Source organism: Pseudomonas sp. 01L34 (assembly GCF_056400265.1).
The window spans coordinates 111,741-169,193 of record NZ_JBFTSX010000001.1 but is presented as its reverse complement, the minus strand read 5'-3'; the positions used below and the strand labels follow the sequence as shown (position 1 = coordinate 169,193).

Annotated in this window: 51 protein-coding genes (1 of these 51 cut by a window edge); 24 read left to right on the top strand and 27 right to left on the bottom strand. The window is 60.6% G+C overall.

Translation table 11 applies throughout. From position 1 onward, the window contains the following. Both AC1DQM_RS00825 and AC1DQM_RS00820 read left to right on the top strand, forming a co-directional pair. On the top strand, positions 1–295 hold the end of the coding sequence (locus tag AC1DQM_RS00825; protein WP_018929675.1) for a phosphotransferase family protein. It extends 773 nt beyond the left edge of the window; 295 of the gene's 1,068 nt are visible here — the last part of the coding sequence; its start codon lies beyond the left edge, outside the window; its stop codon occupies positions 293–295. Between the two features lie 25 nt (positions 296–320). Continuing rightward, a complete protein-coding gene (locus tag AC1DQM_RS00820) occupies positions 321–1,088 on the top strand; it encodes an SDR family oxidoreductase (protein WP_018929676.1) in 768 nt (255 codons plus the stop codon). 279 nt (positions 1,089–1,367) lie between these two features. Here the strand turns inward: AC1DQM_RS00820 and AC1DQM_RS00815 are convergent, their stop codons facing one another. Both AC1DQM_RS00815 and AC1DQM_RS00810 read right to left on the bottom strand, forming a co-directional pair. Continuing rightward, positions 1,368–1,775: a DUF3224 domain-containing protein gene (locus AC1DQM_RS00815; RefSeq protein ID WP_477745671.1), complete on the bottom strand. Its 408-nt coding sequence runs from the start codon at positions 1,773–1,775 to the stop codon at positions 1,368–1,370. A 263-nt stretch (positions 1,776–2,038) separates the two neighbouring features. Continuing rightward, entirely contained in the window at positions 2,039–2,695 is a 657-nt protein-coding gene (locus AC1DQM_RS00810; RefSeq protein ID WP_477745670.1) for a VOC family protein, read from the bottom strand. Positions 2,696–3,522: 827 nt separating this feature from the next. On the opposite strand from AC1DQM_RS00810, the gene AC1DQM_RS00805 reads away from it, so the two are divergent. After that, positions 3,523–4,209, top strand: coding sequence for a hypothetical protein (locus tag AC1DQM_RS00805; RefSeq protein WP_086946032.1), 687 nt, complete (start codon positions 3,523–3,525; stop codon positions 4,207–4,209). 289 nt (positions 4,210–4,498) lie between these two features. Here the strand turns inward: AC1DQM_RS00805 and AC1DQM_RS00800 are convergent, their stop codons facing one another. After that, positions 4,499–5,143 carry a DUF2268 domain-containing putative Zn-dependent protease gene (locus tag AC1DQM_RS00800; RefSeq protein ID WP_477742968.1) on the bottom strand — a complete coding sequence of 215 codons (645 nt, stop codon included), beginning with the start codon at positions 5,141–5,143 and terminating at the stop codon, positions 4,499–4,501. 542 nt (positions 5,144–5,685) lie between these two features. On the opposite strand from AC1DQM_RS00800, the gene AC1DQM_RS00795 reads away from it, so the two are divergent. Further along, positions 5,686–6,801, top strand: coding sequence for a Gfo/Idh/MocA family protein (locus AC1DQM_RS00795; RefSeq protein ID WP_477745669.1), 1,116 nt, complete (start codon positions 5,686–5,688; stop codon positions 6,799–6,801). A gap of 454 nt (positions 6,802–7,255) precedes the next feature. Here the strand turns inward: AC1DQM_RS00795 and AC1DQM_RS00790 are convergent, their stop codons facing one another. Continuing rightward, positions 7,256–7,504 carry a DUF1652 domain-containing protein gene (locus AC1DQM_RS00790; RefSeq protein WP_064618276.1) on the bottom strand — a complete coding sequence of 83 codons (249 nt, stop codon included), beginning with the start codon at positions 7,502–7,504 and terminating at the stop codon, positions 7,256–7,258. Positions 7,505–7,698: 194 nt separating this feature from the next. Then, on the bottom strand, positions 7,699–9,195 hold the full coding sequence (locus tag AC1DQM_RS00785) for a helix-turn-helix transcriptional regulator (protein WP_477745668.1): 1,497 nt from the start codon (positions 9,193–9,195) through the stop codon (positions 7,699–7,701). 171 nt (positions 9,196–9,366) lie between these two features. On the opposite strand from AC1DQM_RS00785, the gene AC1DQM_RS00780 reads away from it, so the two are divergent. Both AC1DQM_RS00780 and AC1DQM_RS00775 read left to right on the top strand, forming a co-directional pair. Further along, on the top strand, positions 9,367–9,801 hold the full coding sequence (locus tag AC1DQM_RS00780) for a YeeE/YedE family protein (RefSeq protein WP_477745667.1): 435 nt from the start codon (positions 9,367–9,369) through the stop codon (positions 9,799–9,801). A 2-nt stretch (positions 9,802–9,803) separates the two neighbouring features. Continuing rightward, the gene (locus AC1DQM_RS00775) at positions 9,804–10,217 is read left to right on the top strand and encodes a DUF6691 family protein (protein WP_477745666.1); all 414 of its coding nucleotides are present in this window, start codon (positions 9,804–9,806) and stop codon (positions 10,215–10,217) included. A 21-nt stretch (positions 10,218–10,238) separates the two neighbouring features. Here the strand turns inward: AC1DQM_RS00775 and AC1DQM_RS00770 are convergent, their stop codons facing one another. After that, positions 10,239–11,522: a Zn-dependent hydrolase gene (locus tag AC1DQM_RS00770; protein ID WP_111453504.1), complete on the bottom strand. Its 1,284-nt coding sequence runs from the start codon at positions 11,520–11,522 to the stop codon at positions 10,239–10,241. 147 nt (positions 11,523–11,669) lie between these two features. Then, a complete protein-coding gene (locus AC1DQM_RS00765; protein ID WP_018929683.1) occupies positions 11,670–13,154 on the bottom strand; it encodes an NCS1 family nucleobase:cation symporter-1 in 1,485 nt (494 codons plus the stop codon). Between the two features lie 624 nt (positions 13,155–13,778). On the opposite strand from AC1DQM_RS00765, the gene hydA reads away from it, so the two are divergent. From hydA to preA, 3 genes are all read left to right on the top strand, one after another. Continuing rightward, positions 13,779–15,218: a dihydropyrimidinase gene (gene hydA / locus AC1DQM_RS00760; protein WP_018929684.1), complete on the top strand. Its 1,440-nt coding sequence runs from the start codon at positions 13,779–13,781 to the stop codon at positions 15,216–15,218. A 206-nt stretch (positions 15,219–15,424) separates the two neighbouring features. Then, positions 15,425–16,792 carry an NAD(P)-dependent oxidoreductase gene (locus AC1DQM_RS00755; protein ID WP_026286688.1) on the top strand — a complete coding sequence of 456 codons (1,368 nt, stop codon included), beginning with the start codon at positions 15,425–15,427 and terminating at the stop codon, positions 16,790–16,792. Continuing rightward, positions 16,793–18,067 carry an NAD-dependent dihydropyrimidine dehydrogenase subunit PreA gene (gene preA / locus AC1DQM_RS00750; RefSeq protein ID WP_477745665.1) on the top strand — a complete coding sequence of 425 codons (1,275 nt, stop codon included), beginning with the start codon at positions 16,793–16,795 and terminating at the stop codon, positions 18,065–18,067. 57 nt (positions 18,068–18,124) lie between these two features. Here the strand turns inward: preA and AC1DQM_RS00745 are convergent, their stop codons facing one another. Next, positions 18,125–18,745: a TetR/AcrR family transcriptional regulator gene (locus tag AC1DQM_RS00745; RefSeq protein WP_007937670.1), complete on the bottom strand. Its 621-nt coding sequence runs from the start codon at positions 18,743–18,745 to the stop codon at positions 18,125–18,127. 139 nt (positions 18,746–18,884) lie between these two features. Here AC1DQM_RS00745 and copC point away from each other — a divergent pair, with 139 nt between their 5' ends. Together copC and copD are read left to right on the top strand one after the other, a co-directional pair. Beyond that, positions 18,885–19,250, top strand: a complete 366-nt coding sequence (gene copC, locus AC1DQM_RS00740; protein WP_477745664.1) for a copper homeostasis periplasmic binding protein CopC — start codon at positions 18,885–18,887, stop codon at positions 19,248–19,250. Between the two features lie 3 nt (positions 19,251–19,253). Next, positions 19,254–20,114 carry a copper homeostasis membrane protein CopD gene (gene copD, locus AC1DQM_RS00735; protein WP_477745663.1) on the top strand — a complete coding sequence of 287 codons (861 nt, stop codon included), beginning with the start codon at positions 19,254–19,256 and terminating at the stop codon, positions 20,112–20,114. 163 nt (positions 20,115–20,277) lie between these two features. Here the strand turns inward: copD and AC1DQM_RS00730 are convergent, their stop codons facing one another. Together AC1DQM_RS00730 and AC1DQM_RS00725 are read right to left on the bottom strand one after the other, a co-directional pair. Continuing rightward, positions 20,278–21,426: an HlyD family secretion protein gene (locus tag AC1DQM_RS00730; protein ID WP_477742962.1), complete on the bottom strand. Its 1,149-nt coding sequence runs from the start codon at positions 21,424–21,426 to the stop codon at positions 20,278–20,280. Further along, positions 21,423–23,087 (bottom strand): MFS transporter, encoded by a 1,665-nt coding sequence (locus AC1DQM_RS00725; RefSeq protein ID WP_477745662.1) that lies wholly within the window; start codon positions 23,085–23,087, stop codon positions 21,423–21,425. Before AC1DQM_RS00725 ends, AC1DQM_RS00730 begins: the two co-directional genes overlap by 4 nt. 331 nt (positions 23,088–23,418) lie before the next feature. On the opposite strand from AC1DQM_RS00725, the gene AC1DQM_RS00720 reads away from it, so the two are divergent. Beyond that, a complete protein-coding gene (locus tag AC1DQM_RS00720) occupies positions 23,419–24,369 on the top strand; it encodes a polysaccharide deacetylase family protein (protein ID WP_086946237.1) in 951 nt (316 codons plus the stop codon). Positions 24,370–24,430: 61 nt separating this feature from the next. Here the strand turns inward: AC1DQM_RS00720 and AC1DQM_RS00715 are convergent, their stop codons facing one another. The 12 genes from AC1DQM_RS00715 to pedF form a co-directional block, all read right to left on the bottom strand. Next, positions 24,431–26,158 (bottom strand): hybrid sensor histidine kinase/response regulator, encoded by a 1,728-nt coding sequence (locus AC1DQM_RS00715; protein ID WP_477745661.1) that lies wholly within the window; start codon positions 26,156–26,158, stop codon positions 24,431–24,433. Then, positions 26,142–27,305 (bottom strand): alcohol dehydrogenase-like regulatory protein ErcA, encoded by a 1,164-nt coding sequence (gene ercA / locus AC1DQM_RS00710; RefSeq protein WP_436275441.1) that lies wholly within the window; start codon positions 27,303–27,305, stop codon positions 26,142–26,144. The genes AC1DQM_RS00715 and ercA overlap by 17 nt, the downstream gene beginning before the upstream one ends. A 116-nt stretch (positions 27,306–27,421) precedes the next feature. Next, positions 27,422–28,555 (bottom strand): pyrroloquinoline quinone biosynthesis protein PqqE, encoded by a 1,134-nt coding sequence (pqqE, locus tag AC1DQM_RS00705; protein WP_477745660.1) that lies wholly within the window; start codon positions 28,553–28,555, stop codon positions 27,422–27,424. After that, the gene (gene pqqC / locus AC1DQM_RS00700; protein WP_018929700.1) at positions 28,552–29,304 is read right to left on the bottom strand and encodes a pyrroloquinoline-quinone synthase PqqC; all 753 of its coding nucleotides are present in this window, start codon (positions 29,302–29,304) and stop codon (positions 28,552–28,554) included. Before pqqC ends, pqqE begins: the two co-directional genes overlap by 4 nt. A 48-nt stretch (positions 29,305–29,352) precedes the next feature. Further along, complete coding sequence (gene pqqB, locus AC1DQM_RS00695) at positions 29,353–30,267, bottom strand: pyrroloquinoline quinone biosynthesis protein PqqB (protein ID WP_477745659.1); 915 nt, start codon at positions 30,265–30,267, stop codon at positions 29,353–29,355. Positions 30,268–30,320: 53 nt separating this feature from the next. Then, positions 30,321–30,392 (bottom strand): pyrroloquinoline quinone precursor peptide PqqA, encoded by a 72-nt coding sequence (gene pqqA / locus AC1DQM_RS00690; protein WP_081499480.1) that lies wholly within the window; start codon positions 30,390–30,392, stop codon positions 30,321–30,323. 303 nt (positions 30,393–30,695) lie between these two features. Next, positions 30,696–32,216 (bottom strand): acetaldehyde dehydrogenase ExaC, encoded by a 1,521-nt coding sequence (exaC, locus tag AC1DQM_RS00685; protein ID WP_019648895.1) that lies wholly within the window; start codon positions 32,214–32,216, stop codon positions 30,696–30,698. A gap of 304 nt (positions 32,217–32,520) precedes the next feature. After that, positions 32,521–34,296: a PQQ-dependent methanol/ethanol family dehydrogenase gene (locus AC1DQM_RS00680; protein WP_018929703.1), complete on the bottom strand. Its 1,776-nt coding sequence runs from the start codon at positions 34,294–34,296 to the stop codon at positions 32,521–32,523. A gap of 183 nt (positions 34,297–34,479) precedes the next feature. Further along, positions 34,480–35,418, bottom strand: a complete 939-nt coding sequence (locus AC1DQM_RS00675) for a quinoprotein relay system zinc metallohydrolase 1 (RefSeq protein WP_477745658.1) — start codon at positions 35,416–35,418, stop codon at positions 34,480–34,482. Positions 35,419–35,433: 15 nt separating this feature from the next. Beyond that, positions 35,434–36,183: a quinoprotein dehydrogenase-associated SoxYZ-like carrier gene (locus tag AC1DQM_RS00670; RefSeq protein ID WP_086946233.1), complete on the bottom strand. Its 750-nt coding sequence runs from the start codon at positions 36,181–36,183 to the stop codon at positions 35,434–35,436. Then, complete coding sequence (locus AC1DQM_RS00665; RefSeq protein WP_477745657.1) at positions 36,180–37,058, bottom strand: substrate-binding periplasmic protein; 879 nt, start codon at positions 37,056–37,058, stop codon at positions 36,180–36,182. Before AC1DQM_RS00665 ends, AC1DQM_RS00670 begins: the two co-directional genes overlap by 4 nt. Positions 37,059–37,061: 3 nt before the next feature. Then, positions 37,062–37,523 carry a cytochrome c-550 PedF gene (pedF, locus tag AC1DQM_RS00660; protein ID WP_007937645.1) on the bottom strand — a complete coding sequence of 154 codons (462 nt, stop codon included), beginning with the start codon at positions 37,521–37,523 and terminating at the stop codon, positions 37,062–37,064. Positions 37,524–37,774: 251 nt separating this feature from the next. Here pedF and AC1DQM_RS00655 point away from each other — a divergent pair, with 251 nt between their 5' ends. From AC1DQM_RS00655 to AC1DQM_RS00630, 6 genes are all read left to right on the top strand, one after another. Next, on the top strand, positions 37,775–38,959 hold the full coding sequence (locus AC1DQM_RS00655; RefSeq protein ID WP_477745656.1) for an ABC transporter substrate-binding protein: 1,185 nt from the start codon (positions 37,775–37,777) through the stop codon (positions 38,957–38,959). Between the two features lie 33 nt (positions 38,960–38,992). Continuing rightward, a complete protein-coding gene (locus AC1DQM_RS00650) occupies positions 38,993–39,952 on the top strand; it encodes a YVTN family beta-propeller repeat protein (RefSeq protein WP_477745655.1) in 960 nt (319 codons plus the stop codon). Next, positions 39,949–40,692 (top strand): ABC transporter ATP-binding protein, encoded by a 744-nt coding sequence (locus AC1DQM_RS00645; protein WP_477745654.1) that lies wholly within the window; start codon positions 39,949–39,951, stop codon positions 40,690–40,692. The genes AC1DQM_RS00650 and AC1DQM_RS00645 overlap by 4 nt, the downstream gene beginning before the upstream one ends. Next, positions 40,689–41,480, top strand: a complete 792-nt coding sequence (locus tag AC1DQM_RS00640) for an ABC transporter permease (RefSeq protein ID WP_064618314.1) — start codon at positions 40,689–40,691, stop codon at positions 41,478–41,480. The genes AC1DQM_RS00645 and AC1DQM_RS00640 overlap by 4 nt, the downstream gene beginning before the upstream one ends. A gap of 125 nt (positions 41,481–41,605) precedes the next feature. Continuing rightward, a complete protein-coding gene (locus tag AC1DQM_RS00635) occupies positions 41,606–42,163 on the top strand; it encodes a PQQ-dependent catabolism-associated CXXCW motif protein (protein WP_477745653.1) in 558 nt (185 codons plus the stop codon). Between the two features lie 57 nt (positions 42,164–42,220). Beyond that, entirely contained in the window at positions 42,221–42,886 is a 666-nt protein-coding gene (locus tag AC1DQM_RS00630) for a response regulator transcription factor (RefSeq protein WP_111453489.1), read from the top strand. Positions 42,887–43,064: 178 nt separating this feature from the next. On the opposite strand, the gene nahK is transcribed toward AC1DQM_RS00630, so the two are convergent. From nahK to AC1DQM_RS00610, 4 genes are all read right to left on the bottom strand, one after another. Further along, on the bottom strand, positions 43,065–45,662 hold the full coding sequence (gene nahK, locus AC1DQM_RS00625; RefSeq protein ID WP_477745878.1) for a hybrid sensor histidine kinase/response regulator NahK/ErcS': 2,598 nt from the start codon (positions 45,660–45,662) through the stop codon (positions 43,065–43,067). Continuing rightward, a complete protein-coding gene (gene nosP, locus AC1DQM_RS00620; RefSeq protein ID WP_096480056.1) occupies positions 45,631–46,794 on the bottom strand; it encodes a nitric oxide-sensing protein NosP in 1,164 nt (387 codons plus the stop codon). The genes nahK and nosP overlap by 32 nt, the downstream gene beginning before the upstream one ends. A 318-nt stretch (positions 46,795–47,112) precedes the next feature. Beyond that, positions 47,113–48,297, bottom strand: coding sequence for a porin (locus AC1DQM_RS00615; RefSeq protein WP_477745652.1), 1,185 nt, complete (start codon positions 48,295–48,297; stop codon positions 47,113–47,115). A gap of 208 nt (positions 48,298–48,505) precedes the next feature. Further along, complete coding sequence (locus AC1DQM_RS00610) at positions 48,506–49,312, bottom strand: sulfite exporter TauE/SafE family protein (protein WP_477745651.1); 807 nt, start codon at positions 49,310–49,312, stop codon at positions 48,506–48,508. 163 nt (positions 49,313–49,475) lie between these two features. Here AC1DQM_RS00610 and AC1DQM_RS00605 point away from each other — a divergent pair, with 163 nt between their 5' ends. Further along, the gene (locus tag AC1DQM_RS00605) at positions 49,476–50,339 is read left to right on the top strand and encodes an MBL fold metallo-hydrolase (RefSeq protein WP_477745650.1); all 864 of its coding nucleotides are present in this window, start codon (positions 49,476–49,478) and stop codon (positions 50,337–50,339) included. A 57-nt stretch (positions 50,340–50,396) separates the two neighbouring features. Here AC1DQM_RS00605 and bkdR read toward each other — a convergent pair whose 3' ends face one another. Then, positions 50,397–50,885 (bottom strand): Bkd operon transcriptional regulator BkdR, encoded by a 489-nt coding sequence (gene bkdR / locus AC1DQM_RS00600; protein ID WP_017339472.1) that lies wholly within the window; start codon positions 50,883–50,885, stop codon positions 50,397–50,399. Positions 50,886–51,070: 185 nt separating this feature from the next. Between bkdR and AC1DQM_RS00595 the strand changes: the two genes are divergently transcribed. The 5 genes from AC1DQM_RS00595 (at position 51,071) to AC1DQM_RS00575 (ending at position 57,366) form a co-directional block, all read left to right on the top strand. Beyond that, positions 51,071–52,306, top strand: a complete 1,236-nt coding sequence (locus tag AC1DQM_RS00595; RefSeq protein WP_018929723.1) for a 3-methyl-2-oxobutanoate dehydrogenase (2-methylpropanoyl-transferring) subunit alpha — start codon at positions 51,071–51,073, stop codon at positions 52,304–52,306. Between the two features lies 1 nt (position 52,307). Next, positions 52,308–53,366, top strand: a complete 1,059-nt coding sequence (locus AC1DQM_RS00590; protein WP_019648882.1) for an alpha-ketoacid dehydrogenase subunit beta — start codon at positions 52,308–52,310, stop codon at positions 53,364–53,366. Continuing rightward, on the top strand, positions 53,367–54,641 hold the full coding sequence (locus AC1DQM_RS00585) for a dihydrolipoamide acetyltransferase family protein (RefSeq protein ID WP_477745649.1): 1,275 nt from the start codon (positions 53,367–53,369) through the stop codon (positions 54,639–54,641). A gap of 3 nt (positions 54,642–54,644) precedes the next feature. Further along, positions 54,645–56,030: a dihydrolipoyl dehydrogenase gene (lpdA, locus tag AC1DQM_RS00580; RefSeq protein WP_477745648.1), complete on the top strand. Its 1,386-nt coding sequence runs from the start codon at positions 54,645–54,647 to the stop codon at positions 56,028–56,030. Positions 56,031–56,346: 316 nt separating this feature from the next. Continuing rightward, positions 56,347–57,366, top strand: a complete 1,020-nt coding sequence (locus AC1DQM_RS00575) for a branched-chain amino acid aminotransferase (RefSeq protein ID WP_018929727.1) — start codon at positions 56,347–56,349, stop codon at positions 57,364–57,366. Positions 57,367–57,453: the final 87 nt, after the last annotated feature.

Below are 57,453 nucleotides of genomic sequence, written 5' to 3'. Positions count from 1 at the left end.
CGAAGCCGACGACCCGGCACCGGTGCAACTGATGCGCCGCCAGCCAAGTCACGCCCCCGGCATGCTCACCCGCCGCGAATTCGTCGATTACTACGCCGAGCGCTCAGGCATCCAGATCGACAATTTCGACTTCTACTACACCTACGGCCTGTTCCGTCTGGCCGGCATCGTGCAGCAGATCTACTACCGCTTCTTCCATGGTCAGACCCAGGACAAACGCTTCGCACAGTTCATTCACATGAACAAACTGCTGGAGCAGATGAGCTTGCAGGTCATTCAGAAATCCAGCCTCTGATCAGGCCCCATAACAAGGAAAAATCATGTCCAAGACTCAGTTGTTCGACCTCGACGGCAAGATCGCTTTCGTCTCAGGTGCCAGTCGCGGCATCGGTGAAGCCATCGCCAAACTGCTGGCACAGCAAGGTGCCCACGTGATCGTTTCGAGCCGCAAGCTCGATGGCTGCCAACACGTCGCCGACGCGATCATCGCCGCCGGCGGCAAGGCCACCGCCATTGCCTGCCACATCGGTGAGATGGAACAGATCACCCAGGTCTTCGCCGCCATCCGCGAACAATTCGGGCGTCTGGACATCCTGGTCAACAACGCCGCGACCAACCCGCAGTTCTGCAACGTGCTGGACACCGACCTCAGCGCCTTCCAGAAAACCGTCGACGTGAACATTCGCGGCTACTTCTTCATGTCGGTGGAAGCCGGCAAGCTGATGCGCGAACACGGTGGCGGCAGCATCATCAACGTCGCCTCGATCAACGGCATCTCGCCGGGGATCTTCCAGGGCATTTACTCGGTGACCAAGGCAGCGGTGATCAACATGACCAAAGTATTCGCCAAGGAATGCGCGCAGTTCGGCATTCGCTGCAACGCCTTGCTGCCGGGTTTGACCGACACCAAGTTTGCATCGGCGCTGGTGAAGAACGAGGCAATTTTGAACACCGCATTGCAGCAGATTCCACTCAAGCGCGTGGCGGATCCGAGTGAAATGGCCGGTGCGGTGTTGTACCTGGCGAGTGATGCTTCCAGCTATACGACCGGGGTTTCGCTGAATGTGGATGGCGGGTTCCTGTCCTGATTCGGTTTTGCGAATAAACCGAAGGCAGCCTCAGGGCTGCCTTTGGTGTTTGATCGGAGGGCTCGTGGAAGACTCTCGCCTGTTTCTGAAATACATCGGGTGTCGGGTAATGGTTTGTATTCGAGGGACTGGACCCAGGAACGACTCTATTCCCCCTGCACAAACTCAACCGGCTTCCCAGTCAAATCCAGCGTAAGCATCCGGTGAAGACACCCACCCTGATGCAACATCTAGGGCAACGGGGTCCTCTGCGGCATTACCTCAAAACTTACTTCTGACCTATTCGAGTTGGTAATTCAACCAAATATGGTGCGTGCCATCGGTATCAACTTTAATCCCTCCTGATCCCGATATCCCTCGCAAATCACCTGTACCACTGCCTCCGACTATGCAGAAAAACTCATCTGCCCGATCAGTGCCGGTTGTGGAGGCAGAATGGATGAAATTGAAGGCGCCTTCTTTTCCATTCACCGCACCTTTGAAGCTCTCAATAGCGATGTAACTGCCCGTCCTGGTCTTCTGGTCGAACGCCGCAGTAAAAACTGTTGAGGAAACACCGTCGATAGCACCCGAGTAGCATTTCTCCATGGTGCTGATAGACACTGGTAAGGAGGTAGTAATCTCGGGGGTTGGGCTCAAGCCTGTAGGTTTGAAATTCTTAGTAGCAAAAGTGGCTAACGCTTCCATTCACATTCGTCCCTATCCAAATGAGTGAGGTTCTCATTCTAGTCCACAGCACAGCACGCACGGAGCCAAAAACGCTCTACGGAGCTAAGCCTATTTCCATCTATGTGGCAGCAACTTCGCAGAGCCACATCGGTTTTTGGGGGACGTACTCAGTAAGCGCCCGGCTAACCGCGCTGCTGAATCGAAACTTCAATGACGTACACACCAGCGCCCCCAGCGTTGGGATCAGAGCGAGATGTCGGCTGAATAGTTAGGCCAATCCATCACCAGTTCATAATCATCGGCAACCCAGGACGGAAATCGTGTGTCTGGCCACTTGCGCCATGATCGATTTCCAATACGACCAGATGCTCATCACCATGAACAATTTCAAATCCTTTCAGCTGATTTGCGCAGTTCGCAGGGGTAGAAAAAGCTTGGCTGTTGGGGGTGGTAACTCGCACAGATGTAATGTCGCGAAAGCCGTTGGGATGTTCAAACGGCTGCGCTCGCTCAATCGGAGCCTCATCTGGTCTCTTGGCAAACGAAAGAAAAAACCACATCGGTTCGGATACAGGCGCACGCCCCACGTCGACTTTCAGGGCAGCTGGTAAGTAAACAGGTCGATATTCCCAGACCGGAAATATTGGCTTCTCGCCTACGGTGGATGGTCTGAAGCAAATTCCAAAGGGCGCGGCGACTCCATCTGCGCACTTGAGGCGGTCAAAGAGTTGGGTTGGCGCCGTTAACTGACTTTGAGCTTCTTTTTCATCGGTGAGATGTAAAAGCTCAATGAAAGAATTTCGGAAGAAGAACCTTCTATTGGCAGTGCCTTGGCCTGGGTGTACGTTTGACGTCCCTTCAGCGAGCCCGAGGGCTTTCAGAGCGTCAGCGCCTCGCCCGTCATCACTCACACAAATAAAAATGTGATCTATTTCCATCGTTAATTCCCTTTAATCCTGTGATTTGATTGCCCAATTATTTGGCGGAAGGTCAGCAACTTCACTCGCCCGATGCGTAGGCAGCCGCGTGAGATCGAAGAGTTCCTACTTCATAAATGGAGCGAATCACATTCGGACTGGATTGGTGAGCGCTACGCCTCGAATAGGGCGATTCCAAGCGATGGGTGAGAGTAGGAATACTGTGCCAAGGAAAGCTACCTGGGACAGGTAAAACGGCTCCAGCCATTGTTGATTCAACGCGACGTATAAAGTGTTATGGGTCACGTCGACCAAAATAATCGCTAACGTAAGCACGATTCCGGCTCTTGGCTTGATGAACAGTAGCAATGCTGCGAGCGGGTCAAAAAACGTAAGCGCCCCCCAGAAAATACGGCTAGCCAAGTAAGCGCTAGGCCCGTATCCGTAGTCCCAGAGCAACCCATGCGAAACGTCTGCACGAATGTGATTAGCGGTTGCGATGAAAAGGCAGCATGCGAACAAAATTCTGACGGCGAATGACAATTTTGGCATAGCGTTATCTACATTCGTGATCTACGCCATGCATGATAGCGGGATCGACCAACGACGCTAGCCGTTGCAAGCCGAATAGGTGTGATCGCTGAATAACTTCGTGTCGGGATGGGCGGCTCTCGGCCAGCCAGTTACGCTCGCGCCCACTACAAAATCAGATATGGAAAGTCTACTCAGCAGCTGATTTGATGGCCGGTCATAGCGTCTGAGAAATGGCTTCAACTCGACCATCAGGAAGTCCCCCATGATACTCGTGGGGCAACGCTCAGCCTGACTACTTTAAGGAGATCAACATTTTGACGGACCGCATCGCAAGAGAGGAAAGCCTCCGCAGCTTCAGAAAGTATCTGCGTATCGACGCTGCCCTGTTTATAGCGAGCATGGTGGGAGCTTTTACCCTTAGCGGTTTTGCACACCTGGAGAAATTTTATCTAACACTGGATGTGCCGATTGATCGGGTGAGCATCAGCGCGCAGCAGTTCGTGGCCTACGGAGCCGCCGGGTTTGGGTCCTTCCTTGCAGCTCTGGTGTTCGCAATGGCTCTGGTCGGAACAGTAACCCTTCTTTTGGTACTTTTTGAGAAACCAGGAAACGACACGGGCAAGCCCGTCATAGTGCCGAAATGGATGGCCAACATGCGCGACCGGGCTGTTGAAAATCGAGGCGCGTTTGTGGTTGTCGGCTCCATTTGCATACTCGCGTTTCTGCTGATGTCTGCTTGGTATCTCTTGGTGCGGGTGCCATCGAACGCAGGACGGGCGGCGGCGCTGGAACTCGCTTCAGAATGTATTGTTCGCCAAGTGGTTTACGCAAATCTCGACCAGTACGAGGGATGCCAGGTAGCAGAGTCTGGCGACATGCTCTACTTGCTTAAGCGACACCACGCTGACTCAATGGGCGTTGAGTTCCATACGCTTGAATTACCGAAATCAGGCCTGAAAAGTGTTACAGGGCAAGTGCAGAAACTCACGTATAAGCAATGACCTCTACATGCCTAGGTGGGTGGATTACGAAGAGTGGAATTGCATTCGCTATAAATGCGCTGCGTGGAGCCGCGATGGTGTCATCCCCACCGACGAAATCCGGGCGTGAAACTGCTGAGTCTGGTGCGAAAAACTCATCGCGCTGAAGTCCGGGCATACGCTATCAGCCAGCTCTCCACGCATAGGGTCGATTACGGCGTACGCGCCCGGCAATCCCGTCTTGCGTAGTGTCATTGCCTTGGCAAGCAATGACTGGCGGGGCCATCTTGATGACCTAAGCCCGAACGTTTTAGATAACTGCGAGCACTCCACGAAACGCTTGTGCCTCTATCTCCACTAGACTAGAAGATGTACTGCCCTCATGCTCCAACAGGAATCGTTTTACGAGCTGAAATCCAAGGGAATAGCCTAACCATCTTGGAAGGTCAGATGCACCAAAGAACCACGCGTCGTGACCATAATCCTTGCGACTCCAGTAGCTTTCCGCCATTCCGATATGGCGTCGAATGTCAGACACATCGAGGCGCTCCCATGGTTCAGGTAAACCACCACAGATTTCCTGTGCAAAAGCGCCCGCCAGCCCCTCCGAAACAAGCGCTTCACCTAATGATGATCCATAACCTGGCCCATCCCATCGGGCGGCATGGTGAAGTTCATGTGCAAACATTCGTTCGAGCGACGCGTCTTGGTTTGCTCTGAAAATGTCACTTGCAGGATCTACGGTCAAAAAAATAAGACCTGGTTCCGACGCATATCCTAGATGCCCCTTTTCTGGAATGACATGAGTGCCAGCTTTCACTATCACATCAAGTGGGCGCAACGGCATCAACGCAGTTGCTTTTGCGTAGGTTTCTAACAGGCGGGTGTGAAGCCAATCACGGTGATCGATAAGCGCGCCGCGCGCGTCGATGAAATGGAAATTTATGGATGTCATTATTATGCCTCCTTGCATAAAGCCTTGCGTAACGAGATAGGTTGCCAACTATGGCCCGGTACCCGCGCGCATATCCATCGGCTCCGTGGCGAGCCAGATGGAGTCGATGCGAATCATCTCAGCAGGTCTCGGAGAAAGGTTGCGCAGACAGCAGCATTTTCAGTTGGCCAGTTCACTTTGACGCGGCCATGTGGGTGCTGGATTTCAACACAGATAGTCGGTGACGCGGCTTGCAAATTTACCATTCGTTAGCCAAACAATGCCGCCGTGCTGGAATCCTGCAGAATCACGTACAACCATTGCTTCGTGACGATCACCATCAACAAAAACATAGGCCGTTTTTTCGAGATCCTTCGAATTAGCCGACGCACAAGCCAGCAGATTCCGGCGTTGTTGTAGGCAATGACGCAAGGCGGTGTAGCCATTCTCAGCGCTTCCTGACCTCACCAAGAAAAAGAATATTTATTCCACTTTATTGCATGTTACGAATTTTTATTCCATAAATAGCCCTCCTGAAAATAAAAATCCAAAGGACCCCGGCTATGCGCGAACTCGGTATCGGACTCATCGGCACAGGTTTCATGGGCCGCGCCCACGCCCTGGCCTTTCGCAATGTCAGCGCTGTTTTTGAATTGCCGCTGAAGCTCAAACTCGCCGCCCTTGCCGACGCCGACCCGCAGCGCGCCCGCCACTGCGCCGATGCCTGGAGCTTTGAGGCGGCTCATAGTGACTGGCAACAGTTGATCGATGACCCCAAGGTCAACCTGATCGCCATCACCACCCCCAATCATCTGCACTACCCCATGGCCATGGCTGCCATCGCCGCCGGTAAACCGGTGTACTGCGAAAAGCCGCTGGCGGTGAGCCTCGAGCAGGCCAGTACCATGCGCCTTGCAGCCAAAGCCGCAGGCGTGGTGACGCGGGTGGGTTACAACTATCAGCACAACCCGATCATCGGCCTGGCTCGGGATTTGATTCAAAACGGCGCGCTGGGGCAGATCATCAGTTTCCAGGGCGAGTTCAGCGAAGACTTCATGGCCGATCCCGTTTCACCCTGGTCCTGGCGCTGCGACGCCAATTACGCCGGCGGCGCCCTGGCGGACCTGGGCAGTCATTTACTGGCCATGGCCCGTCATCTGCTGGGCGACGTCGAGGCGGTGTGCGCGGATACCCAGACCGTACATGCGCAACGCCCCGTGACGGCGGGTGGCCAGGAACGACGCGAGGTCGCGGTCGACGATCAGGTCCACGCGTTGCTGCGGTTCGCCAATGGCGCGCGAGGGACGTTCAGCAGCAGCTGGCTCAAACACGGTTACAAGAATCACCTGAGTTTTGAAATCTGCGGCACCCAAGGCACCCTGGCGTTCGATCAGGAACGCTTGAATGAACTGCGGCTGTATCGTGCCGGGCAAGGCGGTTTCCAACGGCTGCTGGCGGGGCCGGATTTGCCGGGTTACGCCGCCTTCAGCCCGGCGCCGGGGCACCAGTTGGGTTACAACGAACTCAAGACCCTTGAAGTGCATGAGTTGGTGATGGCGCTGGCCGGTCTCGGCCAGGACGGGACCGATTTCGAGCAGGCGTGGGAAGTCGAACGCCTGGCGACGGCGATTCGTCTGGCGGCACGGGAGTCGCGGTGGGTCAGGATCGAGGAAGTCTGAACCGACGCTCAGGTCATACACCGCCAGTTGCACGTGCTACTGGCGGTACACCGGACCCGGTTTACTGAGTGACGCAACGGGTCAGGGTCGTGGTTCGGGTCACCTGCCCTTCAGCCCTCATATCACCCTGTACATCGGTACTTTCGGTGGTCGAACAGGTACGAACCGGTGTCGGTGGCGGTACGGCCGGGGGTGGAGGCGGCGGACTGGCGCAACCACCGAGAATCGCCATGCAGAGTGCGAGCGACAGTGGTGAAAAAGCACATTTCCAAAAATTGTTCATAGGCTGACCCGCGGTAAGTAATCGACATTTTCCGCGACTCGAAAACCATCCCGCGAACCCGCGGCCCTGTCACAGAAAAGAAATACCCTCGCATTCCTTATAGCTTAGCTACCCGCCAATGCCAGAAAGACTGCGACCATTCCATTACCGCAGGCCTGCGGGATATGACGCCTAAAGAGCGGAGGATCGATTCAAACCACTGCTTTCAAGCTCATAGCGCAGCTCTTCAATCAACGCCGCCACTGCCTCCGGCGTCCGGAGCGTCGCCACGTTCAACCCGCTGACCACCAGATCCACCTGCCCTGTCGCCGGATGGTAAAGCTTCACCGTCAACGAATTATCCCCGGCAAGCGCACACTCACAGGCCAACGGCAAAAAGCTCCGCTCCAACCGCATACGCAATTGCACCAGGTAACTCATCCCGACTCACCTTGGCGACAGCGTAAAGTCGACTGCCCGCCTGTTCTTTTCGCACCCATGAGGTTGCTCCTTCAGCTGCATCGAAGAGGACGCGATACCGGGCCCAAGCCACGTCTCGCACCCCGACAGCCTAGAAAAAAGCCCCATCTGATCAATACATGAAATTGCACCACCCGCACTAGTGCATTTGCACCTTAACGTTGCCCCTTGGTCCGCTTCACGCCGGAGAACAGACCTCGCTCGCGAGCCCAGACAATCGCCTCGCTACGGCTATGCACATCGAGTTTGGAATACACCGTCGACACATGATTGCGCACTGTATTGGGCGCGAGTTTCAGGCGCGCGGCGATCTCCTTGTCGGCCAGGCCTTCACAAATCAGGCCGAGCACATCGCGCTCCCGGGTGGTCAGGTCGGTGAACGACACACTGGGCAACTGCGGCGAATTGACGTTCTTCACATTGGCCAGTTTTTCGATCAGCGTGCGGCTGAACCAGGACGCATCTTTCATCACCTCTTCAATCGCCGACACCAACTCCAGCTCGGTGCGTTTGCGCTCGGTGATGTCCATCAACACCAGCAGGTAGCAAGAGCCATCCTGAATGTTCACGGTGTCCGCCGAGACCGCACAATCAATCAGCCCGGCATCCTTCCGGCGCACCCTGACATCGACACGATCCACCCGCCCGCTTTTCTCCAGGGTTGCAAACAGTCGCGTGCGAGCGCCCGCGTCATCGATGAAGCCGAGTTGCGCCACGGTCTTGCCGAGCACTTCATCATTGGGAAATGCGAGGGACTCCAGGAAGGCTTCGTTGACGTCCATCACCACTTGGTCGGCGGCGCGGCACACCAGGATCGGCACTGGCGTCAGACGAAAGGCTTTGGCGAACCGTTCCTCGCTCTGGCGCAGGGCGATTTCGGCCTTGTGCCGAAGCTCCATGTCGACGAAGGAAAACAGCATGCAAGCTTCGTCGTTGAGCTCAAGCGGTTGGCCGGCAACGATCACCTGCTTGCTGCCACCCTTGGCCAATTGCAGCTCGGCCTGCATCTGCGGAATGGTCGCGCCGTCACGCAGACGCTGCTTGGCCAGGTCCTTGTTCTCGGCGCGCTCCAGCACATCCAGCTCATAAGCCGAAGCGCCGATCACCTGATCACGGGCATAGCCGGTCATGTCCACGAAGCCCTGGTTGACCTTGATGTAGCGCAAATCGCTGAGGCGGCAGATCACTGCCGGGGCCGGGTTGGCGTTGAAGGTCCTTTCGAAACGCTGCTCGGCGCTGGCCCAGTCGGTGACGTCGTTCATGATCAGCACCAACGACTCCGGCTCACCGGCACGGTCCGCCAGCACCATGCTGCGCACGCTGTGAACCCAGGTGCGCTCTTCATTTTCCAGCTGCGTCACCTCCACCATCACATCGCTGAACGTCTCGCCATGGGCCACGCGGCTGATCGGATAGTTCTCGATCGCTACCGGATGATTGTTGCGATAACGCAAGGCAAAACGTTTGGCGTACTCCCCGGCATTGGCCCCCAACTCGCCAATCTCGCTGACACCGTGCATGGCCAGCGCGGCGTCATTGGCCCAGAGAATGGTCTGGTCGAGCTCCAGCAGAATCACCCCATCGGACAGGCCGGCGATGATCTGCTGCAACTGGCGGCGATTGGTTTCAGTGCTCAGGACGTCCTGGCTCATTGGAACTCCACAATTGCGGCGGCACTTTTGCGCGCTGCCCAGTGAAGATTACGACCGCAGACGTTTGTGATAGTGCAAAAAGCCCGGCACCCGTGGCCCTCCCAAAGTAGCCCTATGCTCAATAGGGAAAGAGTGGTTTAGTGCCGCTTTTTGTCTATACGGAGAGTTGCCATGGTGTTTGATTCTCTTCACTTCACCCCCTGGTCTGCCCTCACGGGAGGAGCGCTGATTGGCCTCGCCGCGAGCGTAATGGTGGTGGCCAACGGGCGAGTTGCCGGGATCAGCGGGCTGTTGGGCAGCCTGCTTGAGCGTAATGATTCAGGACGAGGTGAGAAAGCCCTGTTCCTGCTCGGACTGTTGGCGGCACCGTTGGTGTGGGCGCTGTTTCATGTGTGGCCGACCATCGAATTCAAAACCGGTACGGTGGGGCTGATCATCGCCGGATTGTGCGTCGGCATCGGCACTCGTTATGGCTCCGGCTGCACCAGTGGCCACGGCGTGTGCGGTATCTCGCGCCTGTCACCACGCTCCATTGCCGCGACATTGAGTTTCATGTTCACAGGCTTCGTGACCGTGTTCGTCCTGCGCCATCTGCTGGGGTATTGAACATGCGCAAACTGACCGCTTTCCTCGCCGGCCTGCTGTTCGGCGTCGGCCTGTTGCTGGCCGGCATGGCGAACCCGGCCAAAGTGCTGGGTTTTCTGGACATTGCCGGCCTGTGGGATCCGTCACTGGCGCTGGTCATGATCGGCGCCATTGCCGTGGCTTGGGGGCCGTTTCACTGGGCCATGAAACAATCGACGTCCTTGCTGGGTGCGCCTATGCAATTGCCGGTCAGCCGTGAGCTGGACCGACGCCTGATCGGTGGCAGCCTGCTCTTCGGCATCGGTTGGGGTATTGCCGGCATCTGCCCCGGCCCGGCACTGGTGTTGTTGCCGACGGGGCACTGGCAGGCCTGGGTGTTCGCCATCGCCATGCTGGCGGGGATGCTGATGTTCAAAGCGCTGCAAACCCGCCGTTGAGCATCCCCGCCAGGCCAGTGGTCAAGCCGCCTGCTTACCACTGGCAATCGCCTGCGACGCCGCCAGCATCGCCCGCAACAACACGGCGCACCCGGCGGCCAGATCATCCGGCGCGGCGTTTTCGATTTCGTTGTGGCTGATGCCACCTTCACAAGGCACGAAGATCATCCCGGCCGGGCCGAGTTCGGCGAGGAAGATTGCGTCGTGCCCTGCTCCACTGACGATGTCCATGTGCGACAGACCGAGCCCTTGAGCGGCACCGCGTACCGCTTCGACGCAGCCCTTGTCGAAATACAGCGGCGGGAAGTCGGCGGTGGGTGTCAGTTCGAAGGTCAGGCCGTGTTGCTCGCAGGTGGTTTCGATGACCTCGCGGACTTCGGCGATCATTGAGTCGAGTCGCGCCGGTTCCAGATGACGGAAGTCCAGGGTCATGCGCACTTCGCCGGGAATCACGTTGCGCGAGCCGGGATAGGCTTGCAGGCAGCCGACGGTGCCGCAGGCGTGGGGTTGATGACCGAGGGCGGCGCGATTGACTGCGCCAACGATCACCGCGGCGCCGACCAGCGCGTCCTTGCGCAGGTGCATTGGCGTCGGACCGGCGTGGGCTTCGACGCCGCGCAGTTTCAAGTCGAACCATTTCTGCCCCAGCGCGCCCATCACCACGCCGATGGTTTTGTGTTCGTCCTCAAGAATCGGCCCTTGCTCGATGTGCGCCTCGAAGTACGCACCCACAGCATGACCGCTGACCTGGCGCGGCCCGGCGTAACCGATGGCGTTCAAGGCTTCGCCGACAGTCACGCCCTCGGCATCGACCTTGGCCAGGGTTTCCTCGAGGGTGAATTTTTCCGCGAACACGCCGGAGCCCATCATGCACGGGGCGAAGCGTGAGCCTTCCTCGTTGGTCCAGACCACCACTTCCAGCGGCGCTTCGGTTTCCACGCCGAGGTCGTTGAGGGTACGTAAGACTTCGACCCCGGCCAGCACGCCGAAGCAACCGTCGAACTTGCCGCCGGTGGGCTGAGTGTCGATGTGGCTGCCGGTCATTACCGGTGGCAGGTTCGGATTGCGTCCCGGACGACGGGCGAAGATGTTGCCGACGGCGTCGATGCTGACCGTGCAACCGGCCTCCTCGCACCACTTCACGAAGATATCGCGCGCCTGGCGGTCGAGGTCGGTCAGGGCCAGCCGGCAGACACCGCCCTTGACCGTCGCGCCGAGCTTGGCCAGGTCCATGAGCGACTGCCACAGACGGTCGCGATTGATGTGCTGATGGGTGGATTGCAGAACGTCTACAGCAGCGTTCATGGTGATCTCCTCAGGCAGTTGTTATCGGTTTCTTCGCTAGTTCCCACGCCCCGCATGGGAATTCATCCCTGGACGCTCTGCGTCCGCTCCTGGAACGCGGAGCGTCCCTGGCTGCGTTCCCACGCAGAGCGTAGGAACGATCACTCATCACACCGGAGATTTCACGACAGTCGGACTCGGCCGCATCGAACTCAACCCGTAATAAATCAGCCCTCCCAAGGCCGAGCCGGTGAACCAGCCGTAGCTGTAGAACCAGCTGAAGGCATCGCTGCCCAGCGACAGCAGCGTCAACACCACCGGCACGCCGAACGCGATGAAGCCAAACCCGTTCCACGCCGGGTACACGTCATCACGATAGAGGCCGGCCAGATCCAGTTGCTGTTTCTTGATCAGGAAATAGTCCACCACCATGATCCCGGCGATCGGCCCCAGCAGGCTCGAATAGCCGAGCAACCAGTTGGAATACACCGTCTCCAGGCTCAGATCCGAGACAATCAGCCCGAGCTTTTTCAGCAGTTCATGGGCCATCAGCGCCAACCCGACCAACCCCGTGAGCATCACCGCCGTGGTGCGGTTGATGTACTTGGGCGCGACGTTCTGGAAATCGTTGGTTGGCGACACGATGTTGGCCGCAGTGTTGGTGGACAAGGTGGCGATGATGATCAGCGCCATGGCCAGTGCGACCCAGACCGGGCTCTGGATATGGCCGATCAAGGTGACCGGATCAGAGACGGTGACACCCACCAGTTTGACCGACGCGGCCGTCATCACCACGCCGAGGGAGGCGAACAGGAACATGGTCAGGGGTAAACCGATAATCTGCCCGACGATCTGGTCCTTCTGGCTTTTCGCGTAGCGGCTGAAGTCTGGAATATTCAGCGACAAAGTGGCCCAGAAGCCGACCATGGCGGTCAGCCCGGCGGCAAAATAACTGGCCACGCCGGCCCCTTCCGGACGCTTGGCCGGGATCGCCAGCAACTCGGTCATCGATACATTCGGCATAGCCCACACCAGCAGGCCCACGCCCACCAGTACCAACAACGGCGCCGAGAGGGTTTCCAGCCACTTGATCGAGTCCGCGCCGCGAATCACCACCCACAGGTTCAAGGCCCAGAACAGCATGAAGCCGATCACCTCGCCGGTACCGCCGAGGGCCTTCCAGCCATCGAACACCGAGCCGAGAAACAGGTGAATCGCCAGCCCACCGAACATGGTCTGGATGCCGAACCAGCCACACGCCACCAGGGCGCGGATCAGGCACGGGATGTTGGAACCGAGAATGCCGAAGGACGAGCGCAGCAATACCGGAAACGGAATGCCGTACTTGGTGCCGGGGAAGGCGTTCAGGGTCAGCGGGATCAGTACAATGATATTGGCGAACAGAATCGCCAGCAGCGCTTCGCCCACGGTCAGGCCGAAGTAGGCCGTGAGTACGCCGCCGAGGGTGTAAGTCGGCACGCAGATCGCCATGCCGACCCACAGCGCGGTGATGTGCCATTTGTTCCAGGTTCGTTCGCGCACCTTGGTCGGAGCCATGTCGTGGTTGTATCGGGGACTGTCGAGGACATCGCTGCCGGCTTCGAGCTCAAACAAGCCGTCGCGCTCGGTCACTTGCGATCTGATCTGTTGCATGGCCGCTCCACTGTTCTTTTGATTATTTTTGCTCATCAGAGGCTGGCGCAATGCGCGCGAGCCGGACGATGGCCGGAGAAACTGACAACTTTTACGGACCGGCCACGGTGTCAGCGGCGGCATCAATAAACGTGCCGGGTGCCCCGCTTGCGCCTCGGGCAGTGCCATAAAACTTTGCTAACCAACTGATGTTAATCAGCTTTATTTATCCAACTAGCGAGTCCCCGGTCAGTTGCCCTGTCACTCAGGCCGAATGCCAGGCAAGTTGTCCGAACAGTCAGGACTCAATCTGGTGCGTCGATCTTTTTTGTAAGGTTGTTGCGCATCAACCATAGACCATCCTCAACCGGCTGATTTCACATAGAAAATCTTGACCATATTTCCAACCTGTCAAGTGCGTCAAAATGGTGAGCGGTCTCACCATTTTGGTGATTTTCATTTTTTATCGTTATTTATCAAACAGTTAAAACAATAATATGCTTATAAAAAATATTCTTGCTCAATCCACAAACTGCAGCTAGCGTCTATTCTTGACAGCGCTGACAGGAATACACCGATTGGCGTCTGCTTCATATAAAACATCTAGAACCGGCAATAGTCGGTCATGCCTGCGAGGAACTCGGAATGTCTCTGTTGATCCGTGGCGCCACCGTTATTACCCATGATGAAAGTTATCGCGCCGACGTGTATTGCGCCGACGGCGTGATCAAAGCCATCGGTGAAAACCTCGATGTTCCCGCCGATGCTCAAGTGCTCGACGGCAGCGGCCAATACCTGATGCCCGGCGGCATCGATCCGCACACGCACATGCAACTGCCCTTCATGGGCACGGTGGCCAGCGAAGATTTTTTCAGCGGCACCGCAGCGGGATTGGCCGGTGGCACCACGTCGATCATCGACTTCGTGATACCCAACCCACAGCAATCATTGATGGAGGCCTTTCATCAATGGCGCGGCTGGGCCGAGAAGTCGGCGTCTGACTACGGCTTTCACGTCGCCATCACCTGGTGGAGCGAGCAAGTCCGCGAGGAAATGGCCGAGCTGGTCAGCCAGCACGGGGTCAACAGCTTCAAGCATTTCATGGCCTACAAGAACGCGATCATGGCCGCCGACGATACGCTGGTGGCGAGTTTCGAGCGCTGCCTGGAATTGGGCGCGGTGCCGACCGTGCACGCGGAAAACGGCGAGCTGGTCTATCACCTGCAACGCAAGTTGATGGCCCAGGGCATCACCGGGCCGGAAGCGCATCCGCTATCACGACCTTCGCAGGTGGAAGGTGAAGCCGCGAGCCGGGCGATTCGCATCGCCGAAACGTTGGGCACGCCGCTGTACCTGGTCCACGTCTCGACCAAGGAAGCCCTCGACGAAATCACCTATGCCCGCGCCAAGGGCCAACCGGTGTACGGCGAAGTGCTGGCCGGGCATCTGCTGCTGGACGACAGCGTTTACCAACACCCGGACTGGCAGACCGCCGCCGGTTACGTGATGAGCCCACCCTTCCGCCCGCGAGGCCATCAAGAAGCCCTTTGGCACGGCCTGCAAGCGGGCAACCTGCACACCACCGCCACCGACCACTGCTGCTTCTGCGCCGAGCAAAAAGCCGCCGGCCGTGACGACTTCAGCAAGATCCCCAACGGCACCGCCGGTATCGAAGACCGCATGGCAGTGCTTTGGGATGAAGGGGTGAACACCGGGCGTTTGTCGATGCAGCACTTCGTAGCGCTCACCTCCACCAACACCGCGAAGATCTTCAACCTCTACCCGCGCAAAGGTGCGATCCGTGTCGGTGCCGATGCCGATCTGGTGCTGTGGGACCCGGAAGGCACGCGGACGATTTCAGCCAAGACTCACCACCAGCAGGTCGACTTCAACATCTTCGAAGGCAAGACCGTGCGTGGCGTACCGAGTCACACCGTCAGCCAGGGCCGTGTGGTGTGGGCCGATGGTGATTTGCGCGCCGAGCGTGGCGCGGGCCGGTATATCGAACGGCCGGCGTATCCAGCGGTGTTTGATTTGCTGAGCAAGCGGGCTGAGTTGCACAAGCCGACCGCTGTGAAACGCTGATCTGCCCTCTGTGGCGAGGGAGCTTGTTCCCGCTGGACCGCGTAGCAGGCCCAAAGCCAGTCGACTCGGGGGGGCAGGACAACCGATTTGGCAGGATGTGGGGCGGCTTCGCCACCCAACGGGAGCAAGCTCCCTCGCCACAGGATGATGCGAAAAAACCAATGCCCACCAGAGGCAGTACCTCAATTAACCGTGAGGCCAACACCGTGATCAAGACTTTGAACCACCTCCCGCATCCCCATGAGGACGCGGCCGCCCTCGCCGGCCATTTCACCGACCTGGCGCCGCCGCTCAACGAGCGTCAGGCGCATCTGGAAGCCTCGCGCTGCCTGTATTGCTACGACGCGCCGTGCGTGAACGCGTGCCCAAGCGACATCGACATTCCATCGTTCATCCGCAATATCCATCAGGAAAACGTGCAGGGTGCGGCGCAGAAGATCCTCTCGGCCAACATCCTCGGTGGCAGTTGTGCCCGGGTCTGTCCGACGGAAATCCTCTGCGAGCAAGCCTGCGTGCGCAACAACGCCCAGGAATGCGCGCCGGTACTGATCGGCCTGCTGCAACGCTATGCCGTGGACAACGCACACTTCAGCGAACACCCGTTCCAGCGCGCCGCCGCAACCGGCAAGCGTATTGCCGTGGTGGGGGCAGGCCCGGCCGGTTTGTCCTGCGCGCACCGCAGCGCCATGCACGGCCATGACGTGGTGATTTTCGAGGCCCGGGAAAAGGCCGGCGGCCTCAACGAATACGGGATCGCCAAGTACAAGCTGGTGGACGACTACGCGCAGAAGGAGCTTGAGTTCCTGATGGGAATTGGCGGAATCGAGATTCGCCACGGGCAGAAGCTGGGCGACAACCTGACCCTCAGTGAACTGCATCAGCAATTCGACGCGGTGTTCCTAGGCCTCGGCCTGGCCGCCAGCAAACAACTGGGCCTGCCCAACGAGGATGCCCCCGGCCTGCTCCCCGCCACCGACTACATCCGCGAACTGCGCCAGGCCGATGACCTGACGCAACTGCCGCTGGCCGAACGCTGCATCGTCCTCGGTGCCGGCAACACCGCCATCGACATGGCCGTGCAAATGGCCCGCCTCGGTGCCCGGGACGTCAATCTGGTGTACCGCCGTGGTGTCGCGGACATGGGCGCTACCGCTCACGAACAGGACATCGCCAAGGCCAATCAGGTGCGCCTGCTGACCTGGGCACAACCCGAAGAGGTGCTGCTCGACGATCAGGGCAACGTGCGCGGCATGCGCTTCGCCCGTACCCGATTGGTGGAAGGTCGCCTGCAAACCACCGGCGAAACCTTCGAACTGGCCGCCGACGCGATCTTCAAAGCCATCGGCCAGACCTTCGACACTTCCGCCCTCGCCGACCCGCTGGCCCGTGAACTCAAGCGTCAGGGCGATCGCATCCTCGTCGACGAGCAGCTGCGCACCAGCATTCCCGGCGTGTATGCCGGTGGCGACTGCACCAGCCTCGATCAGGACCTCACCGTGCAAGCCGTGCAGCACGGCAAGCTGGCCGCCGAGGCGATCAACGCTCAACTCATGCTCAACGTGGAGGCTGCGTAAATGGCCGATCTCTCGATTGTCTTCGCCGGCATCAAGGCCCCCAACCCGTTCTGGCTCGCTTCCGCGCCGCCGACCGACAAAGCCTACAACGTAGTCCGCGCGTTCGAGGCCGGCTGGGGAGGCGTGGTCTGGAAAACCCTGGGGGAAGACCCGGCGGCGGTCAACGTGTCGTCACGCTACTCGGCGCACTTCGGGGCTAACCGTGAAGTCATGGGCTTCAACAACATCGAGTTGATCACCGACCGTTCGCTGGAGATCAACCTGCGGGAAATCACCCAGGTCAAAAAGGACTGGCCGGACCGCGCACTGATCGTGTCGCTGATGGTGCCCTGCGTCGAGGAGTCGTGGAAAAACATCCTGCCGCTGGTGGAAGCCACCGGCGCCGATGGCATCGAGCTGAATTTCGGTTGCCCCCACGGCATGCCGGAACGGGGCATGGGCGCGGCGGTCGGCCAGGTGCCGGAATACGTCGAACAAGTCACTCGCTGGTGCAAGACCTATTGCTCGTTGCCGGTGATCGTCAAGCTCACGCCGAACATCACCGACATCCGCGTCGCCGCCCGTGCCGCCCACCGTGGTGGCGCCGATGCGGTGTCGTTGATCAACACCATCAACTCGATCACCAGCGTCAATCTGGAGCGCATGGTCGCCAATCCCGCCGTCGGCAGCCAAAGCACCCACGGCGGTTATTGCGGCTCGGCGGTGAAGCCGATTGCGTTGAACATGGTCGCCGAGATCGCCCGCGACCCGCAGACCCAGGGCTTGCCGATCAGCGGCATTGGCGGCATCGGCAGTTGGCGCGATGCGGCGGAATTCATTGCCCTGGGCAGCGGTTCGGTGCAGGTGTGCACGGCGGCGATGCTGCATGGTTTCCGGATTGTCGAGGAGATGAAGGACGGTTTGTCACGCTGGATGGACAGTCAGGGCTACGCCCGCGTGTCGGATTTTTCCGGGCGCGCAGTGGGCAATACCACGGACTGGAAGTACCTGGACATCAACTATCAGGTGATTGCGAAAATCGATCAGGAGGCGTGCATCGGTTGCGGTCGCTGCCACATCGCTTGCGAAGACACCTCGCACCAGGCGATTGCCAGCCTCAAACAGGCCGATGGCACGCATAAATATCAAGTGATCGATGAGGAGTGCGTGGGCTGCAACCTGTGCCAGATCACCTGCCCGGTGCAGGATTGCATCGAGATGGTCCCGGTGGATACGGGCAAGCCGTTTCTGGATTGGAACCATGATCCGAGGAATCCGTATCACGTTTCCGTTTGAGTAATGCATCGTCCGGGTTCGCTGATCGTTCCCACGCTCTGCGTGGGAACGATCAGGTTACGGCTCCAACCCGATCCCACGCAAGATCACACTGGTCACCGTCTGCACCGCCCGTTCGAACTGCATGTCCGACAACGGCTGATGATCATTCAGGATGTTCACCTGATGATCGAAGTCGGCGTAGTGCTGGGTCGAGGCCCAGATCATGTACAACAGGCTGGAAGGCTCTACCGGCAGGATGCGTTTGTCTTCCACCCACTGGCGAATTTTCGCTTCCTTCATCTTGGCCCAGTCGTACAGGCTCGCGTCCAGCTTCTCACCGAGGGTCGGCGCGCCGTGGATGATTTCGTTGGCCCAGACTTTCGAACCGTACGGCCGGCTGCGGGAATGGTTCATCTTGGCGCGGATGTAGCTGCTGAGCACCACGCGCGGGTCGTCGAACATTTCGAAGCACAGGGCGTCCTGCTTCCAGACCTCCAGCAAACCCAGGAGCACCGCGCTGTACAGCTCGCTCTTGGTGCTGAAGTAGTAATGCAGGTTGGAGCGCGGCAGTTGCACTTCAGCGGCGATGTCGGCCATGGCGGTGCTGCCGAAGCCTTTTTCGGCGAAGACCTTTTCGGCCGCCAACAGGATTTTTTCGACGTTACTGCGACGAATCTCGATCTTGTGATTGCCCATGAGGGCTCCCTGACAACAGCGTTGCTCAAGACTAGCATCCGCTCTACGTCGCGGCGACAGGGGAAAACGAAACTTCGTACAGCGGCCCTGCGGCAGGTAAACTGCCTGCCTCTTTGAACCTGCCTGCGAGGTCTCCACGATGCTGCTCAAGAACGCCCTGACCACCGCTGCCCTGCTCGGCTCGCTGCTCGCCGCCTCATCGGTGTTTGCCCACGCCCATCTGAAAAGCCAGACCCCGGCGGCCGACAGCACCGTGCAGGCGCCAACGGAACTGCGCCTGGTGTTTTCCGAAGGGGTTGAAGCAACGTTCACCAAAGTGAACATCAGCAAGGACGGTGCCGACGTACCGGTAAAAAGCCTCGCCACCGAAGGCAGCGACAAGAAAACCCTGGTCGTCACCCCGGCAGCGCCGTTGGCCGCTGGCGATTACAAGGTCGAATGGCATGCCGTGTCGGTCGACACCCATAAAAGTGAAGGCGCCTACCGCTTCAAGGTGGGTCAGTAATTCATGACCGAGGCGCTGGTGCTGTGCCGCTTCCTGCATTTCACCGTGGTGCTGATGCTGTTCGGGGCCTGGGTGTTCAGGCCTTTGCTGTTGGGCCGCGAAACGAAATGGCTGGATCCGGCACTGGCGCGAGTGACCCGCTGGCTCAGCGTGGTGGCGTTGCTCAGCGGCGTCGGCTGGTTGCTGCTGATCACCGCCAGCATGGCCAGTTCCCCGGAGGCGGCATTCGACCCGGCGACGCTAGGCCTGGTGCTGAGCAATACCTTTTTCGGTCAGGTATGGCGCTGGCATCTGCTGCTCAATCTGTTGCTCGTGGCATTGTTGTTGACGCCCTGGCGTTCCAACATGGCCTGGCGCATCGGCCTTTCCAGCCTGCTGCTGGCGACCCTGGCCCCGGTCGGTCATGGCGCCATGCTCGATGGCCTGCAAGGCCAACTGTTAATCCTCAACCAGATTGTTCACCTGACGTGCGTCGGCGCCTGGCTCGGTGGGTTGATGTTGCTGGTGATGATCCTGCGCCAACCGGACGATCATCCCTTGAGCGCGATACTGCAACGCTTCAGCGGGATCGGTTACGCGTTGGTGGCGGGGTTGGTGATGACCGGCCTGATCAACGTGCGCGTACTGACCGGCGTGTTCTGGCCGACGCCGTTGCTGTCCGGGTTTGCGCTGATTCTGTTGATCAAGGTTGTGCTGGTGATCGCGATGCTGGGGTTGGCGCTGTTCAATCGGCTGCGGGTCAAGGATTGCCAGCAGCGTCCGGGGCTGTTGCGCACCAGCGTCATGCTGGAATGGATACTGGGGATCGGCGCGGTAGCGGCGGTTTCACTGCTGGGCACCCTGCCCCCAATGATCGCCAACTGAAACACACCCCATCTGTAGGAGCGACCTGTGGCGAGGGGGCTTGCCCCCGTTGGGTTGCGAAGCAGCCCCAAAGTTTCTGTTGTACCAAAAATCCTGTGAGTGCTACGCACTCAAACGGGGGCAAGCCCCCTCGCCACAGGTCACCCCCCACAAGAGGTATGCGTTAGTCAGGGGTATTGGGATCCCCTTGCGCAGCGGTATCAATACTCACCACCACCGACATCCCCGGCCGCAGCCGTTCGCTCTGTTCCTGATCGGCATCGACGCTGATCCGCACCGGCACTCGCTGGGCAATCTTGACGAAGTTGCCAGTGGCATTGTCAGCCTGCAACAAGCTGAACTCGGAGCCTGTGGCCGGTGAAATCCGTTGCACCCGCCCGTGGAATTTCTGGTGGTTCAGCGCATCGACGGTGAAGCTCACCGGCTGGCCGACCCGCACGTTGTCCATCTGGGTTTCCTTCATGTTGGCGATCACCCACAACTGGTTCGGCACCAACGCCATCAGCTGCGCCCCGGAGTTGACGTAGGCGCCGAGGCGCACGCCAATCTGTCCGAGTTGACCGTCGCGCGGCGCCACCACACGGGTGTTCGACAGGTCGATCCGCGCCAGTTGCACCGCCGCCTCAGCGCTGGCCACCGCCGCTTCAAGCGAGCCGCGATTGACGATCACCGTTTGCAGATCCTGGCGGGCGATGTCCAGATTGGCCTGGGCTTGCGCCACGGCGGCAACGGTCTGGGCGTTGGCGGCCAGGGTCACGTCCAGCTCGCGTTTCGACACCGAGCCATCACCGACCAGCTCTTTGTTGCGGCGCAAATCCGCTTCACTTTTGCGCAACTGTGCCTGGGCGTCGGCGACGGCGGCCTGACGCAACTTGATGGTCGCTTCGGCGCTGTTGCGTTGCTGCACCACGTTGGCCAGCGCGGCTTTCTGCACCGCCAGTTGCGCCAGGGACTGATCGAGACGCTGCTTGTAGATGCGGTCGTCAAGGCGCACCAGTAAATCGCCGGCCTTCACGAACTGGAAATCCTGCACCGGCACTTCGTACACGTAACCGCTGAGTTGCGGGCCGATGATCGTCACCTGCCCGCGCACCAGGGCATTTTCCGTGGTCTCGACCGCGCTGCTGAACGGTGGCAGTTGCCAGGCGTACAACACGATCAGTACACCGACGAGAGCAATCGCCGCAAAGCCCAGGGACGAGATGATCCGCACCCCCAGCGAGCGCGGTTCAGAGCCCGGCGAGGATGGCGGCGTCACGCCTTCGGGGGTGGCGGCAATAGTGTTGGTGGTCGTGGTGGTCGGTTCGGTCATGAAGAAGTGGCACCGCTGGATTGTTTGGTTGGAGTGGCAGGCGCCGGGGCAACGGCTTGGGTAGTGCTCATCAGCCACAGGGCGCGAATGGAAATCCAGATCATGGTCAGCACCGCGATCACGGCAATCAGCATGAACACATCGTTATAGGCCAGGACATTAGCCTCGCGGGTGGCGGCGGCGGCCAGGCTACGGATGCCCTGCAGGTTGCGCAGGCTCGGGTCGGAAATTATCGAGCCGACCGCGTTGCCGCCACTCTGGACCCGCGCCGCCACACGCGGGTCGAGCAACGTCAGCTGCTCGACGATGTGACTGGAATGAAACTTCTCGCGCGCGATCTGGAACGTCCCCAGCAGTGCCGCGCCGATCAAGCCGCCGAGGTTCTGACAGATACCGAACAGCACCGAGAAACTCACCAGGTTGCGCGGGCTGGACAGCACGTTACGCATGCCGAAGACCATGGTCGGCCCGAGGAAGAACGTCCCGCCGAAGGCCAGCAGAAACTGGCTGAAATACAGGTTTTCCGGGCGGGTCAGATTGTTCGAATAACTGTCCATCACCGAACCGACCGCCATCAGCGCCAGGGAAATGTTCAGCGGCATGATCAGGTGCTTGGGGTCGATGGTCAGGGCGCTGGTGACCAGGCCGGCGATACTGCCGATCAACATCACCACATACAGGCTGTGCAGCTGTTGACTGCTCATGTTCAGCGTCTGCATGAACCCCACCGCGCCGGTGGACTGTTCCGACGTCACCATGCGAATCAGGATCACCGCCAGGGCCAGGCGAATCATCGCCCCGCTACCGAGCCAGCGGGTCATCAGCATCGGGTTGCTGCGATTGTGCTCGATGGCCAGGCCCGTGAGGATCAACACGATCGAAGCCGCCGACGCCACGCCGATCCACTGCGCTTCCAGCCACCAGTCGATCCGCCCCAAAGACAACACCGCGCAGAGTAAGGCCACGCCGGTGGCGAGGATGGCGAAGGTCAGGAAGTCGAGTTTTTCGAAGGTCTTGAAGCGGTCACCCGGCGGCAGTTTCAGCAGAAACACGCAGCCCAGGGACAACAGCGCCATGCCCAGTTCGAACAGGTACAGCCCGCGCCATTCGGCGATCTGCAGCAGGTCTTCGGAAAACAACCGTGCCATGGGCAAAGCCAGTTGCGAGGTGCCGAGGCCCAATACCAGCGCCTTCATCCGCCATTTCGCCGGGAAGGCCTGGATCATGTAATACAGGCCCAACGAACTCAGCGCTGCGCCGACCATGCCGTGGGCCGCGCGCACGGCGATCGCCGAACTCAGGTCGTTGACGAACAAATGGCCGAAGGTCACCAGCGCATAAAGCATCAGGAACACTTCGGTGAAAGCCCGCAGGCCGAACTGCTGACGAAACTTCACCAGCAGCAGGTTCATCGACACGTTGGTCATGACGTAAGCCGCCGGCAGCCAGGCCATCTCGGCCGTGGTCGCGCCCAGCGCGCCTTGCAGATACGGCAGGTTGGCGACCACCAGCGAGTTGCCGAGACCACCGGTCAATGCCACCAACACCCCCACCAGCGCGTAGGCCAGCCGCCTGGGGTTGGAGTGCAACGGCGTCGAGGGCGATCCGGGCAGGCTGGGCCGCTCGTGGGGCTGCCAGTCGCGCGGGGTGTAGTGATTCATTCAGTGGCCTTGGTTCAAGGAGTGTTGTCAGTTTGCCGCAAAATCACGGGGAGAACACACCCTGCAAACACGAGCCTGTGGCGAGGGGGCTTGCCCCCGTTCGGCTGCGAAGCAGTCGCAATTCAGACAACTCGACATGCAGGAAAAAATAGGGGCCGCTTCGCGCCCCAACGGGGGCAAGCCCCCTCGCCACAGGACTTCTCCCACACTGGACGGTGTGTTCGGCGGGATTCGTAAATTCTGTTTAAAAGTCTTCTCGCCCGTAGCGGATTTTTCCGGGGCAATCCAAATGACACCCTCACGGCACTGTTCAACTCAAAAGGTGCCCCTTATGACCACTGCCCATTGGCAACGCTCCCCCCGCTGGCTGAAAAATCTGCTGGCCGCCGCCCTGCTGCTGCCGTCCCTCGCGTTCGCCCAGGAACGCCCGTGGCCGGATGGCTCGCAACTGGTGATTTCGTTCTCCATGCAATTCGAAACCGGCGGCCAGCCCGACGGTGCCGAAAGTCCGTTCTCCGGCACTCCATTGCCCAAGGGTTACCCGGACATGCCGGCACAGACCTGGTTCGACTACGGCTACAAGGAAGGCCTGTGGCGGATGCTCGACTTGTGGGACCGCAACGGCATCAAGGTCACGTCCCATGTGGTGGGCGAAGCGGCATTGAAACACCCTGAACTGGTGCGGGCGATCGCCGATCGCGGCCATGAAGTCGCCGCCCATGGCATGCGCTGGGCCGACTCCTACAACATGAGCTACGAGCAAGAGAAGGCCTTCATCGGCGACGGCGTCGAGGCGGTGCAGAAACTCACCGGCCAGCGCTCGGTGGGCTACAACGCCAATTGGCTGCGGCGCAGCCCCAATACCCTGAAAGTGCTGCAGGACCTGAACTTCACCTATCACATCGACGACGTCAGCCGTGATGAGCCGTTTGTGACCCTGGTCCGTGGCAAGAAATTCGCCGTGGTGCCATACACCCTGCGCAACAACGACATCGTGCTGATCGAAGGCCGGCACTTCTCGGCGCAACAGTTCTACCGGCAATTGGTGCTGGAATTCGACCGCCTGTACGCCGAAGGTGCCAGCCAGCGGCGGATGATGTCGGTGAGTCTGCATGACCGCATCGGCGGCACCCCGGCGATGGTCGAGGCGGTGGAGCGTTTTATCCGTTACGCCAAGTCCCATCCGAAGGTCAGCTTCATGCGCAAGGATCAGATCGCCCAGATCGTGCTGACCGAAAAGAACCCGCTGATCGATAACACCGAGGCGGCGTACAACCACTGAGCCAAATCACCGCCAAAACCGGAATGAAAAGATCGCAGACTGCGATCTTTTCATCGGCTCGCTACGCCAACAACTGACTCAACACCGCACGCAACTTGCCGGGTTTCACCGGTTTGTTCAGCAATGGCGCGTCGAGCCGCTGCAACGAGCGTCGACACTGATCGGTGCGGTCGGCGGTGATGATCACCGCCGGTATCGTCCGGCTGAAATGCTCGCGCAGATGCCGGACCACTTCACAGCCCACCACCCCGTGATCGAGGTGGTAATCCGCCAGAATCAGTTCCGGCGCCTGCCCCTGCAAAGCCACCAGCGCGGTGGCCTCATCGGTGGCGGTGACCACCTCGCAGCCCCACTGCCCGAGCAGCGCGCTCATGCTTTCAAGAATGCTGACTTCGTTGTCCAGCACCAACAGGCGCCGGCCCGGCAACGGGTTGCCGGTACTCGGCTGCGGTGCGGCCTGACTGATCGGCAGTGGAATCTCATGGGAAATCGGCACCTCGATGCTGAACATCGAACCGCGCCCCGGCAGTGAATGCACCTGAATCCGGTAATCGAGGATCTTGGCGATGCGTTCGACAATCGCCAGTCCCAGGCCCACGCCCTTGCGGTCGGCGGCACGGCCAACGTCCAGTTGGTTGAATTCGAGGAAGATCGAATCGAGACGGTCCGCCGGGATCCCGCGCCCGGTGTCCCAGACTTCGATTCGCAGCGCGTTGCCCCGGCGCCGGGCACCCAGCAGGATGCTGCCGTCGTCGGTGTAGCGGCAGGCATTGCTGAGGAAGTTGCGCAGAATCCGCGTCATCAGGCGCAAGTCGGTATGAATAGCGTAATCGCCCATGTGCACCCGCAGGTTCAACCCGGTCGCCGCGGCCACCGACTGAAACTCCGAAACCAGTGGCGCGAACAATTCATCGAGGCGGTACAGGGCGATGTCCGGCTTTACCGCGGCCTGATCGAGCCGGGAAATATCCAGCAGGTCGGTGAGCAAGTCTTCGGCCCCTTCCAGTGCCTGATGGGTGCGCTCCACCAGTACCTGTTCGACGTCGGGCAAATGCCGTTCGCGCAAGGTCGAGATCAACAAACGCGCGGCATTGAGCGGTTGCAGCAGGTCGTGGCTGGCGGCGGCGAGGTATTTGTCCTTGCTGCGATTGGCCGCTTCGGCGGCATCACGGGCGTCGCGCAAGGCTTCGGCGATCTGTTTACGCTCGGTGATCTGTTGTTGCAGATTGCGGTTGGCGTCCAGCAACTCATTGGTGCGCGCGGTGACCCGTTGCTCCAGTTGATCATTGAGCTGTTGCAAGCGCTCCTGGGCCTGTTTTCGTTCGGTGATGTCGGCGACGAACCCCTCCACCAGGCCTTCCTGATCCGGTTTGAGCAGCAGGTTCATCAACACGTCGAGGACAGTGCCGTCCTTGCGCCGCAGCTGGGTTTCATAGCCCAGCAGGCTGCGCTCACGCTGGAGGACCTCGCCGATGCCTTCCAGCTCTTGCGCGCCGCCGACGAACAGCGTGCCCGCCAGGTCCGTCAGGGAAAACAGCACCTCCTGCGGGTCCTGATAGCCAAGCATCCGCGCCAGCGCCGGGTTGGCGGCGCGCATGCCTTCCTGCAGGCTGGCCTGGAAGATTCCGTGCACGGCGTTTTCGAACAGCCATTTGTAGCGGTTGCGCTCGGCCTCCAGTTCATCCAGGCGCGCGGCCAGTTCCGGGTAATGACTCTTGCGCGCCGAGTGATTGCCCAGGCCGAGTAACCCGGTCAGCGCCCGTTGCTGTTCGTCAGAGGGCTTCGCCATAGACGACCTCGACGTCGCGCTGGCTGGACTCGCGCGGGTTGGTAAGGATGCACGGGTCATCCATGGCATGTTGCGACAGGAACGGAATGTCCGACGTACTCACCCCGTGCAGGCCCAGGGTTTCGTGGAAGCCGATGGCGTGTTTGAGGGCGATCAAGTGGTCGACCAGACGTCCGCAGATCTGCCGGTGATTCAGGCCGCGACAATCGATGCCGAAGGTCTCGGCGATCACCTTGAAGCGCTCCGGCGCCGAGCTGTAGTTGAACGCCACCACGTGTTCCACCAGCACCGCGTTGCACAAGCCGTGAGGCAGATCGAGGAATCCACCGAGGCTGTGGGACATGGCGTGCACCGCGCCGAGGATCGCGTTGGAGAACGCCAGCCCGGCCTGCATGCTGCCGAGCATGATCTTTTCCCGCAGGGCGATATCGCCGGGGTTGGCGATCATTTGTACCAGATTGCCGTTGATCAGCCGCATCGCCTCCAGCGCATGCGGATCGGTGAGCGGCCCGTGGCCGGTGGAAACGAAGGCCTCGATGGCGTGGACCAACGCGTCGATGCCGGTACAGGCCGACAGGAACGGGTCCATGCTCAGGGTGGTTTCCGGGTCGATCAGCGACACGTCCGGCACCGCAGCCTTGCTGACGATGGAGAATTTCATGCGTTCTTGCTGATTGGAGATGATCACGAACTGCGACACATCGGCCGACGTGCCGGCGGTGGTCGGGATCAGGATCAGCGGCGGGCTGGGCATGCGCAGGGTGTCCACACCCTCGAATTCAAGAATGTTGCGCCCGTGGGCGACGACGATGCCGATACCCTTGCCGCAATCCATCGGGCTGCCGCCGCCGACCGCGACGATCACATCGCAGTGATTCTCCCGGTACAGCTCGGCGCCGAGCATCACTTCCTCGATCCGCGGGTTGGGCGAAACGTCACTGTACACAAAGTAATCGATGCCCTGGGCTTGCAGGCTGGCCTCGACATCGGCGACCCAACCGGCGGCGATCACACCGGGGTCGCTGACCACCAGCACCTTGCGGGCGCCGAAGGTCTTGGCGTAATTGCCGACATTATGCCGACAGCCGGCACCGAAGATGATTTCAGGTGAAACGAATTTACGCAGTTGACTGAGATTCTGGCTCATTGGAAAGCCTGTTTTTATTGTTTTGAAAGGTAAAGCCAACACTAAAGCATCCGGCTGCGAATGCAATCAGACCAATGGGTAGCAACTACCGGGGGTGGGGGCTTCGCGTTCGCAATTTATCCGCGATAGATCAGCCGCGAAGCCTTTTCATTGCGCAAGGTCAGGTGTTCCATGCCCTGCCCCGGCGCTTCGGCTTCGTCCCGGGCCTTGAGGATGACGCTGTGGTGCGGCGACTTGCTGCACACCGGGTCGGCGTTGCTCGCGTCCCCCGTGAGCATGAACGCCTGGCAGCGGCAGCCGCCCAGGTCCTTATGCTTTTCATCGCAGGAACGGCACGGCTCTTTCATCCAGTCATTGCCACGAAACCGGTTGAAACCGAAGGAGTCGTTCCAGATATGTTCGACGCTGTGCTCGCGCACATTAGGGAACTGCACCGGCAGCTGACGCGCGCTATGACAAGGCAACGCCGTGCCGTCCGGGGTGATGTCGAGAAACAGGTTGGCCCAGCCATTCATGCAGGTCTTGGGGCGCTCTTCGTAATAGTCCGGGGTGACGAAAATCAGCTTGCACGGGTGGCCCTCGGCCTCAAGCCGCTGGCGATACTCGTTGGTGATGCGCTCGGCGCGCTGTAATTGTTCGCGGGTCGGCAACAGGCCGACGCGGTTGAGTTCGGCCCAGCCATAGAACTGGCAGGTCGCCAACTCGACGAAATCCGCCTCCAGCTCCAGGCACAGCTCGATGATCTGCGCGATCTGGTCGATGTTGTGCCGATGGGTAACGAAGTTCAGCACCATCGGGTAGCCCTGGGCTTTCACCGCCCGGGCCATGGCCAGTTTCTGGGCGAAGGCCTTGCGTGATCCAGCGAGCATGTTGTTGACCGCTTCGTCGGCGGCCTGAAAGCTGATCTGGATGTGGTCCAGCCCGGCGACCTTGAAGTCGCGGACCTTCTGCTCGGTCAGGCCGATACCCGAGGTGATCAGGTTGGTGTAGTAACCCATGTCCCGCGCGGCCTTGATCAGCTCGGCCAGGTCCTGGCGCACCAACGGCTCGCCACCGGAAAACCCCAGTTGCGCGGCGCCCATCTCCCGGGCCTCGCGGAACACCCGGATCCACTCTTCCGTGCTCAACTCCTCACCCTGTTGGGCGAAATCCAAGGGATTGGAGCAATACGGGCATTGCAGCGGGCAGCGATAGGTCAGCTCCGCCAACAGCCACAACGGTGGGCCGGATAGCTGCTCGATCGCGTTCACAGGGCGATCCCCCGGTGCCAGACCCGCTCGGCGGTGACGGTGTGATACGGCGGGCGGTCCAGCTCATAGGCCATGCTCATCGCGTCGAGCATGCTCCACAGCACATCAAGCTTGAACTGCAGAATCTCCAGCATGCGCTGCTGGCCCTCGACCGTGACGTAATGCGCCAGGGTGATGCGCAAGCCATGCTCGACATCGCGCCGGGCCTGGCTCAGGCGCGTACGGAAATAGTCGTAACCGGCCGGGTCGATCCATGGGTAATGGCTGGGCCAGGCGTCGAGCCGAGACTGATGGATCTGCGGCGCGAACAGCTCGGTCAGCGAACTGCTGGCCGCTTCCTGCCAACAAGCACGGCGGGCGAAATTGACGTAGGCGTCCACGGCAAATCGCACACCCGGCAGCACCAACTCTTGCGAGAGAATTTGTTCGCGATCCAGCCCCACCGCTTCGCCCAGACGCAACCAGGCTTCGATGCCGCCTTCGCTGCCGGGGACTCCGTCATGGTCGAGAATCCGTTGCAGCCATTCCCGCCGCACGTCGCGGTCCGGACAGTTGGCGAGGATTGCCGCGTCCTTCAGGGGAATGTTCACCTGATAGTAGAAGCGATTGGCGACCCAGCCCTGGATCTGCTCGCGGGTGGCGCGCCCGGCGTACATGGCTTGGTGGAATGGGTGGTGGATGTGGTAATAGGCGCCTTTGGCGCGCAGGGCCGCTTCGAATTCAGTGGGGGTCATGGGAGTGTCAGTCATTGCGGTTCTCCGGGGAATAACCGTTGGGTTCTGCGATGAGGCCATCCGCTACAGCTCAATACTCATGCCGTCATAGGCCACTTCAATCCCCCGCCGCTCCAGCAAAGCCCGCTCGGCCGAGTCTTCGTCGAGGATCGGGTTGGTGTTGTTGATGTGGATCAGCACCTTGCGCTGGCGATTGAAGCCCTCCAGCACTTCGAGCATCCCGCCGGGACCGCTTTGCGGCAGGTGGCCCATTTCGCGGCCCAGGCTCTGGCCGACTTCACATAGGCGCATTTCATCGTCGCGCCACAGCGTGCCGTCCAGCAGCAGGCAATCGGCGCGCTGCATCCAGCTCAATACCTCGGCATCGACCTGCCCCAGACCCGGCGCATAGAACACCGATGCTCCGTTGCGCAGGTCTTCGATGAACAGGCCGATGGTGTCCCCCGGCTGCGGGTTGCCACGGTTGGGGGAATACGGCGGTGCGTTGCTGACCAATGGAATGGCGCGAAATTGCAGGTGTTGGCAAGCTGCGATGCTGAACGGCTCACGGTCCAGTTCGATCGGTTGCCACTGCAAACCACCGTTCCAATGTTTGAGCATGGTGAACAACGGGAAGCCGCTGCTCAGGTCTTCATGCACCCGCTCGGTGCACCAGACCGAATGCGGGCAGCCTTCGCGCAGGCTCAACAGGCCGGTGCAATGGTCGATCTGACTGTCCAGCAGGACTACGCCGGCAATCGCCGTGTCACGCACGCGGCGGGCCGGTTGCAGCGTCGGGAAGCTTTCGAGTTGGGCGCGGATGTCTGGTGAAGCATTGCAGAGTATCCATTCCACACCGTCGTCGCTCAGGGCAATGGACGACTGCGTACGGCGTTGCGCACGCAGGTTGCCGTGACGCATCGCCGCGCACTGGCGGCAGTTGCAGTTCCATTGCGGAAAACCGCCGCCGGCGGCGGAACCGAGAACGCGGATGTGCATGGCAGGCTCCAGAAAGCAGGCCCGGCCAACGCGACGGCTGACCGGGCGATCAATCAACGGTTGGCGAAATACATCGTCACTTCGAAGCCAATGCGCAGATCGGTAAACGCGGGTTTATGCCACATGGGTCATTCCTCTTCTTGTGCCGGACGATTCCGGTAACGTCATTAATGCACGGGGCGCCAACTGCCCGAATGCTACTTTCGAAGGAGGTGGCGGCGTGCGTTGGTAGGGGGTGTTGCAAGGCCTTCAAGCACACACAGAACCAATGCGGGAACGGGCTGATGTGGCGAGGGGGCTTGCCCCCGTTGGGTCGCGAAGCGGCCCCAAAACCTGAAGTTCCGGGGACTGCTCCGCAGTCCAACGGGGGCAAGCCCCCTCGCCACATCAGCCCGCTCCCACATTTGGTTTGTGCTGTGCTTATGGGGTTAGAAGAACCCCAGCGGATTGATGTCGTAGCTCACCAGCAGGTTTTTGGTCTGTTGGTAATGGTCGAGCATCATCTTGTGGTTCTCACGGCCGACACCGGACTTCTTGTAGCCACCGAACGCGGCGTGGGCCGGGTACAGGTGGTAGCAGTTGGTCCAGACGCGCCCGGCCTTGATCGCCCGGCCCATGCGGTAGGCGCGGTTGATGTCGCGGGTCCACAGGCCCGCACCGAGGCCGAACTCGCTGTCGTTGGCGATCGCCAGGGCTTCGGCTTCGTCCTTGAAGGTGGTGACACCCACCACCGGGCCGAAGATTTCTTCCTGGAACACGCGCATTTTGTTGTGGCCCTTGAGCAGCGTCGGCTGGATGTAATAGCCGCTGGACAAGTCGCCTTCCAGCCGCTCGGCCGCGCCGCCAGTGAGCAGCTCGGCGCCCTCCTCCTGGGCGATTTTCAGGTACGAGAGGATCTTGTCGTATTGCTGCTCGGACGCCTGGGCGCCGACCATGGTCTCGGTGTCCAGCGGATTGCCACGCTTGATCTTGACGATCTTCTTCATCACCTCGGCCATGAACGGCTCGTAGATCGATTCCTGCACCAGTGCCCGCGACGGACAAGTGCAGACTTCGCCCTGGTTGAAGAACGCCAGCACCAGGCCTTCGGCGGCTTTTTCGATGAACTGCGGTTCGGCGTTCATGATGTCTTCGAAGAAGATGTTCGGCGACTTGCCGCCCAGCTCAACGGTGCTTGGAATGATGTTCTCGGCTGCGCAATGCATGATGTGCGCGCCCACCGGGGTGGAACCGGTGAAGGCGATCTTGGCGATGCGCTTGCTGGTGGCCAGCGCTTCACCGGCTTCGCGACCGAAGCCCTGGACGATATTCAGCACGCCGGCTGGCAGCAAATCGGCGATCAGCTCGGCGAACACCATGATCGACAGCGGCGTTTGCTCGGCGGGTTTGAGCACGATGCAGTTGCCCGCAGCCAGGGCCGGGGCGAGTTTCCACGCGGCCATCAGCAGCGGGAAGTTCCACGGGATGATCTGCCCAACCACACCCAGCGGTTCGTGGAAATGATAGGCGGTGGTCAGTTCGTTGATTTCAGCGGCACCGCCCTCTTGAGCGCGGATGCAACCGGCGAAGTAACGGAAGTGGTCGGCGGCCAGCGGCACGTCGGCGTTGAGGGTTTCGCGCACGGCCTTGCCGTTGTCCCAGGTTTCGGTGACGGCGAGGATTTCCAGGTTCTGTTCGATGCGGTCAGCGATTTTCAGCAGCACCAGCGAGCGGTCCTGCGCCGAGGTTTTGCCCCAGGCATCAGCGGCGGCATGGGCGGCGTCGAGAGCCTTTTCGATGTCGGCGGCGCTGGAGCGCGGGAATTCGGCGATCACTTCACCGGTGACCGGTGAGGTATTGGTGAAGTACTCGCCATTGACCGGGGCGACGAACTCGCCGCCGATGAAATTGCCGTAGCGTGGTTTGAAGGAAACGATGGCGCCGGGTGTTCCAGGTTGTGCGTAGATCATGATGGGCCTCTGTCTGGGTCGATGCCTGTCAGGCCAACAGGCGATGAACCGATAGTAGAGAGCCCCGCCTGTCAGACGAATGCGCCGTTGGCAGGGGGACTCTCGTTATTTGGTCGTAATTTTGCCCATACGGGACAGGTGATCCTTGTGGCGAGGGGGCTTGCCCCCGTTCGGCTGCGCAGCAGTCGTAAATCCGACCAACGCAGTGAGACAGGAGAAATGCGGGGGCCGCTTCGCGACCCAACGGGGGCAAGCCCCCTCGCCACAGAACCCGCTCCCACAGGGTTATTCAGTGAATTTTGGGTTAGTGCTTGGCAACCAGGTCCTTCGGCAGCTTGAAGGTCCACAGCATGCCGCCCTGGTTGAAGTCCTTGATGCGCTTGGCCACTTCGCCGCCCCACAGCGGTACCGCGCCGCCCCAGCCGGAGAGCACCGAAACGTATTGTTCGCCATCCATTTCCCAGGTGATGGGCGAGCCGAGCACGCCGGAGCCGGTCTGGAATTCCCAGACTTTCTCGCCGGTCTTGGCGTTGAACGCTTGTAGGAAACCTTCCGGCGTACCGGTGAACACCAGGTTGCCCTTGGTGGTCAGCACCCCGCCCCACAACGGCGCGAAGTTCTTGTGGCGCCAGACTTCCTTGCCGGTTTTCGGGTCGATGGCGCGCAGCACGCCGATGTAGTCTTCATTCAATGGCTTGATGGTGAAACCGGCGCCGAGGAACGCCGCGCCTTTTTTATAGGCGATGCCTTCGTTCCAGATGTCCATGCCCCACTCGTTGGACGGCACATAGAACAAGCCGGTGTCGCGGTTGTAGGCCATCGGCATCCAGTTTTTCGCCCCCAGGAACGCCGGCGCTACAAACACCGAACTGCCTTTGGCCTCGGAGCCCGGTGCACCCGGACGGCTGTCTTCGTTGTAGATCGGCCGACCGTTTTTATCCAGGCCACTGGCCCAGGTGATCTTGTCCACGAACGGGAAGCCGCGGATGAATTTGCCGTTGGTGCGATCCAGCACATAGAAGAAACCGTTACGGTCCGCGGTGGCCGCGGCTTTGATTTCCTTGCCGCCTTCGTTGTAGTTGAACGACACCAGTTCGTTCACGCCGTCATAGTCCCAGCCGTCGTGAGGGGTGCTCTGGAAGTGCCATTTGATCGTGCCGTCGTCCGGGTTCAGCGCCAGGCGCGAGGACGAGTAAAGGTTGTCGCCAGGGCGCAGGTGCGAGTTCCAGGGTGCCGGGTTGCCGGTGCCGAACAGCAGCAGATTGGTTTCCGGGTCGTAGTAGCCGCCCAGCCACGGCGCCGCGCCGCCGGTTTTCCACAAATCCCCCGGCCAGGTCTTGCCCGCTTCGCCGCCGGAGATGCCGTTCTCTACGGCCTTGCCGTCTTTGTAGACGTAACCCATGTGGCCTTCGACCGTTGGCCGGGTCCACAGCAGATCACCGTTTTTCGGGTCGTAGGCTTCGATCTTGCCCACCACCCCGAACTCGCCACCCGCCACGCCAGTGATCAGTTTGCCGTTGATCACCAGTGGCGCGGCGCTGATGGAGTAGCCTTCCTTGTGGTCGGCGACTTTCTTGCTCCATACCACTTTGCCGGTGTCTTTATTCAGGGCCACGAGCTTGGCGTCGAGAGTGCCGAAGATCACCAGGTCGCCATACAGCGCCACGCCACGGTTGATCACGTCACAACACGGACGGATGTCATCCGGCAGGCGCGCGTCGTATTGCCAGAGCTTGCGGCCGGTGCGCGCATCCACGGCGAACACCCGTGAGTAGGAACCGGTCATGTACATCACGCCGTCCTTGATCATCGGCTGCGCTTGCTGACCGCGCTGTTTTTCACCGCCGAACGAAAAGGCCCAGACCGGGCGCAAGTCTTTCACGTTGTCGACATTGAGGGTGTCCAGCGGGCTGTAGCGCTGACCCTGGACGCCCAGGCCATTGGTGACGACCTGTTCCGGATTCTTCGGATCCTGGAGGATGTCTTGATCGGAGACTGCGGCCATTGCCTGGCCAGACAACAGCATGGCACTGAGCAGCACGCTCAAGACGAAGGGTTGGCGACGTGCGGGTTGGGTCATGACGGCTACCTCTGCGGTTTTTGTTATACCCGGGAAATTTTCCCGGTCTGGTGCAGATTCTTGGGCGCCGCCGCCCTTGCAACAATTGCCCGCAATGCGGAGATTTCTAGTTCCTTGGTAGCGGGTCGGATGATGCCAATCAACGAAGGCTCACCACAAAGGATGCGTCGTATCTGAGATGGACTACTGATCCTTGCCGGAATCCACCCGCCTCATCTGCGCGCGCTCATAGCGCGGGTACAAATGGCTGACGCTGCGGATCAGCTCATAACGGCTCAGGTTGATCCCGGCGAAACGTTCAGGAATGGGGCTGCGGATCATCTCGGCCATGTCGCTGCCGTTCGCCGCACCCTCGCGCATGAGTTGATCGAGCCAGGAGAGGTAATCGCGCATCTGCTCGAACGGTTTGCTGTCCGTTGCCACGGGCCCATGCCCGGGCACAATCAGCGTCCACGGCAATCCCTGAAGCGTGGCGATATCCGCCAGCCACACCGACAACCCCGGGCTGTTCGGCGTGGTCAGGGCCCGCTGATAAAACACCAGATCCCCGGCAAACAGCACGCCGGTTTTCTGGTCGAGAATAGCCAGATCCGCGCCGGTGTGCCCACCCAGACTCAGCAGCCGCAAATCGTGGTTCCCAAAACTTTGCACGCCTGGCGTCAGCGTCTGCGTCGGCAACACCACTTCGGTGCCGCGCATCCAGTCACCCACCAGTCGATACATGTTCTCGGCCATCGCATCACCCTGTTGATGCAACAGCTCGGTGGTGCCGGCCAGTGCAGCAATCGGCACGTCGACGAAGGCCTGATTGCCCAGCACATGGTCGGGATGGTGATGGGTCAGCAACACCTGGATCACCGGTTTATCGGTGGTTGCGGCAATCGCTTTGCGCATGGCTTCGCCGTAGCGCTTCGATGGCCCGGTGTCGATCACCACCACCCCTTGCCCGGTGACGATGAACGCGGTGTTGACGATGTTGCCGCCGTTGTTCTTGGCGAAGTTATCGGTGCTGCCCCCTAGCAGCCAGGTGTCTTCGGCAATCTGTCGGGGCTTGAGTGCGTAATCGGGATCGGCCAGGGTCGGCAGGCTCACACAGATGAACAACAACAGCATCCAGCGCATCACACGCTCCTTGGGTCAGGGTATGGCCGCATCGAATTGATTGCCGCTGTTGTCGCGCAGTATCAGGCGCGTCTGCCCCGCACCTTCGATGTCGAAAGCCAGGTTGGGGTTCTCGCTGACCGCCGGGAACAGCTCCAGACGCGCCAGTACCCGGTCGTCTGAGTCCCGCAGCTCGGCCTGGTTGAGGAAAAATTCCGGGATGCCGCTGACCATGCCGTTGTCCATCGGATGCGCCACTTGCAAACGCACGCGACTGAACTCACCACGGGGATAACGACCGCCAAGCACTTCGCCGATGTGTTCTTCCCAGCCCGGCTGGGTGCGCACCACGCTCGGCGCCGTGCAACCACCACCGGCCGCGTCGATCAGGGTCGAACCGACATGCCACAGTCCGTCGCGGGTCAACACTGCCGCACGCAACGGCGTGGCCTGTTCAACGCGGATGCGGATCGACAGCCAGGGCAGCACACCGGTCAAAGGCTCGAAGTCGACGATTTTCGGCAGCGGGTTGAGTTCGGCCCAGGCGAGGATTCGCACCACCTCGCCCTTGAACGCCCGGGCGTCAATTTCCAGCGGCACTTGCCGGGCGTCTTCGGCAAACGGCGGAGCCAGCAGCTTGACCCGCTCGTCGAACACGAACGGTGCGTCGCCAAGCATCTGCTTGTGATAGAACGCCCACATCACCGACGGCACCGGATCGACCTCAACCGCCTGCGCGGCCAAGGGCAACCAGCAGGCCAACAGCCAACGCGCGCGCCAGTTCATTGTTGATACATCTCGGGCACGTCATAGCGCAGGCCGTAATGGGCATAAATACTTTTGAGCGTGCCCTCGCGAATCAACACTTCCAGCGCCTCCTCCACGGCATAGGCCAATTGCCGGTTGCTTTCATGCACCGCCATGCCGATCTCCCAGCGTTGCTTGCCCATGTTCGGATAGGCGTTTTCCGCCAGCGCCACTTGCGGATCGGCGGCCTGATGAACCTGCCAGTCGATCTCGCCGCGCATCGCCATCACCGCGTCGACTTCACCGGCCTTCATCGCGGCAAACGCCTGGGGCACACCGGGGTAATGGTGGGTCTTGGCGGCAAGCATGCCGTTGAACACCGAAGTCAGGTAGAACGACGGCACGCTGTCGACTTCGACGCCGATCGGGTGCTGCTGGAACACCGCGACGCTGGCCACCGAGTCCAGTCGACGACGGTCATACGCCACCTGCCATTGCTCGGTCTGGTACGGCCCGAACATCACCACATGGCCGTTCTCCAGTTCGCCCAGCTCATTGCGTTTCTGTGAGTAATCGCGGTCGTAGGGCACGCGCATCATCAGGTCGGCCAGTTGCTGATTGTGCAGCTGACTGGCCCGCCAGATGTAATCGCGCAGGTCGTCGTCGAGCTTCTCTCCGGCGGGTGCCCAGATCAGTTTCAGGCGTACCCCCATGGCCTTGGCCAAGGCCTGGGCGAGTTCGACATCGACTCCACGAGGCTGGCCGGCGTCTTCGAAACTGTAGGGCGCGAAGTCCTTGTAGACCGCGACTTTCAGCTCGGCGGCGGCGATCATTTCGTCATAGGTTCGAACCTGTGCCTGCGCTGCCTGGCAGCACAACCACACAGCGCTGATCAACACCGCGAGCAGGCGCATGGGTCACTCCTCGACGTGCACGCTGTCCAGGTAGGTGCGTACCGCCCACAAGGCTTCCTGGCTCAAGTAGTCGGCCATCTTCGGCATGTACACCCGGCCATCACGCACGGCACCATTACGCACCCGTTCGACGAACCACTCATCACCAGCCTCGCCGACATCGAGCATGCGCAAGTCAGGGGCAATGCCGCCGGATTTGGCTTCGAGGCCATGACAGGCCGCGCAGTTCTGGTTGTAGGCCGAAGAACCGATCTCCAGCGCTTTATCGTGTTCCGGGGAGGAGCGGTACGGGTTCACCGCCGCCCAACCATCGGCATTAACCTGCACGCCGGCATCCTTGATCGGGGTCAACCCCTTGGTTTCGACGGCCTGGGGTACCACGTTGCCGTGAGCCCAGACGGAACCTGCGCTGATGAAGCCGGCCAGCAGTCCGGCGACGAGCAAGGCGTTGCGTTTTGTTGTCATTGTTATGCCCTCAAGATTGCACGCAAGACCTCTCTGAAGAGGCTATGGCACCCATCTTAGGAACGGCTTCGCGCCAACCCCATGCTGCTTTGGTGGTCGCGGCCTACTCCCTTGGTAGTAGGGCTTGCGGCGAACAGTCCGGGGGCGTTCTGGCGCCGTTACTACCTTGGTACTGGCTCATCGGTACTTTCTGCATATTTCCCCGACCGACCGGGGTTCCTATGCTGGCGCTACCTGTGATGGAGTGCCTTATGCGCCAGCTCGCCCCTTATGCCTTGATCTACCTGCTGGCGATTGCCTGCGCCGCCGGGTTGGCGACCCAGAGTCAGGCGGCGGATGCACCGTTGCAGGTGCGGATCGGCTATCTGGGGTATCGCCCCGACCCCGGGCCATTGCTGTCGAACGTTATTCCTGAACCGACCGATGCCGGCCTGCGGGGCGCGGAACTGGCGATCATCGACAGCAACAGCACCGGGCACTTTCTCAACCAGCGCTACGAGTTGGTCAGCGCCAATGTCGACAACCCCGACGCCTTGCTCGAAGCCGCCAAAGCCCAACACCAACAAGGCCTGCGCCTGTTTGTGGTGAATGCTCCGGCGGAAAACCTGCGCCGACTCAGCGCTGTGCTACCCGACAGCCTGCTGTTCAATGCCGGCAGCCCCGATGACAGCCTGCGCACTACCGATTGCCTGCCGAACGTGCTGCACAGCCTGCCGAGCCGGGCGATGCTGGCCGATGCGTTGGCGCAGTTTCTGGTGCTGCGCAAATGGCAACGGGCGCTGCTGATCGTCGGCCCCACCGCCGACGATCAAGCCTATGCCGCCGCCCTGCGCCGGGCGGCAAAACGCTTCGGCCTGCAACTGGTGGCGGAGAAAGCCTGGAGCTTCGATAACGATCAACGGCGCAGCGCCCAGGCCGACATGCCGCTGTTCACCCAAACCGCCGAGTACGACGTGGTGCTGGTCGCCGATGAACGCGGCGATTTCGGCGAGTACGTGCCCTACCAGACCTGGTACCCACGGCCGGTCGCCGGCACCCAGGGCCTGACCCCGGTGGGCTGGCACAAGACCGTGGAAACCTACGGTGCCGCGCAGTTGCAAAAACGCTTCGAAGCCCTGGCCGGGCGCTGGATGAACGATCGGGATTTCGCCGCGTGGATGGCGGTGCGCAGCATTGCCAGCGCGGTGGGCAAACTGCGTCAAGCCGATGCCATGGCGATCCGTACGCTTGAAATCAGCGAGCAATTGCCGCTGGACGGCTTCAAGGGCCGCAAGCTCAGTTATCGGCCGTGGAACGGTCAGTTGCGCCAGCCGATCCCCATCGTGCAGCCCCGGGCGCTGGTCAGCACGTCGCCGCAAGACGGCTTCCTGCACCCCTTCAACGAAATGGACAGCCTGGGTTACGACAAAGCCGAGGTCAGTTGCCGCTTTCCCTGAAAGCTCTACCACCACAACAATAAGGAATCTGCCATGCGCCGCACCCTGCTTTCATGCGCTCTACTGCTCGCCGCCGGGCATGCGGCGGCCAGCACCGCCTGGGTCTCCAACGAAAAGGACAACAGCCTGAGCCTGATCGACATGCAGACCCTGCAAGTCACCGACACCCTGCCCGTCGGCCAGCGCCCGCGCGGCCTGTTGCTGTCCCACGACAACAAGCTGCTGTACATCTGCGCCAGCGATTCGGACCGGGTCCAGGTGATGGACGTCGCCACGCGCAAGATCATCAAGGAACTGCCCTCGGGCAAAGACCCTGAACAATTCGCCCTGCACCCCAACAATCGCTGGTTGTATGTCTCCAACGAGGACGATGCGCTGGTGACGGTGATCGACACCGAAACCTCCAAAGTGCTCGGGCAGATCAACGTTGGCGTCGAGCCCGAAGGCATGGCCGTCAGCCCCGATGGCAAATGGGCGGTGAACACCAGCGAAACCACCAACATGCTGCACTGGATCGACACCAGCACCCAGACCCTGGCCGACAACACCCTGGTGGATCAACGACCGCGTTTCGTCGAATTCAATCCCGATGGCTCGCAGCTCTGGGCCTCGGCGGAAATCGGCGGCACGGTGACGATTCTCGACGTCGCCAGCCGCAAGATCCTCAAGACCTTGACCTTCCAGATCAAAGGCGTGCACCCGGACAAAGTCCAGCCGGTGGGCATCAAGCTCAGCGCCGACGGCAAGTACGGCTTTGTCGCCCTCGGCCCGGCCAACCATGTGGCGGTGATCGACGCCAAGACCTTCGAAATTGTTGATTACCTGCTGGTGGGCCGACGGGTCTGGCAGATGGCGTTCACCCCGGATCAACGGCAATTGCTGGCCACCAATGGCGTCAGTGGCGATGTGTCGGTGATCGATGTCGGTACCCTCAAGGTCAGCAAATCGGTGAAGGTCGGGCGCTATCCGTGGGGCGTGGTGGTGACGCCATGAACGCCCTTGAGGTCAGCGACCTGAGTTTCGCCTACGGCCCGCGCGAGGCCTTGCGCCAAGTGAGTTTCAGCCTGGCACCCGGGCGTTTTGCGGCGCTGCTTGGGCCCAATGGCGCGGGCAAATCCACCCTGATCGCCCTGCTCACCCGCCTCTATGATCTGCAACGCGGTGATATCCGGGTCGGCGGCTGCTCGTTGCGCGACGCGGCACGCCCGGCGCTCAAGCAATTGGGAGTGGTGTTTCAGCAAAGCACGCTGGATCTGGACCTCAGCGTCGAGCAGAACCTGCGTTATCACGCCGCGCTGCATGGTCTGTCCCGACGCCAGACCGGGCTGCGGGTCGACACGGAGCTGGCGCGTCAGGCCCTGACCGAGCGCCGTCGCGAGCGAGTACGCGAACTCAATGGCGGCCACCGCCGGCGGGTGGAAATCGCCCGCGCGTTGCTGCACGAACCACGCCTGTTGTTGCTTGACGAGGCCAGCGTCGGCCTCGACCCGGCCAGTCGCCTGGCGCTCAATCAGCACATCCGCAGCCTGTGCCGCGAGCAAACCATCAGCGTGCTCTGGACCACTCATTTGCTGGATGAAGTGCAACCCAGCGACGACTTGCTGATCCTGCATCAAGGCCGTTTGGTCGCCAGCGGACAAGCTGATGCGCTGAGCCTGGAACATGGCGGCGACCTCGATTCGGCCTTCGCTCGCCTGACCACCTCGACCCCTTCAGGAGCAGTCAGCAGATGAACGCTTACTGGCAATGTTTCAGCGGTATCGTGCTGCGCGAATGGCTGCGCTTCGTGTTGCAGCGCACGCGGTTTCTCAGTGCGCTGGTGCGGCCGTTGCTGTGGCTGCTGGTGTTCGCTGCCGGGTTCCGCGCGGCACTGGGCATCGCCATCATCGAACCCTACGACACCTACATTCCCTATGAGGTTTACATCATCCCCGGCCTTGCCTGCATGATCCTGCTGTTCAACGGCATGCAAGGTTCGTTGTCGATGGTGTATGACCGGGAGATGGGCAGCATGCGCGTGCTGTTGACCAGCCCCCTGCCCCGGACCTTTCTGCTGTGCAGCAAATTACTGGCGACGTCGCTGATTTCGCTGTTGCAGGTGTACGCCTTCCTCGCGATTGCCTGGCTGTACGGCGTGCAACCGCCGGCCATGGGCCTGTTGCTGGCGTTGCCGGCGTTGCTGCTGGTGGCGTTGATGCTCAGTGCGCTGGGCCTGTTGCTGTCCAATGCGATTCGCCAACTGGAGAACTTTGCCGGGGTGATGAATTTCGTGATCTTCCCGCTGTTTTTCCTGTCGTCGGCGCTGTATCCGCTGTGGAAAATGCGCGATTCCAGCGAGTGGCTGTATTGGCTGTGCGCCTTGAACCCGTTCACCCATGCGGTGGAGCTGGTGCGCTTCGCGCTGTACGAACGCTTCAACCTCTTGGCGCTGGCGGTGTGCGCGGGGCTGACGCTGGTGTTCGCCCTGCTCGCCGTGCTCACCTTCAACCCGCAACATGCGGCCTTGCGTAAATCCGGCTGACTACTCCGAACGATAAAAAACAGGACAAAATTACTACTTTGGTACTGGTTTACCTGTCTATCGTCGCATTCACAACGCATCGCTACTGGCATGTAATGGGTTCATAACTATAAGGACTGACCCCTATGCCGCGTGCCCGACGTGTTCTGTTGCGCCCTGCTCTCGCTGCGCTGTCGCTGAGCCTGTTGCTGGGCACCGCACAGGCCGAAACAGCGCTGTTCTCCGCCGACGGTTATCGCATCGGCCTGTACCGCAGCCCGACTCCGACTCAGCTCCAGGGCGCGAGCATCATCGACACGCCCGCCCTGCAAGACCTGCTCAAGCAGACACCCCCGCCGGTGCTGATCGACGTCTACCGCCGACAATGGCTGCAAGGCCGCTTCATTGAAGACCAGCCCCACGAAAACCTGCCCGGCAGCCATTGGTTGGCCAATACCGGGGACGGTGACCTGACGCCGTCCTGGCAGGCATATTTCGCGCGCTACTTGCAGCAATTGACGGCGGGCGACCAGGCCCGACCGTTGGTCTTTTACTGCCGCTCCGATTGCTGGTTGAGCTGGAACGCGGTAAAACGCGCTGCTTCCATGGGCTATAAAACACTGTATTGGTACCGCGACGGACTGGATGCCTGGCAAGCGGCGAATCTGCCCGTGACGCAGGCGAAGCCCGAGCCTTTTCCCTGACTTGAGCATTTGCGTGTTGTTGCCACACCCTGAAAAAAAATAATGAGGTGAAAGGCCATGTACAAAATTCTGATTGCCGACGATCACCCGCTGTTTCGCGAAGCCATTCATAACGTCATCAGCGACGGTTTCCCCGGCAGCGAGGTCATGGAAACCGCCGACCTCGACAGCGCCCTGGCCCTGACCCAGGAACACGACGACCTGGACCTGATCCTGCTCGACCTGAACATGCCCGGCATGCACGGCCTCAATGGCCTGATCAACCTGCGCAACGAGGCGCCGACCATTCCCGTGGTGATCGTCTCGGCCGAACAGGACAAGCAGATCGTGCTGCAAGCCATCACCTATGGCGCGGTGGGATTCATCACCAAGTCCTCGCCACGGGCGCAGATGACCGAAGCCATCCAGCAGATTCTCAATGGCAATGTGTACCTGCCGCCGGACATCATCCGCACGCAAAAGAGCGGTGCCAGCCGGCGCATGAGCGAGACCCCGAGCTTCCCGCCGGAGCTGCTCCAGGCGCTGACCCGCAAACAGCTGCTGGTGCTTGAACGCATGACCAAGGGCGAGTCGAACAAACAGATCGCCTACACCCTGGAAATCGCCGAAACCACGGTCAAGGCCCACGTCTCGGCGATCTTGCGCAAACTCAATGTGCACAACCGGGTGCAGGCGATATTGAGTGCCGGGGATATTGATTTCGGGTCGTATCTTCGGCGGTAACTGCCCGGTTTGAAAGCTGACCTGTGGCGAGGGGGCTTGCCCCCGTTGGGTCGCGAAGCGGCCCCCTGCAAATTCTCAGATGCACCGAGTCGCCTGGATTTACGACTGCTTCGCAGCCGAACGGGGCGGTGCGGCGTTCCGACAAGCCCCCTCGCCACAGGTTCGATGCTGGCATGGACTATCTGGATGAATTCAGCAAATGACTCATCGCCGTCTTGAGCTTCATCGGCCGCACCGGTTTGTGCATCAGGGTGTGGCCCAGTTCGCGGATCTGTTGCTTGAGTTCGTTGCTGTAGTTGGCGGTGATCATCATCGCCGGGATCGCCGAAGCGCGACGGGCGTTGATGCGGGCCACGGCGTCGACACCGTTCTGCTCGTCATCCAGGTGATAGTCGGCGATCAACAGGTCGGCTTCGGCGTGATAATTGTCCACTTGCCGCGCCAGGTCCTCCTCCGACAGCGCCGTGACCACCCGGCAGCCCCAACCTTCGAGCAAGGTGCGCATCCCGGCACAAATCGCCGCGTCGTTGTCCAGCACCCACACCCGTGCACCGCGCAGGCGCTCGAGCATCGGTTCACTCATCAACAAACTCGGCAACGCCTTAGGCGCCGTGGCGCTCAAAGGCACTTCGACGGAAAACATCGAGCCCTGGCCCGGCCATGAACGTACGTGAATCCGGTGCCCGAGAATACGCGCGATTTTCTCGACGATCGCCAGGCCCAGCCCCAAGCCGCGATCCTGATCGGGGCGCTGTACGTCACCGCGTTTGAACTCCTGGAAAATCTCCTCCAGGCGGTTTTCGGCAATGCCCATGCCGCTGTCCCAGACTTCAATCGTCAACCGCTGGTGATGCCGCCGGCAACCGAGCACCACCCGCCCGCTGTAGGTATAGCGAATGGCGTTGCTCAGCAGGTTGCGCAGGATCCGCGCGAGCAATTGAATGTCACTGCGCACCAGCGCCGAACACGGGATGAAATGCAGCTCGAGGCCTTCACTGCGGGCCACTTGGGTGTATTCGGCGGCCAGGTTTTCCAGCAATTCGCTGAGGGCGAACGGCGCAATGTCGGCCTTGATCACCCCGGCATCCAGTTTGGAAATGTCCACCAGTGTGCCCAACAGGTTTTCCACGTCTTCCAGGGAATTGCTGACATTGCGCACCAGATTTTCGTTGGCCACCGGTTCCCGGCGCTCCAGCAACGCGCTGGTAAACAGCCGCGCGGCGTTGAGCGGTTGCAGCAGGTCGTGACTGACGGCGGCGAGAAATTTGGTCTTCGACAGGTTGGCCTGCTCGGCCTCGAGCTTGGCCTCGCGCAAGCGTGATTCCACGCGGCGGCGCTCGTCGATTTCGCGCAGCAATTGGTCATTGAGGGTGGTCAGTTCGGTGGTGCGTTCACGCACCCGCAACTCAAGGTTCTGATAGGCCTGATGCAGCGCCTCGGCGGTGCGGCGGCGCTCGGTGATGTCGCGGATCAACACGAAGATCCCCACCACTTCCCCGCTGGCCAGGCGATTGGGCACGTAGGAGCGCAGCATGTAGCGCTCCTGATTGTTGATGTTGGTTTCGGCGAACTCGAACGTCACGCTCTCGCCGGCCAGGGCACGAGCCACGTAGGCCTCGAGGCGCTGATAGTGCTGCTCGCTGTGCACTTCGCGCAGGCTCTGCCCGAGCATCACGCCCCGGGGCCAGCAGTACCATTCTTCATAGACTTTGTTGGTGAACTCATAGACCAGATCGGCATTCAGGTAGGCGATCAGCGCCGGCACATGGTCGGTGATCAAGCGAATCCAGCGCTCGCTTTCGCTGAGGGCTTCGGCATGCTGATAGCGTTCGGTGATGTCGGTGAAGGTGTTGACGAAGCCGCCGGTGGGCAACGGATGGGTGCGGATTTCCAGGACCCGGCCATCGTAGAGGCGCTGCTCGCATTCCTGCACGTACCGCCCGTTGGCATCGCGACTGGCCGGGGTCAGCAGGTTCAATTCGCTGTCGGCGATCACTTCGGCGAACGGCCGATGAGCCGCCACCGGGGCCAGGCCACTGAGTTCCAGGAAGCGCCGGTTCCACAACTCCAGAATGCCCTCGGCGTTGACCATCGCCACCCCTTGGGACAGGTTGTCGACCGCCCGTTGCAATAGGTGCGATTTCTGCGCCACCGCCTGCTCGCGGCGCAGGGTTTCGCTGAGTTTGACGTCGGTAATGTCGGTGAACAGGATCACCCGCCCGCCTTCCTGGGTCGGCCGCTCGCTGACTTGCAGCCAACGGCCATTGTGCAGGCGATAGAGCAGGCTTTCGTCGACGGGCGACCGGGGTTCTTCACTAAACAACCCGGTCGAAGTCATCAACCGTTTGACCTCACTCAGGCGCATGCCCGCGTTGATCCGTACCCGGCTGTTACCCCAAAACGCCTTGAAACGGCTGTTGAACAGCACGATCCGCTGCTCGGCATCGAACAGCACAAAAGCGTCGGAGATGCTTTCAATGGCGTCGATCAAGTGTTGATGGGCGGTTTCGGCCCGTAGCCGCGCTTCGCTGAGCAAATGGTTGCCAGCCTTGAGTTCGGCCATGGCCTGGTTCAGGGCGTCGGTGCGCTCACGCACCTGTTCGGCCAGCACCACCGAATGCTGGAACGCCGCATACGGGTCGTTGCCCCGGGTGATACCGGACTCGATGCGTTCGATCAACGCGTCATTGATGCGCTGCAATTTTTGGTTCTCGTGCCGCAGGCTGGCGATTTGCGCCTGAAGGTCAGCGCTGTCCAGGGGCGCGTCCTCGGGCAATGGCAACCCCGGTGAAGGTCTGGTTGATGTGCATGCCATTGAACTGTTCTCCGTAGGTGTTGAAACCCATCACCCGCTGGTCCCGCAAAAACGCGCCGATCTGCTCGAGACTGCCGGCGTCCTCCAGTTCCAGGCGCCGGAGAAAACAGTCACAGCCGATGGTCAGCAACAAGTCCCCGAGACGCTCGCGCAAGCCCTCGAACAGGCCTTGCAGATTCGGCAGCATCGGGCCGGGTTTCATGACGGTGAGGACGATGCCGTTTTCCACCGCACAGTAGAAACTCAGGCTCAGGTCTGGGTGAACCTGCTGGATCGCCCGCACGTAATACTGATCGTTGATCCGCACCGCCAACGGGTGTGCGGCAAAGGTCCGGTAATCGAGGTCGGCCACCGCCACGCCGATATGCCGGGCGTACTCCTCGGCGGCCGGTTCGGCGTTGAGTTCGAATACCCGGCGCGAAGTGCTGTCGGCAGCGGTGACCACCAGCTTTTCGGCCCTTGGCAGGATGTGGTGGGTGGTGAAGACTTCGAAGTCCAGCCAGGTATTGACCAGCACCACCACCGCCGCGCCGCTGTGAAACTCGCCGCCGAAATACACATGGGTGTGGGTCAGGTAATTGTCGTCGCCGGCCGAACCGCCGAAATGCGGAATATCGCCCAACGCCGCGCTCAAGGCAGCGAGTACCATTTCTTCACGACTGGACAAGCCATCGAGCAGGGTCAGGGCGAAGCTGTTGCCCTTGATCGGCGCCAGGGTATTGCTGCGACAACCGCTGACCAGGCGCTCGACCATTTGCTGGGCATCGATCAGGCTGAAATGCTCCATCTCATCGATCAGTTCGGTAGAGATGGAAAAGTGCCGATGATCGAAGCCCACCGCGGTCACGCAGCTGCGGCCATAACCTTGGGGGGTGATTTCGCCGGCACTGGTGCAGCCCACCAGCCGAATGCCGCCGAAGCTCTGCTGCAACGCCTGCCCCAGCGCCTGCAAGTCGTACTCGGCGGAACAGAAGAACAGCACGAAGCCCAAATGCGGGTGCAAGAGTTGTCGCGCCAGATCCTGCGCCGCTTGCTGGGCATCGATGGCCTGGGACATGGCACTGACCACACCGTCGCTCTGAACCTGCTGCATCGTCGCCCCTCGCCTGTATGAGGCTCGAGTGTACGAAGCCTGCGGGCGGCGACGAATGCTACTTGGGTAGCGGGTGGGTGGTTCGATGGGATGAGAATGGTGGCCTGATCAGTGGGTGACTAGCGCAATTGTGGCGAGGGAGCTTGCTCCCGCTGGACTGCGAAGCAGTCCCCGAATACTGGCCGATGCGCGACCAGGATCGGGGCCGCTGCGCGACCCAACGGGAGCAAGCTCCCTCGCCACAGGCAAGCCCCCTCGCCACAGCAAGCTCCCTCTCCACAGAAAGCGCTCTCGCCACAAGGAGTGGTTAGTCAGCCCCTACCAGGTCAACACCGCCCCCACCGCAAACGTATCGGTGTTTTCATTCTGGGCGCTGGTGTCGTGGCCGTTGATTTCGAACTGGTTGTACTCGGCCACCAGCTTGAGGTTGTCGTTGACGTCATGGAACAGCGCAACGCCGCGAGTCTCATAATCGGCACCGCTGCCCACCACGCCGTTACCGTCGTCCTTGGTCTTGCCATAAGACAAGGCCAGGCGGTTCTTGCCCAGTTTGTAGGAGCCCTGCAACAGGTAACCGTTGCTGTCGACATTGCGCAGGGTCGGTTCACCGGCATTGTTGGTGAAGAACGGGTTAATGCCTTTGGCCTGGAAACCGGAACCGGTCAGCGACAGCCCGCCCATCTTCGCCTGCACACCGTAACCGACACCTTTGGAGGTGACGGACTCGACGTTGGAGTCGGTGTTGTCCGAGGTCTGGTAGCTGCCGTTGAGCCAGCTGTAAATCTTCGCTCCGCCGAGGTCGAACTGATAGGTGATCTCGCTCTCGGTACGCGGGTTCTTCTGGTAGGCCTTGCCGGTTGCGCTGCTGTCGTTGGTGTCGACCGGGTCCATGATCCCCACCGCCACCCGCAAGCCGTCCATCATCGGGGTGCGATAGGTAATCTGCGAGGTCGGGAACGGGTACGGATAACCGCTGCCGATATTGCCGAACGACACCCCGCCGCCGTCCACCAAGCCCAACGTATCGCTGACCTGACCGTAACCAGAGAGCAGTTCGTCGAGCAGGATATTGGAACGGGCAAACAGGCCGAAGTCTTTGCCGATCAGCACCTCGCCCCATTCCGGGTTGGCCACCGTGCCGTAGAACTGCCGCACGTCAATGGCGGTGTTGGTGCCGTTGGTTTCGCTGTCGTTGATGGTCACCCAGAACGAGGCCCGGGCGCCGAGCTTGAGGTCATCGACCTGCTTGCCCATGTTGAAACCCAGATAGTTAGGCAAAAAACCCATCTTCACCCGCGCCTGGCGCCGGTCGTACTGATCGCCGGCCCGGTCCACGTTGCTGTTGACGTAGAAGGCGTTGATGTAGCCATCGGTGGAGAATGTGGTCTGGTCCTTGTCGTACAGCATGATCTCGGCCTGGGCCATCGAGCTCAGGCCCAGGGATGACAGACTAACGATGAAAGCCGGCAAGAAACGATGCTTGAAATTCTTATTGTTGTGCATAACGCGCTCCGCTACGGGGACTTGATGTCGGAGGCGATTATCGAAAGCGGACAGGCGGCGTCATACGCTGCCTTGGGGGCGGTTGTCAGGTGCTTTGGGCTGGCCGGTAGCGCGCGGCAAATTCGGCGTAAGACCGCCCGTCGGCCAGGCCCGGAACTTAGGGTGTAAGCCTGCGGGCCACACAGACGTCCACAGGAACCGGTGCGCGCTAGGCGAGTGCTCTAAACAGCATGTAAACGGCTACCACCACGCAGACGCTGGCAAAGCCGATCTGCAACCCTCGGGCCGGCACCCGCGCGCAGAGCTTTCGGCCGAGGATCATCCCGACGATGCTGGCGACAATGAACGACATGCCCAAACCATCGATCCGCACCCCGGCGTGAAACGCGCCAATCACCCCGATGATCGAGATCAGGCTGATCACCATCAACGACGTGGCGACGATCCCGCGCATCTGCACATCGGTCAGTTGCTTGAACGCCGGCACTATCAGAAAACCGCCACCGACCCCGAGCAACCCCGAGACCACGCCAGTGACCGCGCCGAGTGCGGCGAGGGTCGCGGTGCATTTGGCGGTCCAGGAAAAACGCCCGGTCTGCTGATCGAGCATGCAGTTCTTCTGGCCCCAGTTGGCGTGGCCGTGGTCGCTCGGACCGGTGTCGAGCTTTTCCGGGCGCAGCATCCGCCAGGCCACCATGACCATCAGCAGACTGAACAGGATTTTCAAGATCTTTTCCGGCAACTGATGAGCGAAGTAGATACCCACCGGCGAAAACACCGCGCCGAGCAAAGCAATCAACAGCGCCGCGCGATAGCGCACCAGACCATGGCGCAGACCGTCGACCGCACCGATCGCCGCCGCACTGCCCACCGCGAACAAGGCGACGGGCGCCGCCTGGGTCATGGTCAAACCCAGCCCGAGCACCAGGGCCGGCACCGCAAGAATACCGCCACCGGCGCCAGTCAAACCGAGCACCAGGCCCATGACCAGGCCAAAAAAACTTGCCAACAACATAAAACACTCATGATCCGCGAAAAAAGGCCGGGGACGCCCGGTATCGATTGAGTGACAGGATAGAGCCCGCACAGTTTTTTTCATTAATTGAATTGATGCGGGGCTGGTCAACGCAGGGAAAATGAAACTACCCTCAAGGCTTGTCCAAACAGAAACAGCCACCATGCCCGCCTTGATTGAAGCCTTCCTCGACCCCGCATCCAAGACCTACAGCTACGTGATCTACGAGCACGATGGCGGGCACTGCGCGATTGTCGACCCGGTGCTCGATTACAACGCCGCCGCCGGGCGCACTTCGACCGTCCAGGCCGACAGGATCATCGCCTTCGTTCGCCAACACCAGTTGCAGGTGCAATGGCTGCTTGAAACCCATGCCCACGCCGACCACCTGTCGGCCGCGCCTTATCTGCGCCGGGAACTGGGGGGCAAGATTGCGATCGGTCAGTCGATCAGCAAGGTTCAGGGGGTGTTCAAGACACTGTTCAATCTTGAACCAGGATTCAGGACCGACGGTTCGCAGTTCGATCACCTGTTCGCGCCGGACGAGTCATTCCGCATTGGCAATCTCAAGGCCACGGCCCTGCATGTGCCAGGGCATACTCCGGCAGATATGGCTTATTTGATCGACGGCGATGTGATTATGGTGGGCGACACGTTGTTCATGCCGGACGTCGGCACCGCGCGTTGCGACTTCCCCGGCGGCAACGCCAACCAGATGTTCGCCTCGATCCGCAAACTGCTGGCCTTCCCCGCCAGCGTGCGCCTCTTCGTCTGCCACGATTACCCGCCCGAAGGCCGCACCCCGCAATGCCAGAGTACGGTTGGCGAGCAGCGCAAAAGCAACATTCATATTCACGACGGCGTCGACGAAGCCTCCTTCGTCGCGATGCGCACCCAGCGTGACGCCGGTTTGTGCATGCCGACGCTGTTGCTGCCGGCGATTCAGGTGAATGTGCGGGCGGGGAATTTGCCGCCGGCGGAAGACAATGGCGTGACCTACCTGAAAATCCCCCTGAACCAACTCTAGCCCCGAACGCTGCCTCGCGGTGCTCGACAGCTGCTACGGCCGCTACAACTGCGATCTTCAATTGGCCAGGGTCAGACCATTCGCCGGCAACGGCAACGCCGTCTTGTAGCGCACTTGCTTGAGCGCAAAGCTCGAACGAATGTTCGCCACCCCCGGCACCTTGGTCAGGAAGTCCATCATGAAGCGCTCCAGCGACTGGATGGTCGGCACCAACACACGGATCAAATAGTCCGGGTCGCCGGCCATCAGATAGCACTCCATTACTTCCGGGCGATCAGAAATCGCCTCTTCGAAATGCTGCAACGCCTCTTCCACCTGCTTCTCCAGGCTGACGTGAATGAACACATTCACATGCAGCCCCAGCAAGTCGGCATCCAGCAACGTCACCTGCTCGCGAATCAGCCCTAATTCTTCCATCGCCTTGACCCGATTGAAGCACGGCGTGGGCGACAGGTTCACCGAGCGCGCGAGGTCGGCGTTGGTGATGCGCGCGTTCTCCTGAAGGCTGTTGAGAATGCCGATGTCGGTACGGTCCAGTTTGCGCATGAGACAAAAACACCTGTTTTTTATGTTTATGCAGATTTTTTATCCTCAAATGACCTCCAGCGCAACGAAACACAGAGAAATATTCTTCTTGGCCCGGCCTATGATTGTTGTAGGACAAGAATTCTTTTACCGAAGAATGACTGCCAGCTCACTACAAGAAATTCACAAGATCGAGCGTAGAAGCCATGAACCAAGCGTACGAACCGCTGCGCCTGCACGTTCCCGAACCTTCGGGCCGTCCCGGCTGCAAAACCGACTTCTCCTACCTGCATCTGACCGATGCCGGCACGGTGCGCAAACCCCCAATCGACGTAGAACCGGCCGATACCGCTGATCTGGCCAAAGGCCTGATTCGCGTGCTCGACGACCAGGGCAATGCCCTCGGCCCATGGGCTGAAGGCGTACCCGTCGAGATCCTGCGTAAAGGCATGCGCGCCATGCTCAAGACGCGGATCTACGACAACCGCATGGTGGTCGCCCAGCGCCAGAAAAAAATGTCGTTCTACATGCAGAGCCTCGGCGAAGAAGCCATCGGCAGCGCCCAGGCCCTGGCCCTGAACATCGACGACATGTGCTTCCCCACCTACCGTCAGCAAAGCATCCTGATGGCTCGCGAAGTGCCGCTGGTGGACCTGATCTGCCAACTGCTGTCCAACGAGCGCGATCCGCTCAAGGGCCGTCAGTTGCCGATCATGTACTCGGTCAAGGAAGCCGGTTTCTTCACCATTTCCGGCAACCTCGCCACCCAATTCGTCCAGGCGGTGGGCTGGGGCATGGCCTCGGCGATCAAGGGCGACACCAAAATCGCCTCGGCGTGGATCGGCGACGGTGCCACTGCTGAATCGGACTTCCACACCGCCCTCACCTTCGCCCATGTGTACCGTGCGCCGGTGATCCTCAACGTGGTCAACAACCAGTGGGCGATCTCCACGTTCCAGGCGATTGCCGGCGGTGAAGCCACCACCTTTGCCGGACGCGGCGTCGGTTGCGGCATCGCCTCCCTGCGGGTCGATGGCAACGATTTCTACGCGGTCTACGCTGCATCCGCCTGGGCTGCCGAACGCGCGCGGCGCAACCTCGGCCCGACCATGATCGAATGGGTCACCTACCGCGCCGGCCCGCACTCGACCTCCGATGATCCTTCCAAATACCGTCCTGCCGACGACTGGAGTCACTTCCCGTTGGGTGACCCGATTGCTCGCCTCAAGCAGCACCTGATCAAAATCGGTCAGTGGTCCGAGGAGGAACACGCCGCTGTCAGCGCCGAACTGGAAGCCGAAGTGATCGCCGCGCAGAAAGAAGCCGAGCAGTACGGCACCCTCGCCGGCGGCCAGATTCCGAGCGCCGCGACCATGTTCGAAGACGTCTACAAAGAGATGCCGGAGCACTTGAAGCGCCAGCGTCAGGAGTTGGGGATCTGACATGAACGATCACAACAATAATATTCAGTTGGAAACCGCCATGACCACGACCACCATGACCATGATCCAGGCCCTGCGCTCGGCCATGGATGTGATGCTTGAGCGTGACGACAACGTCGTGGTGTTCGGCCAGGACGTCGGCTATTTCGGTGGTGTGTTCCGTTGCACCGAAGGCCTGCAGACCAAGTACGGCACCTCCCGCGTATTCGATGCGCCGATCTCCGAAAGCGGCATCGTCGGCGTCGCCGTGGGCATGGGTGCTTACGGTTTGCGGCCGGTGGCCGAGATCCAGTTCGCCGACTATGTGTACCCGGCGTCGGACCAGATCATTTCCGAAGCGGCGCGCTTGCGTTATCGCTCGGCCGGCGAGTTCACCGCGCCGATGACCCTGCGCATGCCCTGCGGCGGCGGCATCTATGGCGGCCAGACTCACAGCCAGAGCATCGAGGCGATGTTCACCCAAGTCTGCGGCTTGCGCACCGTCATGCCATCCAACCCTTACGACGCTAAAGGCCTGCTGATCGCCTCCATCGAAAACGATGACCCGGTGATCTTCCTCGAGCCAAAACGCCTGTACAACGGCCCGTTCGACGGTCACCACGAGCGCCCGGTGACCCCATGGTCGAAGCACCCGGCCGCGCAAGTGCCGGACGGTTACTACACCGTGCCGCTGGATGTTGCCGCCATCACCCGTCCGGGCAAGGACGTGACCATCCTGACCTACGGCACCACGGTTTATGTGTCGCAAGTCGCCGCTGAAGAAACCGGCATCGACGCCGAAGTCATCGACCTGCGCAGCCTATGGCCGCTGGACCTGGAAACCATCGTCAAGTCGGTGAAGAAAACCGGACGCTGCGTAGTTGTTCACGAAGCGACCCGTACCTGCGGATTCGGCGCCGAGCTGGTCGCGCTGGTGCAAGAGCATTGCTTCCACTACCTGGAAGCGCCAATCGAGCGCGTGACCGGTTGGGACACCCCCTACCCGCACGCGCAAGAGTGGGCGTATTTCCCTGGTCCGTCCCGTGTGGGCGCGGCTTTGCATCGGGTTATGGAGGTCTGAATGGGCACGCACGTTATTAAAATGCCGGACATTGGCGAAGGCATTGCAGAAGTTGAATTGTCTCAGTGGCACGTCAAGGTCGGCGACATGGTCGTCGAAGATCAGGTGCTGGCCGATGTCATGACCGACAAGGCGATGGTCGACATCCCCTCGCCGGTGAACGGCAAGGTGATTGCACTGGGTGGACAGCCGGGCGAAGTCATGGCGGTCGGCAGCGTGCTGATCAGCATTGAAGTCGAAGGCGCGGGTAACGTTAAGGAATCGACTGCGCCAGCGGCTGTTGTTAAAGAAGCACCTGTGGCGGCGCCGAAAGTTGAAGCCGTCGTAGAAAGCACACCGGCTTCAGCGGCCCCGCGTCCGGCTGCCGCTTGCCAAGGACCGATGGTCGCCCGCGAAGCCGACGAACGTCCGCTGGCCTCCCCGGCCGTGCGCAAGCATGCGCTGGACCTTGGCATTCAACTGCGCCTGGTGCGTGGCAGCGGCCCTGCCGGGCGGATTCTGCACGAAGACCTCGAAGCTTATCTGGCTCAGGGTCAGTCGAACGCATCGACGGCCACCGCCGCTTACGCCCAGCGCAACGACGAACAGCAAATCCCGGTGATCGGCATGCGCCGCAAGATCGCCCAGCGTATGCAGGACGCCACCCAGCGTGCCGCCCACTTCAGTTACGTCGAAGAAATCGACGTCACCGCCGTCGAAGAGCTGCGTGCGCACCTGAACGAAAAACACGGCGCGACCCGTGGCAAGCTGACCTTGCTGCCGTTCCTGGTGCGCGCCCTGGTCGTGGCCCTGCGCGACTTCCCGCAGATCAACGCCCGTTACGACGACGAGGCCCAGGTCATCACCCGCCTCGGCGCGGTGCATGTGGGCGTCGCCACGCAAGCCGACATCGGTTTGATGGTGCCGGTGGTGCGTCACGCCGAAGCCCGCAGTCTGTGGGACAACGCCGCGGAAATCTCCCGCCTGGCAACTGCCGCACGCACTGGCAAGGCCAGCCGCGATGAGCTGTCCGGCTCGACCATCACCCTGACCAGCCTCGGCGCCCTGGGCGGCATCGTCAGCACGCCGGTGCTTAACCTGCCGGAGGTGGCGATCGTCGGCGTGAACAAAATCGTCGAGCGACCAATGGTGATCAAAGGCCAGATCGTGATCCGCAAGATGATGAACCTCTCCAGCTCCTTCGATCACCGCGTAGTCGATGGCATGGACGCGGCGCAATTCATCCAGGCCGTTCGTGGCTTGCTCGAACAACCCGCAACGCTGTTTGTGGAGTAAGGAATGCAACAGACTCTAAATACTACGCTGCTAATCATCGGCGGCGGCCCTGGCGGCTATGTGACGGCGATCCGTGCCGGTCAATTGGGCATTTCGACCATTCTGGTGGAAGGCCAATCGTTGGGCGGCACCTGCCTGAACATCGGCTGCATTCCGTCCAAGGCGTTGATCCACGTCGCCGAACAGTTCCACCAGACACAGCACCACAGCCAGTACTCGGCGCTGGGCATCAACGTATCGGCGCCGACCCTGGACATCGGCAAAAGCGTCGAGTGGAAGGACGGCATCGTTGATCGCCTGACCACTGGCGTCTCGGCGCTATTAAAGAAACACAAGGTCCAGGTCATTCACGGCTGGGCGAAAGTGATCGACGGTAAAACCGTTGAAGTCGGCGACACGCGGATTCAGTGCGAGCACCTGGTGCTGGCCACCGGTTCGACAAGCGTCAACCTGCCGATGCTGCCGATTGGCGGGCCGATCATCTCCTCCACTGAAGCCCTGGCGCCGAAAAGCGTGCCGAAACGGCTGGTTGTGGTCGGTGGCGGTTACATCGGTCTGGAGCTGGGGATTGCTTATCGCAAGCTCGGCGCCGAGGTCAGCGTAGTCGAGGCGCAGGATCGTATTCTGCCGGCCTACGATGCCGAACTGACCCATCCGGTGCACGAAGCACTCAAACAACTCGATGTGAAGCTTTACTTGAAGCACAGCGTTGAAGGCTTTGATTCACAAAGAAATTCCCTGCAAGTTCGCGACCCGAACGGCGACATCCTGAATCTTGCAACCGATCAGGTGCTGGTGGCCGCCGGTCGCAAACCCAACACCCAGGGCTGGAACCTCGAAACCTTGAACCTGGACATGAACGGTTCGGCGATCAAGATCGACAACCGTTGCCAGACCAGCATGCGCAACGTCTACGCCATCGGCGACCTCAGCGGCGAACCGATGCTCGCCCACCGGGCCATGGCCCAGGGCGAGATGGTTGCCGAACTGATCAGCGGCAAACACCGCGAATTCAACCCGACCGCCATTGCCGCCGTGTGTTTCACCGACCCGGAACTGGTGGTGGTCGGCAAAACCCCGGACGAGGCCAAGGCTGCGGGGCTGGACTGCATCGTGTCCAGCTTCCCGTTCGCCGCCAATGGCCGGGCGATGACACTGGAGTCCAAAAGTGGCTTCGTTCGGGTCGTGGCGCGGCGTGACAATCATCTGATTGTTGGCTGGCAGGCGGTGGGTGTGGGTGTTTCGGAGTTGTCGACGGCGTTCGGCCAAAGCCTGGAAATGGGCGCGCGGCTGGAAGACATCGCCGGCACCATCCACGCGCATCCGACGCTTGGTGAGGCGGTGCAGGAAGCGGCGCTGCGTGCGTTGGGGCACGCGCTGCATCTGTAACCGCTCAACTGTGGCGAGGGAGCTTGCTCCCGCTGGGCTGCGAAGCGGCCCCAACCGCGTCACTGCGATCTGCCTGATGCACCGCAGTGTCCGGTTTTACCAGTGCTGCGCACCGGAACGGGAGCAAGCTCCCTCGCCACAGGGTTTCGAATGATGAAAGATCGGCGACAAGTTTCATGAGCTGGCTAAGAAATCTGCCAATCACCCGATAGTCCGGGCTGCGATTTAGGCCCGGAATGAAGTATTGTTGTCCCCATCCAGAAAAATGTCAGAAGCCTTGAACCGTTTCGACGGTTGTTAAGTGATAGAGGGTGTCATGGGTAACGAAAGCATCAATTGGGACAAGCTGGGTTTTGACTACATCAAGACAGACAAGCGCTATCTGTCGCACTGGCGTAATGGCGAGTGGGACAAAGGCACCCTGACCGAAGACAACGTGCTGCACATCAGCGAAGGCTCGACTGCCCTTCACTATGGCCAGCAGTGCTTCGAAGGCCTGAAGGCCTACCGTTGCAAGGACGGTTCGATCAACCTGTTCCGCCCGGACCAGAACGCCGCCCGCATGCAACGCAGCTGCGCGCGCCTGCTGATGCCGCAAGTGTCCACCGAACAGTTCATCGAAGCGTGCAAGGACGTGGTCCGCGCCAACGAGCGTTTCATTCCGCCTTACGGCACCGGCGGCGCGCTGTACCTGCGTCCGTTCGTGATCGGCGTGGGTGACAACATCGGCGTGCGTACCGCACCCGAGTTCATCTTCTCGATCTTCTGCATCCCGGTCGGCGCCTACTTCAAGGGCGGCCTGACCCCACACAACTTCCAGATCTCCAGCTACGACCGTGCCGCTCCACAAGGCACCGGCGCGGCCAAGGTCGGTGGCAACTACGCCGCCAGCCTGATGCCAGGCTCCCAGGCCAAGAAGGCGCACTTCGCCGACGCCATCTACCTGGACCCGATGACCCACACCAAAATCGAAGAAGTCGGCTCGGCCAACTTCTTCGGGATCACCCACGACAACAAGTTCGTCACCCCGAATTCCCCTTCGGTGTTGCCGGGCATCACCCGTCTGTCGTTGATCGAACTGGCCAAGACCCGTCTGGGCCTGGAAGTGGTTGAAGGTGACGTGTTCATCGACAAGCTGTCCGACTTCAAGGAAGCCGGTGCTTGCGGTACTGCCGCGGTGATCACCCCGATCGGCGGCATCAGCTACAACGACAAGCTGCACGTGTTCCACAGCGAAACCGAAGTCGGCCCGGTCACCCAGAAGCTCTACAAAGAGCTGACCGGTGTACAGACCGGCGACATCGAAGCGCCAGCGGGCTGGATCGTCAAGGTTTGATCTGACGCCACAGTCCGTTTGAACACAAAAGCCCGGCCATCACATTGAAGGCCGGGCTTTTTTTCGCCCGCGTTTCGTGCAAAACGC

Coding starts and splice junctions, on each gene's coding strand:
- AC1DQM_RS00820 (WP_018929676.1), top strand. CDS start 321: ATGTCCAAGACTCAGTTGTTCGACCTCGACGGCAAGATCGCTTTCGTC.
- AC1DQM_RS00815 (WP_477745671.1), bottom strand. CDS start 1,775: ATGGAAGCGTTAGCCACTTTTGCTACTAAGAATTTCAAACCTACAGGC.
- AC1DQM_RS00810 (WP_477745670.1), bottom strand. CDS start 2,695: ATGGAAATAGATCACATTTTTATTTGTGTGAGTGATGACGGGCGAGGC.
- AC1DQM_RS00800 (WP_477742968.1), bottom strand. CDS start 5,143: ATGACATCCATAAATTTCCATTTCATCGACGCGCGCGGCGCGCTTATC.
- AC1DQM_RS00795 (WP_477745669.1), top strand. CDS start 5,686: ATGCGCGAACTCGGTATCGGACTCATCGGCACAGGTTTCATGGGCCGC.
- AC1DQM_RS00790 (WP_064618276.1), bottom strand. CDS start 7,504: ATGAGTTACCTGGTGCAATTGCGTATGCGGTTGGAGCGGAGCTTTTTG.
- AC1DQM_RS00785 (WP_477745668.1), bottom strand. CDS start 9,195: ATGAGCCAGGACGTCCTGAGCACTGAAACCAATCGCCGCCAGTTGCAG.
- AC1DQM_RS00780 (WP_477745667.1), top strand. CDS start 9,367: ATGGTGTTTGATTCTCTTCACTTCACCCCCTGGTCTGCCCTCACGGGA.
- AC1DQM_RS00775 (WP_477745666.1), top strand. CDS start 9,804: ATGCGCAAACTGACCGCTTTCCTCGCCGGCCTGCTGTTCGGCGTCGGC.
- AC1DQM_RS00770 (WP_111453504.1), bottom strand. CDS start 11,522: ATGAACGCTGCTGTAGACGTTCTGCAATCCACCCATCAGCACATCAAT.
- AC1DQM_RS00765 (WP_018929683.1), bottom strand. CDS start 13,154: ATGCAACAGATCAGATCGCAAGTGACCGAGCGCGACGGCTTGTTTGAG.
- hydA (WP_018929684.1), top strand. CDS start 13,779: ATGTCTCTGTTGATCCGTGGCGCCACCGTTATTACCCATGATGAAAGT.
- preA (WP_477745665.1), top strand. CDS start 16,793: ATGGCCGATCTCTCGATTGTCTTCGCCGGCATCAAGGCCCCCAACCCG.
- AC1DQM_RS00745 (WP_007937670.1), bottom strand. CDS start 18,745: ATGGGCAATCACAAGATCGAGATTCGTCGCAGTAACGTCGAAAAAATC.
- copC (WP_477745664.1), top strand. CDS start 18,885: ATGCTGCTCAAGAACGCCCTGACCACCGCTGCCCTGCTCGGCTCGCTG.
- copD (WP_477745663.1), top strand. CDS start 19,254: ATGACCGAGGCGCTGGTGCTGTGCCGCTTCCTGCATTTCACCGTGGTG.
- AC1DQM_RS00730 (WP_477742962.1), bottom strand. CDS start 21,426: ATGACCGAACCGACCACCACGACCACCAACACTATTGCCGCCACCCCC.
- AC1DQM_RS00725 (WP_477745662.1), bottom strand. CDS start 23,087: ATGAATCACTACACCCCGCGCGACTGGCAGCCCCACGAGCGGCCCAGC.
- AC1DQM_RS00720 (WP_086946237.1), top strand. CDS start 23,419: ATGACCACTGCCCATTGGCAACGCTCCCCCCGCTGGCTGAAAAATCTG.
- AC1DQM_RS00715 (WP_477745661.1), bottom strand. CDS start 26,158: ATGGCGAAGCCCTCTGACGAACAGCAACGGGCGCTGACCGGGTTACTC.
- ercA (WP_436275441.1), bottom strand. CDS start 27,305: ATGAGCCAGAATCTCAGTCAACTGCGTAAATTCGTTTCACCTGAAATC.
- pqqC (WP_018929700.1), bottom strand. CDS start 29,304: ATGACTGACACTCCCATGACCCCCACTGAATTCGAAGCGGCCCTGCGC.
- pqqB (WP_477745659.1), bottom strand. CDS start 30,267: ATGCACATCCGCGTTCTCGGTTCCGCCGCCGGCGGCGGTTTTCCGCAA.
- exaC (WP_019648895.1), bottom strand. CDS start 32,216: ATGATCTACGCACAACCTGGAACACCCGGCGCCATCGTTTCCTTCAAA.
- AC1DQM_RS00680 (WP_018929703.1), bottom strand. CDS start 34,296: ATGACCCAACCCGCACGTCGCCAACCCTTCGTCTTGAGCGTGCTGCTC.
- AC1DQM_RS00675 (WP_477745658.1), bottom strand. CDS start 35,418: ATGCGCTGGATGCTGTTGTTGTTCATCTGTGTGAGCCTGCCGACCCTG.
- AC1DQM_RS00670 (WP_086946233.1), bottom strand. CDS start 36,183: ATGAACTGGCGCGCGCGTTGGCTGTTGGCCTGCTGGTTGCCCTTGGCC.
- AC1DQM_RS00665 (WP_477745657.1), bottom strand. CDS start 37,058: ATGCGCCTGCTCGCGGTGTTGATCAGCGCTGTGTGGTTGTGCTGCCAG.
- pedF (WP_007937645.1), bottom strand. CDS start 37,523: ATGACAACAAAACGCAACGCCTTGCTCGTCGCCGGACTGCTGGCCGGC.
- AC1DQM_RS00655 (WP_477745656.1), top strand. CDS start 37,775: ATGCGCCAGCTCGCCCCTTATGCCTTGATCTACCTGCTGGCGATTGCC.
- AC1DQM_RS00650 (WP_477745655.1), top strand. CDS start 38,993: ATGCGCCGCACCCTGCTTTCATGCGCTCTACTGCTCGCCGCCGGGCAT.
- AC1DQM_RS00645 (WP_477745654.1), top strand. CDS start 39,949: ATGAACGCCCTTGAGGTCAGCGACCTGAGTTTCGCCTACGGCCCGCGC.
- AC1DQM_RS00640 (WP_064618314.1), top strand. CDS start 40,689: ATGAACGCTTACTGGCAATGTTTCAGCGGTATCGTGCTGCGCGAATGG.
- AC1DQM_RS00635 (WP_477745653.1), top strand. CDS start 41,606: ATGCCGCGTGCCCGACGTGTTCTGTTGCGCCCTGCTCTCGCTGCGCTG.
- AC1DQM_RS00630 (WP_111453489.1), top strand. CDS start 42,221: ATGTACAAAATTCTGATTGCCGACGATCACCCGCTGTTTCGCGAAGCC.
- nosP (WP_096480056.1), bottom strand. CDS start 46,794: ATGCAGCAGGTTCAGAGCGACGGTGTGGTCAGTGCCATGTCCCAGGCC.
- AC1DQM_RS00615 (WP_477745652.1), bottom strand. CDS start 48,297: ATGCACAACAATAAGAATTTCAAGCATCGTTTCTTGCCGGCTTTCATC.
- AC1DQM_RS00610 (WP_477745651.1), bottom strand. CDS start 49,312: ATGTTGTTGGCAAGTTTTTTTGGCCTGGTCATGGGCCTGGTGCTCGGT.
- AC1DQM_RS00605 (WP_477745650.1), top strand. CDS start 49,476: ATGCCCGCCTTGATTGAAGCCTTCCTCGACCCCGCATCCAAGACCTAC.
- bkdR (WP_017339472.1), bottom strand. CDS start 50,885: ATGCGCAAACTGGACCGTACCGACATCGGCATTCTCAACAGCCTTCAG.
- AC1DQM_RS00595 (WP_018929723.1), top strand. CDS start 51,071: ATGAACCAAGCGTACGAACCGCTGCGCCTGCACGTTCCCGAACCTTCG.
- AC1DQM_RS00590 (WP_019648882.1), top strand. CDS start 52,308: ATGAACGATCACAACAATAATATTCAGTTGGAAACCGCCATGACCACG.
- AC1DQM_RS00585 (WP_477745649.1), top strand. CDS start 53,367: ATGGGCACGCACGTTATTAAAATGCCGGACATTGGCGAAGGCATTGCA.
- lpdA (WP_477745648.1), top strand. CDS start 54,645: ATGCAACAGACTCTAAATACTACGCTGCTAATCATCGGCGGCGGCCCT.
- AC1DQM_RS00575 (WP_018929727.1), top strand. CDS start 56,347: ATGGGTAACGAAAGCATCAATTGGGACAAGCTGGGTTTTGACTACATC.